46 protein-coding genes, 1 pseudogene and 1 riboswitch (1 of these 48 running past the window's edge) are annotated in these 57671 nt (G+C 76.2%); of the genes and pseudogenes, 22 read left to right on the top strand and 25 right to left on the bottom strand.

Annotated features, from left to right (window positions below; genetic code table 11):
- A protein-coding gene (locus tag LO771_RS20820) for a TetR/AcrR family transcriptional regulator (protein WP_230654690.1) crosses the window boundary here: on the bottom strand, window positions 1–384 show its 5' portion. It extends 189 nt beyond the left edge of the window; the window shows 384 of its 573 coding nt (coding positions 1–384); the start codon lies at window positions 382–384; its stop codon lies beyond the left edge, outside the window.
- A 111-nt stretch (window positions 385–495) separates the two neighbouring features.
- Between LO771_RS20820 and LO771_RS20815 the strand changes: the two genes are divergently transcribed.
- The gene (locus LO771_RS20815) at window positions 496–1407 is read left to right on the top strand and encodes a chlorophyllase (protein WP_230654688.1); all 912 of its coding nucleotides are present in this window, start codon (window positions 496–498) and stop codon (window positions 1405–1407) included.
- Between the two features lie 345 nt (window positions 1408–1752).
- Here LO771_RS20815 and LO771_RS20810 read toward each other — a convergent pair whose 3' ends face one another.
- Complete coding sequence (locus LO771_RS20810; protein ID WP_230654682.1) at window positions 1753–2538, bottom strand: transglutaminase-like domain-containing protein; 786 nt, start codon at window positions 2536–2538, stop codon at window positions 1753–1755.
- A gap of 142 nt (window positions 2539–2680) precedes the next feature.
- A complete protein-coding gene (locus tag LO771_RS20805) occupies window positions 2681–3091 on the bottom strand; it encodes a Fur family transcriptional regulator (RefSeq protein WP_230654680.1) in 411 nt (136 codons plus the stop codon).
- Window positions 3092–3554: 463 nt separating this feature from the next.
- Here LO771_RS20805 and katG point away from each other — a divergent pair, with 463 nt between their 5' ends.
- Window positions 3555–5786 (top strand): catalase/peroxidase HPI, encoded by a 2232-nt coding sequence (gene katG / locus LO771_RS20800; RefSeq protein WP_230654678.1) that lies wholly within the window; start codon window positions 3555–3557, stop codon window positions 5784–5786.
- Window positions 5787–6264: 478 nt separating this feature from the next.
- On the opposite strand, the gene LO771_RS20795 is transcribed toward katG, so the two are convergent.
- Together LO771_RS20795 and LO771_RS20790 are read right to left on the bottom strand one after the other, a co-directional pair.
- Window positions 6265–6720 carry a hypothetical protein gene (locus LO771_RS20795; RefSeq protein ID WP_230654675.1) on the bottom strand — a complete coding sequence of 152 codons (456 nt, stop codon included), beginning with the start codon at window positions 6718–6720 and terminating at the stop codon, window positions 6265–6267.
- A gap of 297 nt (window positions 6721–7017) precedes the next feature.
- Window positions 7018–8823 carry a sulfatase gene (locus LO771_RS20790; protein WP_230654672.1) on the bottom strand — a complete coding sequence of 602 codons (1806 nt, stop codon included), beginning with the start codon at window positions 8821–8823 and terminating at the stop codon, window positions 7018–7020.
- A 262-nt stretch (window positions 8824–9085) separates the two neighbouring features.
- Between LO771_RS20790 and LO771_RS20785 the strand changes: the two genes are divergently transcribed.
- Window positions 9086–10810 (top strand): phospholipid carrier-dependent glycosyltransferase, encoded by a 1725-nt coding sequence (locus LO771_RS20785; protein WP_374228207.1) that lies wholly within the window; start codon window positions 9086–9088, stop codon window positions 10808–10810.
- A gap of 238 nt (window positions 10811–11048) precedes the next feature.
- Here the strand turns inward: LO771_RS20785 and LO771_RS20780 are convergent, their stop codons facing one another.
- The 5 genes from LO771_RS20780 to LO771_RS20760 form a co-directional block, all read right to left on the bottom strand.
- Window positions 11049–13196, bottom strand: coding sequence for a radical SAM protein (locus tag LO771_RS20780; RefSeq protein ID WP_230654669.1), 2148 nt, complete (start codon window positions 13194–13196; stop codon window positions 11049–11051).
- Between the two features lie 139 nt (window positions 13197–13335).
- Window positions 13336–14673, bottom strand: coding sequence for an MFS transporter (locus LO771_RS20775; protein ID WP_230654665.1), 1338 nt, complete (start codon window positions 14671–14673; stop codon window positions 13336–13338).
- A gap of 235 nt (window positions 14674–14908) precedes the next feature.
- A complete protein-coding gene (locus LO771_RS20770; protein ID WP_230654663.1) occupies window positions 14909–15637 on the bottom strand; it encodes a flavoprotein in 729 nt (242 codons plus the stop codon).
- Window positions 15634–16998 (bottom strand): radical SAM/SPASM domain-containing protein, encoded by a 1365-nt coding sequence (locus tag LO771_RS20765; protein WP_230654659.1) that lies wholly within the window; start codon window positions 16996–16998, stop codon window positions 15634–15636. The genes LO771_RS20770 and LO771_RS20765 overlap by 4 nt, the downstream gene beginning before the upstream one ends.
- Before the next feature lie 237 nt (window positions 16999–17235).
- Window positions 17236–17433: an aroma-sacti cluster domain-containing protein gene (locus tag LO771_RS20760; protein WP_230654656.1), complete on the bottom strand. Its 198-nt coding sequence runs from the start codon at window positions 17431–17433 to the stop codon at window positions 17236–17238.
- A gap of 34 nt (window positions 17434–17467) precedes the next feature.
- On the opposite strand from LO771_RS20760, the pseudogene LO771_RS31675 reads away from it, so the two are divergent.
- From LO771_RS31675 to LO771_RS20730, 7 genes and pseudogenes are all read left to right on the top strand, one after another.
- Window positions 17468–17911 (top strand): annotated as a pseudogene (locus LO771_RS31675) (response regulator transcription factor); the annotation flags it as partial.
- 192 nt (window positions 17912–18103) lie between these two features.
- On the top strand, window positions 18104–18286 hold the full coding sequence (locus tag LO771_RS20755) for an aroma-sacti cluster domain-containing protein (protein ID WP_230654654.1): 183 nt from the start codon (window positions 18104–18106) through the stop codon (window positions 18284–18286).
- A gap of 116 nt (window positions 18287–18402) precedes the next feature.
- The gene (locus tag LO771_RS20750) at window positions 18403–21447 is read left to right on the top strand and encodes an AAA family ATPase (RefSeq protein ID WP_230654652.1); all 3045 of its coding nucleotides are present in this window, start codon (window positions 18403–18405) and stop codon (window positions 21445–21447) included.
- Entirely contained in the window at window positions 21444–22322 is an 879-nt protein-coding gene (locus tag LO771_RS20745; protein ID WP_230654650.1) for a S8 family serine peptidase, read from the top strand. The genes LO771_RS20750 and LO771_RS20745 overlap by 4 nt, the downstream gene beginning before the upstream one ends.
- On the top strand, window positions 22306–22860 hold the full coding sequence (locus LO771_RS20740; protein WP_230654647.1) for a GAF domain-containing protein: 555 nt from the start codon (window positions 22306–22308) through the stop codon (window positions 22858–22860). The genes LO771_RS20745 and LO771_RS20740 overlap by 17 nt, the downstream gene beginning before the upstream one ends.
- Window positions 22853–23848: a RimK family alpha-L-glutamate ligase gene (locus LO771_RS20735; RefSeq protein WP_230654645.1), complete on the top strand. Its 996-nt coding sequence runs from the start codon at window positions 22853–22855 to the stop codon at window positions 23846–23848. The genes LO771_RS20740 and LO771_RS20735 overlap by 8 nt, the downstream gene beginning before the upstream one ends.
- A 218-nt stretch (window positions 23849–24066) precedes the next feature.
- Window positions 24067–24218, top strand: a riboswitch (cyclic di-AMP (ydaO/yuaA leader).
- Between the two features lie 12 nt (window positions 24219–24230).
- Window positions 24231–25298, top strand: a complete 1068-nt coding sequence (locus tag LO771_RS20730; protein ID WP_230654643.1) for a C40 family peptidase — start codon at window positions 24231–24233, stop codon at window positions 25296–25298.
- A 270-nt stretch (window positions 25299–25568) separates the two neighbouring features.
- Here LO771_RS20730 and LO771_RS20725 read toward each other — a convergent pair whose 3' ends face one another.
- The 12 genes from LO771_RS20725 to LO771_RS20670 all read right to left on the bottom strand — a co-directional run bounded on the left by LO771_RS20725 (window position 25569) and on the right by LO771_RS20670 (window position 39536).
- Window positions 25569–28982 carry a choice-of-anchor D domain-containing protein gene (locus LO771_RS20725; protein WP_230654641.1) on the bottom strand — a complete coding sequence of 1138 codons (3414 nt, stop codon included), beginning with the start codon at window positions 28980–28982 and terminating at the stop codon, window positions 25569–25571.
- A gap of 212 nt (window positions 28983–29194) precedes the next feature.
- Window positions 29195–29683, bottom strand: a complete 489-nt coding sequence (locus tag LO771_RS20720; RefSeq protein WP_230654640.1) for an SRPBCC family protein — start codon at window positions 29681–29683, stop codon at window positions 29195–29197.
- A 437-nt stretch (window positions 29684–30120) separates the two neighbouring features.
- Window positions 30121–31281, bottom strand: coding sequence for a hypothetical protein (locus LO771_RS20715; RefSeq protein ID WP_230654639.1), 1161 nt, complete (start codon window positions 31279–31281; stop codon window positions 30121–30123).
- 409 nt (window positions 31282–31690) lie between these two features.
- Window positions 31691–32011 (bottom strand): hypothetical protein, encoded by a 321-nt coding sequence (locus tag LO771_RS20710; RefSeq protein ID WP_230654748.1) that lies wholly within the window; start codon window positions 32009–32011, stop codon window positions 31691–31693.
- Between the two features lie 254 nt (window positions 32012–32265).
- Window positions 32266–33039, bottom strand: a complete 774-nt coding sequence (locus tag LO771_RS20705) for a trans-aconitate 2-methyltransferase (RefSeq protein ID WP_230654638.1) — start codon at window positions 33037–33039, stop codon at window positions 32266–32268.
- A gap of 242 nt (window positions 33040–33281) precedes the next feature.
- Window positions 33282–34121, bottom strand: coding sequence for a hypothetical protein (locus tag LO771_RS20700; protein WP_230654634.1), 840 nt, complete (start codon window positions 34119–34121; stop codon window positions 33282–33284).
- 326 nt (window positions 34122–34447) lie between these two features.
- Window positions 34448–35338: an NAD-dependent protein deacetylase gene (locus LO771_RS20695; protein ID WP_230654633.1), complete on the bottom strand. Its 891-nt coding sequence runs from the start codon at window positions 35336–35338 to the stop codon at window positions 34448–34450.
- Between the two features lie 123 nt (window positions 35339–35461).
- Complete coding sequence (ruvB, locus tag LO771_RS20690) at window positions 35462–36535, bottom strand: Holliday junction branch migration DNA helicase RuvB (protein WP_230654632.1); 1074 nt, start codon at window positions 36533–36535, stop codon at window positions 35462–35464.
- 131 nt (window positions 36536–36666) lie between these two features.
- Window positions 36667–37191, bottom strand: a complete 525-nt coding sequence (locus LO771_RS20685) for a single-stranded DNA-binding protein (protein ID WP_230654629.1) — start codon at window positions 37189–37191, stop codon at window positions 36667–36669.
- Window positions 37181–38047, bottom strand: coding sequence for a hypothetical protein (locus LO771_RS20680; protein WP_230654626.1), 867 nt, complete (start codon window positions 38045–38047; stop codon window positions 37181–37183). The genes LO771_RS20685 and LO771_RS20680 overlap by 11 nt, the downstream gene beginning before the upstream one ends.
- Window positions 38044–38556, bottom strand: a complete 513-nt coding sequence (locus LO771_RS20675) for a hypothetical protein (RefSeq protein ID WP_230654624.1) — start codon at window positions 38554–38556, stop codon at window positions 38044–38046. Before LO771_RS20675 ends, LO771_RS20680 begins: the two co-directional genes overlap by 4 nt.
- Window positions 38553–39536 carry an ATP-binding protein gene (locus LO771_RS20670; RefSeq protein ID WP_230654623.1) on the bottom strand — a complete coding sequence of 328 codons (984 nt, stop codon included), beginning with the start codon at window positions 39534–39536 and terminating at the stop codon, window positions 38553–38555. The genes LO771_RS20675 and LO771_RS20670 overlap by 4 nt, the downstream gene beginning before the upstream one ends.
- Before the next feature lie 388 nt (window positions 39537–39924).
- Between LO771_RS20670 and LO771_RS20665 the strand changes: the two genes are divergently transcribed.
- Window positions 39925–41688, top strand: a complete 1764-nt coding sequence (locus LO771_RS20665) for a CdaR family transcriptional regulator (RefSeq protein WP_230654622.1) — start codon at window positions 39925–39927, stop codon at window positions 41686–41688.
- Window positions 41689–41961: 273 nt separating this feature from the next.
- Here LO771_RS20665 and LO771_RS20660 read toward each other — a convergent pair whose 3' ends face one another.
- Together LO771_RS20660 and LO771_RS20655 are read right to left on the bottom strand one after the other, a co-directional pair.
- The gene (locus LO771_RS20660; RefSeq protein ID WP_230654620.1) at window positions 41962–43416 is read right to left on the bottom strand and encodes a hypothetical protein; all 1455 of its coding nucleotides are present in this window, start codon (window positions 43414–43416) and stop codon (window positions 41962–41964) included.
- A gap of 511 nt (window positions 43417–43927) precedes the next feature.
- Complete coding sequence (locus LO771_RS20655) at window positions 43928–44620, bottom strand: TetR/AcrR family transcriptional regulator (protein ID WP_230654618.1); 693 nt, start codon at window positions 44618–44620, stop codon at window positions 43928–43930.
- 54 nt (window positions 44621–44674) lie between these two features.
- Between LO771_RS20655 and LO771_RS20650 the strand changes: the two genes are divergently transcribed.
- Together LO771_RS20650 and LO771_RS20645 are read left to right on the top strand one after the other, a co-directional pair.
- Window positions 44675–45799, top strand: coding sequence for an NAD(P)/FAD-dependent oxidoreductase (locus LO771_RS20650; protein ID WP_230654615.1), 1125 nt, complete (start codon window positions 44675–44677; stop codon window positions 45797–45799).
- Window positions 45800–46435: 636 nt separating this feature from the next.
- Window positions 46436–47197, top strand: a complete 762-nt coding sequence (locus tag LO771_RS20645) for an AfsR/SARP family transcriptional regulator (protein ID WP_230654614.1) — start codon at window positions 46436–46438, stop codon at window positions 47195–47197.
- 147 nt (window positions 47198–47344) lie between these two features.
- Here LO771_RS20645 and LO771_RS20640 read toward each other — a convergent pair whose 3' ends face one another.
- A complete protein-coding gene (locus LO771_RS20640; RefSeq protein WP_230654612.1) occupies window positions 47345–48343 on the bottom strand; it encodes a bifunctional lysylphosphatidylglycerol flippase/synthetase MprF in 999 nt (332 codons plus the stop codon).
- A 198-nt stretch (window positions 48344–48541) separates the two neighbouring features.
- Between LO771_RS20640 and LO771_RS20635 the strand changes: the two genes are divergently transcribed.
- From LO771_RS20635 to LO771_RS20595, 9 genes are all read left to right on the top strand, one after another.
- On the top strand, window positions 48542–50221 hold the full coding sequence (locus tag LO771_RS20635) for an aldehyde dehydrogenase (protein WP_374228206.1): 1680 nt from the start codon (window positions 48542–48544) through the stop codon (window positions 50219–50221).
- 118 nt (window positions 50222–50339) lie between these two features.
- Window positions 50340–51482: an acyl-CoA dehydrogenase family protein gene (locus tag LO771_RS20630; RefSeq protein WP_230654611.1), complete on the top strand. Its 1143-nt coding sequence runs from the start codon at window positions 50340–50342 to the stop codon at window positions 51480–51482.
- Between the two features lie 16 nt (window positions 51483–51498).
- Complete coding sequence (locus LO771_RS20625) at window positions 51499–52809, top strand: aspartate aminotransferase family protein (protein WP_230654609.1); 1311 nt, start codon at window positions 51499–51501, stop codon at window positions 52807–52809.
- Window positions 52802–53293, top strand: coding sequence for a type II toxin-antitoxin system RatA family toxin (locus tag LO771_RS20620; protein ID WP_230654607.1), 492 nt, complete (start codon window positions 52802–52804; stop codon window positions 53291–53293). The genes LO771_RS20625 and LO771_RS20620 overlap by 8 nt, the downstream gene beginning before the upstream one ends.
- A complete protein-coding gene (locus LO771_RS20615) occupies window positions 53293–53784 on the top strand; it encodes a hypothetical protein (RefSeq protein WP_230654605.1) in 492 nt (163 codons plus the stop codon). Before LO771_RS20620 ends, LO771_RS20615 begins: the two co-directional genes overlap by 1 nt.
- The gene (locus tag LO771_RS20610; RefSeq protein WP_230654604.1) at window positions 53781–54323 is read left to right on the top strand and encodes a flavin reductase family protein; all 543 of its coding nucleotides are present in this window, start codon (window positions 53781–53783) and stop codon (window positions 54321–54323) included. Before LO771_RS20615 ends, LO771_RS20610 begins: the two co-directional genes overlap by 4 nt.
- Before the next feature lie 47 nt (window positions 54324–54370).
- Window positions 54371–55330 (top strand): VlmB-like protein, encoded by a 960-nt coding sequence (locus tag LO771_RS20605; protein ID WP_230654602.1) that lies wholly within the window; start codon window positions 54371–54373, stop codon window positions 55328–55330.
- Window positions 55327–56409: an acyl-CoA desaturase gene (locus LO771_RS20600; RefSeq protein ID WP_230654601.1), complete on the top strand. Its 1083-nt coding sequence runs from the start codon at window positions 55327–55329 to the stop codon at window positions 56407–56409. The genes LO771_RS20605 and LO771_RS20600 overlap by 4 nt, the downstream gene beginning before the upstream one ends.
- Window positions 56410–56432: 23 nt before the next feature.
- Window positions 56433–57452: a beta-ketoacyl-ACP synthase 3 gene (locus tag LO771_RS20595; RefSeq protein WP_230654744.1), complete on the top strand. Its 1020-nt coding sequence runs from the start codon at window positions 56433–56435 to the stop codon at window positions 57450–57452.
- The last annotated feature ends 219 nt before the right edge of the window (window positions 57453–57671 follow it).

Raw genomic sequence — 57671 nt, 5'->3', positions numbered from 1 at the left:
GGTGTCGAGCATGAGGGCGTGGAGGTTCTCCAGCCCCGGATCACCGGACCCCAGGGCCGCGCCGAGGCCGTGCTTGGTCGCCAGGAACTCCACGAACGCGTCCGCCCAGCGGGTCAGGGCGGTGAACGGGGAGGCTGATTCCTCCAACAGGCGGGGGGCGAGTGCGGCGCACGTGTCGACCTGGTGCCGGTAGACGGCGGTGACGAGGTCCGCCCGGGTGGGAAAGTTCCGGTAGATCGTCCCGACGCCGACACCGGCACGTTCGGCGATGTCCCGGACGGGGGCCTGGACGCCCTGGTCCACGAAGACGGCCGCCGCGGCCGCCAGCACGGCGTCGCGGGTGCGCCGCGCCTGCGCCTGGCGTACTCCGACCAATTCCGGCACGAGGCCCTCCCTTTGCTCGCTTTACTCGCGGAACAATGTTCCGCTACTTTGACGGAACGCTGCTCCGCCAAAATACGGCAGGGCGCCCCCTGAAGAAAGCGCAGGTCCCCCATGCCTTCCGGCCACCTCAGCCACCGGATCGTCGCGGTCAAGCCCATCACCGTCCCCGCGCCCGGCCGCAGCGCCGACCTCCAGGTGAAGGTCACCGCCCCGCTGTCCGGCCAGGGCCTCCCCGTCATCGTGTTCTCCCACGGCAACGCATGGTCCATGGACGGGTACGGACCCCTCGCCGACCGGTGGGCGGCCGCCGGATTCGTCGTCGTGCAGCCCACCCACCTGGACTCCCGCCGCAACGGCATCACGTGGGACGACCCGCGCTTCGCCACCGTCTGGCGCGTCCGGATCGCCGACCTCCACGCGGTCCTCGACGGCCTCGGCGACATCCTCCTCCAGGCGGGCGGCCTGGAGACCCGCGTCGACCACGAGCGCATCGCGGTCGTCGGCCACTCCTGGGGCGCACAGACCGCAGGCGCGCTCCTCGGCGCGCGCGTGCTCGACGGCGACGGGGTTCCCGGAGAGGACTTCTCCCACCCCGCAGTCTCGGCCGGTGCGCTGATCGCTGCGACCGGAACCGGCGACACCCTCACCCCGTTCGCCGCCGAACACCTCCCGTTCATGAGGCCGGACTACTCCACCATGACCGCTCCGACCCTGGTCGTCGCCGGCGGCAAGGACCAGTCCCAGCTCTCCACCCGGGGGCCGGAGTGGTTCACCGACGCCTACCACCTCAGCCCGGCCCCGAAGAGCCTGCTCACCATCGCCGAGGGCGAGCACACCCTGGGCGGCCTCGCCGGCGAGGCGGTCTCCGAGACCACCGACGAGGACCCCGCCCGCGTGGCCCTCGTCGCCGACGCCGTCTCCGCCTACCTCCGCGACGCCTTCAAGCTCGACGGCGCCGCGTGGGCCGCCCTCGGCAACGCCGCCGCAGCCGGCGGCGGCACGTGGAGCATCACCGGCAAGTGAACCCGGCCGGGCCGCGCCGTCGACCGAGCCGGCCGGCAGCGCGCTCCGCTGCGCGAGCCCGGAGAAGCCCGACCCGGCCCCCGGCCACAGGACGGCTCGCGGCGGACCAGCGCCGCAGACGCCACGCGGCCGGGTGACCGGCGGTCCCGACGCACGGCCGGGGCGTGCCTGCCCGAGGAGCGGAGGACCGCCGGCCGCCCGATCGGCAGACCCGAGGCCCGGCGGGGCATCGCGGCCCGTACGGCAGGCCCCGGCCGGCCGCCCCCGCCGGACTCCGGGCGCACGTCCCGACGGTCCGGTCCGGGAACCTCACCCGGGGAGCCGGCTGACGGCGCCCCGGGACGATCACCGGAATCCGGCCCCTCGCCGCCCCAGGACGGGCTCGGCCAGCAGCCTCGCCGTGGCGCACAGGGTCTGGCCGTACCGGGCGAAGAGCTCGTCACGGGAGTCGAAGCGGCCCAGGTCCACGAGCAGGCGGGCCGAGAGGTCGCAGGTGCCGTCCGACGCCGGGCAGGCCGCGGCCCCGTCCCAGTCGACGGCGGTCCTGGACAGCGCCTCGAAGAGCGTCTCCGCACCGGCGTTGGTGAAGCCGCCGCCCGCCCGTCCGGCCGCACCGGCGAAGAGCTCCGACACCGGCAGCCACGGCGAGGCGGTGCGGCGCGACTCCGGCAGGCCGTCGATGCGGAACTCCGGCCAGGCCAGCACGACCTGGCCGGGGACGATCCGGCGCAGCCGGGGGAAGCGCGGGTACCAGAAGACGCCGTCCACGACCAGGCCGCGCACCCGGGTCGGCACGCCCCACGCCCGTGCGACCGCCTCCAGGACGGCCATCCGCTGGCTGCAGGAGCCGCGGCCGCGCCGCAGGACCTCGGACACCGGCCGCGTCTCCTCGACCGAGTACACCGGCCGCACCTCTGCCGAGATCCACCGGTGCGCGCGGCGGAGGGACGCCGCCTTCCCGCCAGGCCCCTCCCCCTCCCGGGGCGCCGCGCCGATGCTCCGCACGGCGTCCAGGACGCGCGGATGCCCCAGGTCGAGGATCGGCGTCGGCGCCGTGCCGCCGCGCACCGCACGGACGCCGGCCCCGGCCCGCCGGACCCGCCCGCGCGGCATCAGCAGCGCACTCACCATGGCCGTCCCCTCTCTCCCCGTCCGGCCGGACGGCCAGTCTCCCGCTTCTTTTGAACACGTTCACGTGCGGCCCCGCCCGATCCGGCGGGAGCGCGGCGCCGCGGACGCACGGGCGGCGACCCGGCGGCCCCCGGCCCGGACGTCAGGCGCAGGACGGGCAGAGTCCGCGGTAGGTGACCTCGGCCCCGGACACCGTGAAGCCGAACCGCTCCTGCGCCGGGAGGTCGGCCAGCGGGTCGCCGGTCGGGCGGACGTCGCGGATGGCGCCGCAGCCGGAGCACACCAGGTGCTGGTGGGGGCGGTGCGCGTTGGGGTCGTAGCGCTTGGCGCGGCCGTCGGTGGAGACCTCCGCGACCTCGCCGAGGGCGACCAGCTCGCCCAGGGTGTTGTAGACGGTCGCCCGGGAGATCTCGGGCAGCCGCCGCGCCGCCCGGGCGTGCACCTCGTCGGCCGTGAGGTGCACGTGGTCGCCGTCGAGGACCTCGGCGACGACACGCCGCTGGGAGGTCATCCGCCAGCCGCGCCCGCGCAGCCGCTCCAGCAGGTCACTCATCTCGGTTCACCCGTTCGGGTTCGGCGGGACGCCCGCGGACCACCAGCGGCGCCCGGGCTCCGATCGGATATGGGTCTGGTGCACTTCTTGACTTGGACTCTGTCCATTGTAGGATCGTTTCAGGTGGTATCCAAGGGACAGGAAGGCTCCAGCAGGGCAGGAGACGGAGACGTGACAGGACCACCGCCGGGGAGGCGCGCGGTACCGGCCTGCGAGTGGCGGCCGCCCGCGTCGCGCCGCCCGGCACCGTCCGGACCGGCGACCGCACCGGCGCCGAGGCGGTCGCCTCCGCGCGTGCGCGGCCGGCGACGCCCCCTGCCCGACCACACGCGACCCGACCACACGCGACGACAGCGGCCTCCCGGGCGACGGGGCCGCGTGCGTCCGCCCGGCCCCGGGCACCGACCGATCCGCCGCCCCCAGCTCCCGAGCACCATGATCCGCCCGGTCCGGAAGGATTCCCATGACTGAGAACCACGATGCGATCGTCACCGATGCGAAGGCGGAGGGCGGAGGTGGCTGTCCGGTCCCGCACGGGCGCGCCCTGCACCCGACCCAGGGCGGCGGAAACCGCCAGTGGTGGCCGGAACGGCTCAACCTGAAGATCCTCGCCAAGAACCCCGCCGTGGCCAACCCGTTCGGCGAGGGGTTCGACTACGCCGAGGCCTTCACGTCCCTCGACCTCCCCGCGGTGAAGCGCGACATCGCCGAGGTGCTGACGACCTCGCAGGACTGGTGGCCCGCCGACTTCGGCCACTACGGCCCGTTCATCATCCGGATGGCGTGGCACAGCGCGGGCACCTACCGCATCAGCGACGGCCGCGGCGGCGCCGGGGCCGGCCAGCAGCGCTTCGCCCCCCTCAACAGCTGGCCGGACAACGCCAACCTCGACAAGGCCCGCCGCCTGCTGTGGCCGGTCAAGAAGAAGTACGGCCGGAGCCTGTCGTGGGCCGACCTCATGATCCTCGCCGGCAACGTCGCCCTGGAGTCGATGGGCTTCGAGACCTTCGGCTTCGGCGGCGGCCGCGAGGACGTCTGGGAGCCCGACGAGGACGTCTACTGGGGCCCCGAGACCACCTGGCTCGCCGACGAGCGCTACACCGGCGACCGCGAGCTGGAGAACCCCCTCGGCGCGGTCCAGATGGGCCTCATCTACGTCAACCCGGAGGGCCCGAACGGCACCCCGGACCCGCTCGCCGCGGCCCGCGACATCCGTGAGACGTTCCGCCGGATGGCGATGAACGACGAGGAGACGGTCGCCCTGGTCGCGGGCGGCCACACCTTCGGCAAGACCCACGGCGCGGGCCCGGCGGACAGCGTCGGCGCCGACCCCGAGGCCGCCCCGCTCGAGCAGCAGGGCCTGGGCTGGAGCAGCTCCTTCGGCACCGGCAAGGGCGGCGACGCGATCACCAGCGGCCTCGAGGGGATCTGGACGAACACCCCCACGACCTGGGACAACAGCTTCTTCGAGATCCTGTTCGGCTACGAGTGGGAGCTGTTCCGGAGCCCCGCCGGGGCGCACCAGTGGCGGCCGAAGGACAACGCCGGGGCCGGCACCGTCCCCGACGCGCACGACCCGTCGAAGAGCCACGCCCCGACCATGCTGACGACCGACCTGGCGCTCCGCGTGGACCCGGTCTACGAGCAGATCTCGCGGCGCTTCCTGGAGAACCCCGCGGAGTTCGCGGACGCCTTCGCCCGGGCGTGGTTCAAGCTGACCCACCGCGACATGGGCCCGGTCGTGCGCTACCTCGGCCCGGAGGTCCCGACCGAGACGCTGCTGTGGCAGGACCCCCTGCCCGCGGTGACGCACGAGCTCGTCGACGCCGGGGACGTCGCCTCCCTCAAGGGCCGGATCCTCGACTCGGGCCTGTCGGTGTCCCAGCTCGTCTCCACCGCGTGGGCCTCGGCCTCGTCGTTCCGCGGCAGCGACAAGCGCGGCGGCGCCAACGGCGCCCGCATCCGCCTCGAGCCGCAGAACGGCTGGGAGGTCAACGACCCGGACCGGCTGGCGGTGGTGCTGCGCACCCTGGAGGGGATCCAGCAGGACTTCAACGCCGGCCGGACCGACGGCAAGCAGGTCTCGCTCGCCGACCTGATCGTGCTCGGCGGCGCCGCCGCCGTCGAGAAGGCCGCCAGGGACGCCGGCTTCGCCGTGGAGGTCCCCTTCGCACCGGGCCGCGCGGACGCGTCGCAGGAGCAGACCGACACCGAGTCGTTCGCCGCCCTCGAGCCGACCGCCGACGGGTTCCGCAACTACCTCGGGAAGGGCAACCGGCTGCCGGCCGAGTACCTGCTGCTCGACCGGGCGAACCTGCTGACCCTGAGCGCCCCCGAGCTGACGGTCCTCGTCGGCGGCCTCCGCGTCCTGGGCGCGAACCACCAGGAGTCGCCGCTCGGCGTCCTCACCGAGACCCCCGGGGTGCTGACCAACGACTTCTTCGTCAACCTGCTCGACCTGGGCACGACGTGGAAGGCGACGTCCGGGGACGCGACCGTGTTCGAGGGCCGCGACGCCGCCACGGGCGAGGTCCGGTGGACGGGCAGCCGTGCCGACCTCGTCTTCGGGTCGAACTCCGAGCTGCGCGCCCTCGCCGAGGTCTACGCGAGCGACGACGCGAAGGAGAAGTTCGTGAACGACTTCGTCGCGGCGTGGGACAAGGTGATGAACCTCGACCGGTTCGACCTCCGCTGAGGCCGCGGCGTCCGGGCCGGCCCACGCGGGCCGGCCCGGACGCCCTCGGACCCTCCCCGGCTCCCGGCCCGCTCGGGCCGGGAGCCGCTCGGGCCGGGAGCCGCTCGGGCCGGGGGCCGCTCGGGCCGGGGGCCGGGAGCGGTGGCGCGCCGGTGCCGCTCGGCCTCTCGCTCCCGGCCCGGCCCTTCGGCGCCTCGAACGCCCACGGGCAGGTCACCGCATCCGCTGCTGACGGCGCCGGGAGCCAGGACCGCTGCCCGGTCCGCTGGTTCGTGGCTGGTCCCGGGCTGGGTTCCGCGCCGGTTCGGGGGGGATTCCCGGGTGAGTCGTCGGCTCGTGAGGTCGGTCATCGCGAGCCGGACCACGGCTTCGGAGCGGTGGGGGCGGAAGCGGCGTGGGGCGACCGCGCCCCGGAGGCCGGCGGGGACGGGCCCGTGGGTGCGGGCGTGGGCGGGGGCCGGCCGGTCCGGGTGGTGGGTCAGGCGCGGGCGGCCTCCCGCCGGCGGCGTGCCCGGCGCCGCATGTGGAGGAGGAAGCCTGCCGCGGCGAGCGTGGCCGCGTATCCGAGCACGGAGGCGACGGTCAGGACCGCGTCCCCCGACACCAGGTCGCGGCCGGCCGCCCCGGTCGCGTTGTGCAGCAGGTAGAACAGCACCTCCACCACCAGGAACGAGCCCAGCACCGCTCCCCCGCCCCGGGCACCGCGGGCGTACAGCACCGCGCCCGCCGCGAACCACAGCCCGGTCGCCACCAGCGGCACCCACAGCCCGCCCGGAGCCCTGCCGTGGCTGCCGTAGAAGTGCAGGTAGTACGGCACCTGCCACACGTAGTTCGCCACCGTCACCACCACCAGCGCCCCCAGGGCGCGCCCGTCGCGCGCCTCCGGCCGGACGCCCCGGCCCCCGTCGCCGGCCGTGCGCCACCGCTTCCCCATGCCGCGCCTCCCCTGTCAGGCGGCCCCGGCCCTCGCACCCCCTCCCCGCGGAGGAGGCCCGGCCCGCACCGGGACCGTACCGCCCGGCCGCCCGCCGCGGCAGCCGTCCGCACCCCGGACCGGGAGGACATGCGGGACCTCCCTGCCGGGCCGCTCCCCCACGCCTCCTCCTCCGGGACGAGGGCCGGTCCCGGCGGGCGGCCGGGCACGCGCCTCCGCCGCGGTCCCCCTGGAGCGGCTCCCGCGCCGCGGCCCCGAACGCCCCGGGCCCGACCGGCGAGGCGCCACCGGCTCAGGTCACCGGGGAGCGGCCTTGCCGCTGTAGGTCCTGAGGAAGCGGTCCCGGAAGGTGTCCATCCTCCAGACCGGGGCCGTCGGGCCGGGCCTCAGGCCGTCCTGCCAGCCCCAGCCGGACATCCGGTCCAGGACCTTCGGGTCGTGGGCGACGATCGCGATCGGGACGTCGTGGCCGGCGCCGTCGCCGCTGACGACGGGGGCGGGCTGGTGGTCGCCCAGGAAGACGAGCACGGTGTCGTCGGTGCCGTACTTCTCGACGAACGACACGAGGCTCTCCACCGAGTACCGGATGGAGCGCCCGTACTCGGTGCGCACCCGGGTCCGGCTCCGCCACACCTCGGCAGGGGTGCTCCCCTCCTTCCTGACGGCGTCGTAGACCGAGCCGTCGCCGACCTGGTCCCAGCCGATCGTCCGGGGGACGGGCGCCCAGGGGGTGTGGCTGGAGGTCAGGATGACCTCCGACATCAGCGGCCTGTCGTGCGGCCGACCGTGCTCCAGGCGCTGGAAGGCGGTCAGGCTGTACTGGTCGGGGACGGGCGACCAGCTGAACTTCGGCCCCCGGTAGCCCATGTGGCGGGAGTCGTAGACGTGGTCCAGGCCGTAGAAGGACGCCTCCGGCCAGGCGCGGGTGACGCCCGGCATGATGCCGACGGTCCGCCAGGCGCCGGTGCGCCGGAAGGCGCCGGTGAGGCTCATGCGGTCGCTGGAGGTCACGGTGCGGTAGCGCTGCTGGTTCGTGACCCACAGGCCCGACATGAAGGTCGAGTGGGCCAGCCAGCTGCCGCCCCCGAACGTCGGCGAGGTGAGGAAGGCGCTGCGGGAGGAGAAGCCGGCGGCGCGCAGGCTGCGGGTCCCGTCCGCGAGCGCGGCGTCGACCTGCGGCGCCATGAGGGAGTCCTGGACCGCGGTGCGGCCGTAGCTCTCGATGAAGGCGAAGATGACGTCCTTGCCGCGCAGCCCGGTCAGCAGCCGGTCGGGCGGGGTGCCGCGGAAGGGGTCCACGGCGGCCTCCCGGGCGAACTCCCGCTCGTCCGCCAGGCTCGCGCGGAGCTGCACCGCGTGGGCCTCGAGGTGCCGGGCGGCGGTGACGGAGGCGACCGGTGCGCCGGCGAGCTGCAGGCCGAGCGCCGCGCAGGTGATCCACACGGTGCCGAGCACCAGGGTGGTCCGCGTCGTCGCCGCACTGTGCCGGGCCGTCACACGGCTCAGCCGGAGCACGGCCAGCGCCGTGAGGACCACCAGGGCGAGGACGAGGAGCACGGCGCCGACCAGCGCGCCGATCGCGCCGGCCCGGCCGACCGCGTCCTTGAGGAAGTCCTCGCCGTCGCCGAGCAGCGGCCAGTCGAGCACGGGGTCGAAGGGCCGCACGAGGACCGACTGGAAGCCCATGTCGAGGAGGTCCAGGACGGTCAGCAGGCCGAGGACCGCACCGCCGAGCAGCGCCGCCGCCCGCCGTGCCCTCGGCGGCAGGAGGAGCAGCACGGCGGCGCCCAGGATCCCCTCCACGGGGATGCGTGCGAACGCGCCGGGGGTGAGGCGGTCGAGCCGGTCCGGCAGGAGGAGGGCCGCGAGCACGAGCACGGCGGCGAGGGCGGTGGTGCCCCGTGCCGCGGCCCGCGCCGCCCTCGGGTGCCTGCCCCGCCAACCGCCGGCTGCGGCGGCCGCGTCCGGTGCGTCCGGTCCGTCCGTGGCGGCGCCGGCAGCGGCGTCCTCCCGGTCCGTGGCGGCGTCGTCCGGTGCCGGTCCCTCCTCCGCGGCCGCCTTCTCAGCGTCCGTCAGCCGACGCGAGCCCGTGAAGAGCGACAATCCCGAGGTCCTTCCGTGCGGAGAACGGCAGTGGCAGGGCGGACCGGGTTCACCGTGCCGGGGCCGCCAACACCTGTACGGCCCGCGGGCGGTTTCGGTTCAATGCGGGCCGGACCGGCGGGGAGACGGTACCGGAGGGCGGGCATCCCGGTGAGGACCGCCCCGGGCGGCCGCCGGGGCCGTGCGGGGCCGCCCGGGGGCGCGCGGCGGGGATTCCCCGGACCGGCACGCGGCGCGCGCCGCCGCGTTAGGGTCGGGTCCCATGCGGGGGCAGGGCGTCATCGACAGCGCCGCCGGCGCCGACCCGGGGACCGTCCGGCGGCCCCGGCGGCCCCGGCGGTGGCCGTTCGCACTCGCCGTGGCCGCGCTGCTCGCCGGGATGGCCGCCGCGATGGTCACGACGGCGGTGGAGCAGACCCCGACCATCGACGAGCCCGTGTACGTGGGCACGGCCGTGGTCTACCTGCAGCAGCACAGCCTGCGGTACAACCCGGAGCATCCGCCGCTGGGCAAGCTCGTCATCGCGTCCGGGGCGGCGTTCGCCCACCCGCGCCTCGACCCCTCCTTCACCGGCGACCAGACGGCGCTCGGACGGCAGGTGCTCTACGCGTCGGGCAACGACCCGTGGCGGCTGATGCTGTGGGCGCGGCTGCCGGTGATCGCGCTGACGCTGCTCTTCGGGCTGGTCGTCCTCGGCTTCGCCCGCGACCTGGCCGGCCCGGCGGGCGGCCTGACGGCGCTCTCCCTGTACGCGTTCTCCCCGGACGTCATCGCCCACGGGTCGCTGGCGACGCTCGACGTGTCGGCGGCGGGCTTCCTGCTGACGTCGCTCTGGGCCGTGTGGCGGGCGCGGCACCGGCCGCTGCGCCACCTGCCGCTCGCCGGGGCGGCGCTCGGCGCGGCCGTCGCCACGAAGATGAGCGCGCTGCCCGCGGTCCCGGTGCTGATGCTGCTGGCCGTCCTGTCGGTGCGGTACGCCCACCGGGCCGACGGACCCGGGCCCGGGTCCGGGTCCGGGTCCGGGTCCGGGTCCGGACCCGGCCCGCGCGGCACGGCGCGGCTCCTCGCCCGCGGCGCCGGGGCGGCGGCGGCCGTGGCCCTGGTCGCGGTCGCGGTGGTCTGGGCCTCCTACCTCGCCGTCGACCCGCGGCTGCGGTGGGTCGCGCCCGGGAACACGCCGGTCGTGCACGGCCTGCGCGGGGCGGCCGTCGACCTGCTGCCCCTCCCGGAGGCGTACCGGGACGGGATGCGGATCCAGTTCGGGTTCGAGAACGCGACGTACGGCGGCTTCCTGTTCGGCCGGCCGTACCGGGGCGCGCTCTGGTACTACCTGCCGGCCGCGCTGCTGGTGAAGACGCCGCTCGGCATGCTCGCGCTGTGGGCGGCCGGCGCGGTGGCGGCGGTGCGGGTGCCGCGGCTGCGGCCGGCGGCGCCGTACGTGCTCCTCCCCACGGCCGTGCTGCTGGCCGCGGCGATGACCGGGTCCCGCGACTTCGGCGTCCGGTACGCCGTCTTCGTGCCGGTGTTCCTGGCCGTGGCGGCGGGCGGGGCGGCCGCGTGCCGCCACCGGTGGGTGCGTGTCGCGACCGCGCTGCTCGTGGTGTCCGTCGCGGTCGGCTCGCTGCGGACGTACCCGTACTACCTGCCGTACTCCAACGAGGCCTTCGGCGGGCCGTCAAGGACGCACCTGCTCCTGCACGACTCCAACGTGGACTGGGGCCAGGACCTGGGGCGGCTGGCCGACCGCCTCCGGCAGCGCTACCCGGGCGAGCAGGTCTGGCTGGTCTACAAGGGCAGCGGCGTGCCCGCCGCCTACGGCATCCGCGCGGCCGACCCGCGCGGCGTGCCCCCGGCGCGGGTGCACGGGCTGCTCGTCGTGTCGGACTCCTCGGCCGCCAGGGCCGACGACCGGCTCGCGGCGCTGATCCGCGGCGGCAGGCCGATCGACGAGGTCGGCCACTCGATCACGATCTACCGGAGGCCCTGACACCCCGGCCGCAGCCTGCGGTCCTCCCGCACGTGCGGCCCGGCCGCCCCGGTCGGCGCCCTCGCGCCCGGTCGCCCCGACCGCTCCCGCCCCCGCGGGGCGGGACGGCCCCCGTCAGCAGCCGGCGGCTCCCGGGCCGGGGCCGTCCTGCCCGCCGCCGCCCCGGCGCCCGACGTCCGGGGACCGGCGCCCTGGGCCCGGCGCCACCGGAGTGCGCCGGGCCGCAGGAGGCGCCGTCTCACTCCCGGGACCGCAGTGCGGCCATGACGCGCAGGGCCCGGCCCAGACCGCTGCCGGCGGACAGGTCCAGCCCCGGGGGCAGGGCGACCGGCCGGCCCTGTGCGGGCAGCAGGACGCCGGACGTGCCGGGCCGGGCGCCGCCCGCGCCCCGCAGCCACGCGGCGAAGGACGGCGCGGTCGTGTCGAGGTTCCCCTTGCTCCTGCGGATCATCTCCTCCAGCAGGTCGTCGGTGCTGGTCAGCGTGTCGACGGAGGCGAACGGCACGGTCACGGCCGTCTCCTCGACCAGCCGGACGCGCGGCGGCTCGCCGGACCGGTCCGCCGGCCACAGCCGCCGGCCGAACCGGGTGAAGTACAGGAGGCTGTGGGCCGAGTCGATGCCGCCCACGAAGGGCCGGTCGAAGGGCCCCCGCCGGATCCGGTCGGCGTGCTCCCGGGGGATCCGGGCGTCCGAGGACTCCGGCCAGTGCTCGGCACCGGACCCGCGTTCCCGCCACGGCAGGTACCGGTGGATGTCGTCCGAGGGCGAGGGCGGGAGCAGCTCGATCCCGAAGCGGTCGGGCTGCTTGGCGACGATGGACCCCGGTGTCAGGGAGAACACGCCGATCCCGGCGGTCGTCCACAGGTCCCGGTGCTCGTGGAGGAACGCGTAGGTCGTCCGGGCCTCCTCCCCCGTCTCGGTGGGGAAGTCCGTGAAGCCCATCATCTGGGCGGCGACGCCGTGGCGCGCCAGTTCGGCGAGGACCCCGGGGACCTGGTCGATCCTGACGCCCTTGTCGATGAGGTCGAGGATCCGCTGGGAGCCGGACTCGTACCCGAAGGAGACCGCGACGCAGCCGGAGGCGGCCAGCAGCCCGCCGACGGAGCGCTCGGGCAGGGTCCGCTCGAGGCGCAGCTCGGCGCTCCACCTGATGCCGAGGTCCGACTCGGCGAGTGCGGCGCAGAGGCGGCGGAGGTAGCGCGGGGACATGGCGTCCACGGCGAAGTACACCACCCTTCCGTGCTTGGTCGCCTCACGGAGGTCGTCCAGGACGACGGGCACGGGCCGTTCGCGCGACGGGGAGGTCGGCCGGTCGGTGTTCAGGCCGTAGTCGCAGAAGGTGCACTTGTTCCAGTAGCAGCCGCGGGTGGGGCTGTAGAGGACCACGGGCTCCGGGGACCAGTACCGGTGCCACTCCCAGACGTCGTAGGCCGGGGCGGGCAGCGTGGCGACGCTCTCGTACGCGACGCCGGCCGCGGGCGCGGAGCGCGTCATCGCCCCCCTGACGCCGTCGGGCCCGGAGCCGTCGCGGACGGCGTCGAGGAGGTCGACGAGCACCGTCTCGCCCTCGCCGGGGACGACGACGTCCGCGTCGCGGAAGACGCGCCACAGGGCGTCCGGGTCGTCGGTGTACTTGACGACGTCTCCGACCTCGGTGCCGCCGAAGACGACCAGGGCGCCGGGGGCGAGCTCCCGGACCAGGCGGGCCATGCGCAGGGCCACCGGCAGCTGGCTCGTGTAGGCGACGGAGAAGCCCACCAGGCCCCAGGGCCGCTCGCGCAGGAGGGGGGCGAACCCGTCCGCGAGGTACCCCTCGAAGGGGCGGGACACGGCGTCGGCCACCGCGGGGTCGGACAGGTCGGCCGTGCTGCACAGGTTCACACCGGACTTGGTCCGCAGGGAGAAGCCGTCGAGCGACCCGGGCGGCATGTCGAGCGACAGCAGGTCCCACCAGCGGTGCATGACCGCCACGGCACGGCTGTAGGTGGGCGGGTGGTAGAACAGCTCCGGGTCCCGGAAGACCGCGACGGCCTCCTGGGCCGAGGTGGCGGTCAGCCCCTCGGCGGAGAGCGCGAGGCGGTACCGGATCTCGTCCAGCCGCGTCGTGGAGGCCGCCTCCCCGATCCGGGCCCGGATCCGGCGGGCCCGTCCGACCAGCGCGCCGAACTGGTCGGGACGGGCCAGGTACTCGAACGCGTCGAGGTTGGCGTCCACGCAGCGGTACGCGCGGTGGCCCGCCTCCCGGGCCGCCCCGACGAGGTACGGGATGGAGTGGTACGGGGTGGTCGGGTCGGTCAGCGGCGGGTTGACCAGGAGGTAGGGGACGTCGCTGCCCTTCCTGCCGGACGGCCCGCCGACCTCCACGAGCGGAACGAACACGTTCATCGCTGCACCTCCTGTCGTGTCGGCGTGCTCCGCCAGAACGTGGCGCCGCCGGGACCGCGCACCCCGCCGGGCGGCGGGGCGGGGAGCGGCGGGGCGGGGAGCGGCGGGGCGGGGAGCGGCGGGTCCCCGGCGGCGGCGCTCACCGGCCGGTCCCCCCGGCCGGCGCGGTGGCCGCCGCGGCTGCCCGTCGCGGGGCGTACTCGTCACCCGTCCGGTAGGTGCGGAACGCCGGCCGGGTGAGGGCGAGGAGGACGGTGACCGCGATGGCCGCCCCCGCGACCGGGAAGAAGGGCTCCACGCCCAGCCGCCGCACCCCGAGGCCCGCGAGGGCGACGGAGACGGGGAACGTGCCCATCACGGCGAGCATCACCAGGCTCATGACCCTGCCGATGAGCGCGGGCGGCGTCCACACCTGGAGCATGGTCACGGCGACGATGTTCTGCCATCCGCTGGCCACGCTGTAGACGCCGACGGCGAGCGCGGCCCCGGCGAGGCCGCCGGCGAAGGGCACCGCGGCCAGGCCCGCCCCCATGGCCGCGGCCAGCGCCGCGAACAGGTAGGCGGGTGACCGGACGCCTCCGGTGCGGGTGGCCAGCAGGGAGCCGAGCAGTCCGCCGAGGCTGAGGACGGTCAGCAGGAGGCCGTAGCCCGCGGCGCCGAACCCGTCCCGGGCGAAGGCGGGGAGCGCGACCTCGATCGTGCCGTTGAACGCCAGGTTGCAGACCAGCGCCACCACGAGGACGACCCGCAGGAGCCCTCCCCGCCCGAGCAGTTCGAGGAGGGTCGGCGGCGGGTCCCCGGCGGCGGCGCCCCCGCCCCCGGCGCCGTCCGCCGCGGCCGCGGGCGCGTCCGCGGGCTCCTCCGCGGCCGGCCTCGGCCGCATGCCCAGCAGGGCGGCCGCGGACACCACGAACGACACGGCGTCGACGACGAGTGCCGCCCCGGGGCCGGACGCGGCGACCAGCGCGCCGCCGGCGGCCGGGCCCAGCAGGCCGCCGGCCTGGTTGACCATGGTGGACAGGGCGTTCCCGCGCCCGAGGTCCTCCTTCGGGAGCAGGGCCGGGAGCACCGTGTAGGACGCGGGGACGAAGAGGCCGGCGCCGGCGCCGAGCACCACGGCGACCGGTGCCAGGTGCGCGAGTGCCGGTGCCCCCGACAGGGCGAGCACGGCGAGCACGGCGACGGCCACGGCCCGCACAGCGTCCGTCAGCAGCATGACCCGCCGGCCGCCGAACCGGTCCGCCGCGATGCCGCCCAGAGGGATCGTCACGACCCTGGTGATCCCGTAGCAGGCGAGCACGGTGCCCAGCAGGACCGTGCCGCCGTCCCGGGAGAGCACCAGCCAGGGGAGGGCCACGGCGTAGCAGTAGTCGCCGATCGTCGAGGCGAACTGCCCCGCGAGCAGCAGCCGGAAGGGACGGACCCCGAGCAGCCCGCCGGTCCGCGGACCGCGCAGCCCGCCTGCGAAGCCTGGCACCTGGTCTCCTCCTCGTACCGGTGGCGCGTCGAGCCCGTCCACGTCCCGTCCGCCGGGCCGCCGTGCGGCCGCCCGTCACCGCCGCACGGCGCTCCCTGGCGCCTCCTCGCCGTTCCCTGCCGTTCGCTGCCGCTCCCTGCCGCGCCCCTGGGGCCTCCGCGCCGCTCCGGGTCCCGTGCCCGGCGGCGGGCGGACGGCGGGCGGCGGGCGGCGGGCGGCGGGCGGCGGGCGGCGGTCACGTGGCGGCCGCGCCCCGCACGCCGAGCTCCATGCGGCGGAGTTCGCCCACCATCGCCGCGACGGCCGCGGGCGGGCGGAGGCCGACGTTGGTCTGCATGCTGCGGGTGGCGATCTCCCAGCCCCTCACCGGCACCGGTTCGACGACGACGTGGCCGTCGGCGCGGAGCTGCGCCACGTTCCGCCGGACGCTCGGCTGCTCCCACATGCGGCGGTTCATGCAGGGGAAGAAGACGGCCGGGCGTTCGTAGGCGAGCAGCGCCGAGCTGAGCAGGCCGGAGGCGAGGCCGTGGGCCGCCTGGCCGAGCATGTTCGCGGTGGCGGGCAGCACGACGAACCGCTCGGCCCACATCGCCAGGCCGACATGGCCGGCTGCGAGCTCGTCCACGCCGTCGCAGTAGACCTCGTCGCAGATCAGCCGCAGCGCCGCGGCAGGCAGGATCGCGGCCGCCGACCTCGTCATGACGGCCCGGATCTCGACGTCGTCGCCGCTGCGCAGGGCGAGCAGGTAGGCGGGCAGCGAGAGGACGTTGCCGGATCCGCAGACGCCGACCAGGAGGCGGCGCGCGCCGGGAGCGGCGGCCCCGTCCCCCGGGGCGCCGTCCCCCGGGGCCGCGTCCGGCGTGGCTGCGCCCGGCGTGGCTGCTTCCGGCGTGGCTGCTTCCGGCGTGGCCGCTTCCGGCGTGGCCGCGTGCGCCGGCGCGCCGTGCAGGTCGGACGCCGTCACCGGTCTGCGAGGGCCTGCTCGGGAACCGGCCCGAGGCCGCACTGCGCGGCGACGAGGTCCAGCCGGTCCTGGATGTTGAACTTGTAGCTGGGGCACGGGGGATGGCCCTCCTGCCAGGCCTTGGGGCAGGCGCCTCCGCACGTCGGCATGAAGACGCAGGAGGAGCACCAGGTCCTCCCCCGGCCGATGTCGTCGTTCCAGTCGTCGAAGGGCCCCTTCGGCCGCGCGGTGCCGAGGCCCGCCCGGCTGATGTGGACCAGCGGGAGGTCGCGCTCCGCCTCCGGAACCAGCGGGTACTCACTGCACGAGAAGATGTTCCCGGTACTGCTGATGATCTCCGCCGCGGTCGTGGTCGCCGGGCAGACGACCTTCTTCGGGACCCGCGGGACCAGGGGGACGGACATTCCGTGCCGGTGCAGGAGCCGAAGCCAGGCGGTTTCCTGGTCCGCGAACCGCTGCTTGGCCACCTCGATTCCCGAGACGTCGTTCCCCCACGAATGGACGGGCACGATCGAGAACGACACGTTCGGCTTTGCGAAACCCAGTCCCGCCATCAGTTCGATGTACCGGGGAATGCCGTCCTGATTGTGCACGTCGACGTTGGTGCGGAATGTGAAGTGGACCGATCGGAAATCCTCCTCGTCGACCGCAGCGCGGACGGTCCGCACGATGCTCCAGAAGGAGCCGCGGCCGCTCTTGAGGGGGCGGTGGGCGTCGTGGACCTCCGGCGGGCCGTCCACGGTGATCTCGAAGTGGGTGAGCCCGCACGTGCGGATCAGCGTGTCGACCTTCCGCGGTGTCAGCAGGCTCCCGTTGGTGACGAGGACGGAGGAGTAGGCCACCCCGCGCTCCTGCGCGGCGCGCACGAACCGCGGCGCGAGGTCGCGGATGACGGCGTAGCCCATCATCGGCTCGGCGCCGAACCAGTCGATGCGGACCCGCTCGGTCGACGGCGCGCCGATGGCGCGCAGCACCCGGTCGCGCACCTGGTCGCGGTGGGTGCTCGTGAGGGCTCCGCGCCGGTGCTCCTGTCCGCAGTAGGCGCACCCCATGTTGCAGTAGGACGTCGGGAGGAGGGAGATCTGCACGGCGGAGCGGTCGGCGGAGGCGCGCCGGTTGCGGTCGAGCACCGCCGCCGTCTCGTCCTCGTCGGCGGGGACGACGATCCGTGCGTCGCGGAGCACGTCCAGCCAGGGGGACGGGACGCCGGCGAGGCTCCCGGCCAGCAGGGCCCCGGCGATGTCCGCGGTGACGGCCACGACCTTCGCCGTCCTGGTGCCGTACAGCAGCCGTACGCCCACGCCGGAGCCGTCGCCGTACGTCCTGTCACTGACCACCAGGTAGCGGCTGACCTTCTCCATGACTCTTCCTCCCGGGCTCCGGATCGGACCGTCGTGACGGGCGCGGCCCGCGGCGGCGAGGGGGCCGGCCCGGCACGCCGCCGCGGGCCGCAGGGGCCTCCGGTGCCGCGGCACGGGCCGGCCCCGCACGGACCGGGGCGGCGGGGGAGGCGCAGGCCCTCCACCGCTCCGGCGTGCCCCCGGGCGGGGGACGGCGGGGCTGCGGGGAGGGCCTGCGCCGGCCCTCTGGCGGTCAGCTCAGCAGAGGACGTTCACCTGGTTGTCGTTCACCTGGCCCTCGACCTCGCTCGCCGCGGCGTTCAGCCGGCCCTGGATCGAGCTCAGGACGGCGACCTCGTCCGGGCTGAGCGAGGAGAACACCTCGCGCTCGGTCTCGGACAGCAGGTCGACGGGGGTTCCGGCCTTGCGCAGGGCTTCCAGTGTCTCCTGGGGCATGTCTCGCTCCTTCTGAAGATGACCACCGGGGTCGGTGCCTGAAAGACTCCTCCCGGGTCCGGCCGGCCGGGCATCCCTCAATCGACTAGGGATCCGGGCGGGGCGCGGACCCGAATCCGCGGCCCTTCCCGCGGCCCTTCCCGGCCGCAGCGGAACGGCGCGCGGGGCGCGGCGGAAGGGAGGATTCCCCTCCACTTCCGGCCCCGCGCACAAGGGAAAAGGACGGGCCGCCGAATGCTTGTCCCGTACATGCGGCGGGCTCTACCATGCGTGCGTGGGCGATGAAACCCCCGTGGCCTTCCACCAGAAACACATCCCCTCCGGAACAGTGCGCCTGACGAGACGTGAATTGCGTATCGCCTCCCTCATGGCGACGGGGGCCTCGAACCGCCAGGTCGCCGAGGACCTCTTCATCAGTCCGCACACCGTCGCCGCCCATTTGGGGAACATGCTCAGGAGGGTGGGCGCGTCGAACAGGACGGAATTGATCGCGCGCCTGTACTCCATGGGAGTCCTCCGGCAGGGGGCGTGGCCGCCCCTCCCCTCCGACGGGCCGGCGCCCCCGGCCGCACGCGCGGCGGCCGGGTCCCCCCGTCCCGCAGTCGCCATCCGCTCGACCGGTCCGGCGTCCGCCGGTCCGGCACCGCACGGGAATGAGGTACCGGTAGCCATGACCTTCGACGCACTGGACGCCCTGCGGGAGGCCGGACACCCGGTCGACCTCCTCGCCGTGGAGCAGCGATCCGTCCTGGCCGGCCTGAGCGAGTCCGAGGTCGCGGTGCTGAACTCGGTGAAGGACCGCCTGGAGGCCGCGGCCGGCGAGGTGGAGGGCCAGGAGCTCAAGCTGCTGTGAGCGGCCGGGCGCACTGCCGCGGGTGCCACGCGCCCGTCGCCGACAGGGCGCGGTTCTGCTCGGAGTGCGGGTCCCCCCTGGGACAGCGGGCACCCGCGTCGGACACCCGCAGGATCGTGAGCGTCGTCTTCATCGACCTCGTCAGCTCGACGGCGCTCGCCGGGTCGCTGGACCCCGAGGCCCTGCGGGTGACCATGGACCGCTACTACACCGCCTGCACGACGGCCGTCGCCGACCACGGCGGGGTCGTCGAGAAGTTCATCGGCGACGCGGTGATGGCCGTCTTCGGGGCCTTCCGCAGCCACGAGGACGACGCGCTGCGCGCGGTCCGGGCGGCGTGCGCGCTGGTCGACGCGCTGGAGGGCCTCAACGCGGACCTGGAGCGCGGGTTCGGCCTGAGGCTGGACGTCCACAGCGGGATCGCCACCGGCGAGGCGGTCGTGGTGGGGGACGCCGGCGGCGGGGCCCGCGTGGTCGGCGACGTCGTGCACACCGCGGCCCGCCTGCAGTCGCACGCGGCGGCGCACGAGATCCTGATCGACGACGACACGGCCCGGCTGGTCGGGGCGTGGGTCCGGTTGGAGGGCCTCGCGCCCCTCTCGCTCAAGGGGAAGCCCGGCCCCGTCACGGCCTGGCGCGCCGTCGAGGTGCTTCCCGGACCGGCCCGGGAGGACACCGTCGCGCTGATCGGCCGGGAGGCGGAGCTGGAACAGCTGCGCCGGGCCTACGCCCGGGTGCGCCGGGACCGGACCTGCGCGCTCGTCACCGTCGTCGGGACGGCGGGCATCGGCAAGTCCCGCCTGCTGAGGGAGTTCCTGGCGAATCCGGCGGCCGCCGGGGCGTCGGTGCTCCGCGGGACCTGCCGGGCCTACGGCGCCGGACTCACCTACTGGCCGGTCGCCGATGCGGTGTGGTCGCTGCCGGGAGGCTGGGAGGAGGCAGCGGGCGTCCTCACGGCGGACCGGCCGGACGGGCGGCGCGCGGTCGACGCGCTGGCCGCCGCACTGGACCTGGCCACCGGCGCCGGACGGCCCGTCAGCGTCGCGGAGATCGCGTGGGCCTTCCGGTGCCTCGTGGAGGCGCTCGGCCGGCGCGGCCCGCTGATCGTCGTCCTGGAGGACTTCCACTGGGCGGAGCCGACCCTCCTCGACCTGGTGCAGGACGTGGCCGAGGGGGTCACCGACGCCGAGGTGCTGCTGCTGTGCGCCGCACGGCCGGACATGCCCGGGAGCCGCTCCGCCTGGGCCGGGGGGTCCGGGCACGCCGCGGCCGTCGTCGAGCTCGGACCGCTCACCGACGGGCAGACCAGGGAGCTGGTCAGGCTGACGGCCGAGCGGGCGGAGGTCTCCGCCCAGTCCATGACCCTCACCGACGAGGCCCTGGACCGGATCGTCGGGGAGTGCGACGGCAACCCGCTGTTCGCCGAGCTCCTGCTGGAGCGCCCCGTCGGCGACGTGCCGGCCCCGGGCCTGCCCGCCAGCATCCGGGTCCTGCTGGCCGCCTGGCTGGACCGGCTGCCGGCCACCGACCGCGAGGTGCTGGAGCGTGCCGCCGCCGTGGGGTGCGACTTCACCGCCGAGGACGTGCGCGTGCTGGCCGGGGACGCGCCGGCCCTCGCCGGGGACGTCCTGGACGCCTCCCTGCGCAGGCTCCTGCGGTCGCGCGCCGTCCACCCCTCCGGACCGCCCGGCGCCTACCGGTTCTCCCGCCCGCTGGCCCGGGACACGGTCTACGAGATGACGTCCAAGGCCCGGCGCGCCACCTGGCACACCCTCCTCGCCGACCGGCTGGCCGACCGGGCGGGCGGCGGGCGGCACGCGGGGACCGCGGGCTCCGCGGGGTCGGCCGCGGACGGGGACCTCGCCCACCACCTGGAGTCGGCGTGCCGGCTGCTGGGCGAGGTCCATCCGGGCGACCCCCGGCTGCCGGACCTGACCGGGAGGGCCGCGCACGCGCTGGTGTCCACCGGCTACCGAGCCCTGCGCCGCAGGGACCTCCCGGCGGCGGTCTCGCTCCTGGAGCGCGGCCGCGACCTCGTCGCCCCGGGCGATCCGGAGCACCGCGTCCTCGCCATCCGCATCAGCGACGCCCACGCGGGCCTCGGGCTGTGGGACAGGGCCCGCGCGGCGGTCGGGGAGGCGGAGAGGAGGAGCGCCGGGGACCCGCGCACGCGGCGGACCTGCACGATCCAGCGGCAGCTGGTCGACCTGCGGTCCGGGCTGCCGGTGCCGCCGCCGGACGCGCTGGCACGGGACGTGCGGTCGGATCCGGACGACGACCTCAGCTGGTGCCGGTTCCACCAGCTCGCATCGCTCCGCAGCTTCGCCGACGGGCGGATCGGCGCCGCGGAGTCCGCCGTGCGCGACGCGCTCCTCAGGGCGCGCGCGGCCGGCGACGGCTACGAGGAGGACCGGCTGCTCGCGTCGGTCTGCGAACTGACGCAGTGGTCCCCCACCCCGGTGTCCGAGGGGATCGCCCTGTGCGGGGAGCTGGCCGCCCGGTTCGACACGGACCGCTCCCTCCTGGTGCCCGTCCTGCTCACCCGGGCGCGGCTCCAGGCCTTGGCCGGCCTGCTCGGCGAGGCGCGCGACGGACTGGAGCAGGCGCGCCGGCACGCCGCCGACCTCCAGCTCACGCTCGGCGCCGTCGCCGCGGACCAGGCCGCCGGCCTGGTCGCCTCCCTCTCGGGCGACCACGCGGACGCCCTGCGGCACTACGGGACGGCCGCCGACCGGCTGCACGGGCTGGGCCGGGGGACGACGGCGGCGACCCTGCGGATCTACGCGGCGCGTGAACTGCTCCGCGCCGGCGACACCGCGTCCTGCGCCGCGGCGCTGCGGGCCCTGGACCCCGCACGGCTGGAGACCCGCGGGCGGCTCGTCCTCCTGGCCCTGCGGGCCCGGCTGGGCGCGACGGGCGCGTGGCCCGGCGACCCGGTCGCGGCCGCCGAGGAGGCCGCCGCGCTCCTCGGGAGCACCGACGACCCGGTCCTCACCGGCGACGTCCGGTTCGAGACGGCCCGCGCCCTGGACGCCTGCGGCATGCGGGACCGGGCCCGGCTCGCCGCGCGGGAGGCCCTGGCGAGCTTCACCGCGAAGGGTGCCGAACTGCCGTGCCGGGATGTGCGGTCCTGGCTCGCCGCACGAGGGGGGACGCCGTGAACGACCTGCCGTGGAGACGCCCCGCGGCGTCCTACGTCCCGGGGATGCCGGCCTGGAGCGCGAGGACCAGCACCGCGGCCCCGGAGGAGTTCCGGATCAGCTCGCTGTCCGAGGTGTCGCCGCAGTGGGCCTGGGGCGGCGCGGACGGGTCGGGGGTCCGGGTGTGCGTCGTCGACAGCGGGGTCGACGGCGGGCACCCCCTCGTCGGCGGGCTCGACCGGTCGGTGAGGGTCGTCGAGGACCCCGGCGGCACCGTGGACGTCGTCGACTGCCCCCCGGCGGACCGGGCCGGCCACGGGACCGCCTGCGCCGGGGTGATCCGCTCCCTCGCGCCGGCGGCGTCGGTGTCCTCGGTGCAGGTGCTGACCGACGGCAAGTCGGGCAGCGGCGCGGCCCTGATCGCCGGTCTCTCGTGGGCCGTCGACGAGGGCTTCGACGTGATCAACCTCAGCCTGGCGACGACGCAGGCCAGGTTCTCGGCGCAGCTGCACGACCTGGCGGACCGCGCGTACTTCCGCCGGTGCGTGCTGGTCGTCTCGGCCCACAACCGGCCGGTGGCCAGCTACCCCTGGACGTTCTCCTCGGTGGTCTCGGTCGCCAGCCACGACGAGTCCGACCCCATGGCCTACTACTACAACCCCGCCCCTCCGGTGGAGTTCCACGCGCGCGGCGTCAGGGTGCCGGTGGCCTGGCCGGGCGGCGGGACGATCCGCTCCACCGGCAACAGCTTCGCCGCGCCGCACATCTCGGGGCTCTGCGCGCTCGTGCTCAGCAAGCACAGCTGGCTCACGCCGTTCCAGCTCAAGTCGGTCCTGTTCATGTGCGCCGGCAACGTGGCCGGCCGACTCGGAGGTGCCCATGACGCGATCCGCTGACCTCGAGGCGACCACCGAGCGCCGCCTCCTCCAGTCCGTGGTGGAGGTCGCCCGCCACGCGTTCGGGGCGGCCGCGTCGTCGGTCTTCCTCGTCGCCCGGGACACCGGGGAGCTGGTGTTCGAGGCCGTCGCCGGGGAGGGGGACGACACGCTCGTCGGGACCCGGTTCCCCGCCGGCACGGGGATCGTCGGCTGGGTCGCCGCCTCGGGCCAGTCCATGCTCGTGGACGACCTGCGGGAGTCCCCGTACTTCTCCAACGAGGCCGCGGAGTCGACCGGGTACGTGCCGAACAGCATCATGGCGGCGCCGCTGTTCAGCGAGGACGACTGCATCGGCGTCCTGGAGGTGCTCGACCGCGGGGTCCACGGCGTGCGGGAGACGGCCGACGTCGCCCTGCTGGACCTGCTGGCCGACCAGGCGGCCATCGGCCTCGAACTGCTGACACGGCTGCGCGCCTCCGCGCCGGACCGGAGGTCGGACAAGGCCCTGCGCCTGCTCGAGATGGCGGAGTCGCTGCTGGCGAACCCCCGTGGCTGACCACCGGGCCCTCCTGATGAGCAGGCGGGGCGACACGGAGGCCGCGGGGCTGGCCTCGGTCCTCCGGCGGATCGGCGTGCCCTGCGTCCGCATCGACGCGGACGGCCTGGACTCCCTGGTGCTCACGGTCGACGCCGGCTCCGGCACGGTGGCGGTGTCCGGCAGCCGGTTCGTCCCCACCGTCACCTGGGTGCGCCACTTCTCGCCGCGGGCCGCGCCGGGACCGCCGGGACCGGCCGCCGCCATGCTCCACCGGGACTCGTGGGCCGCCCTCGCCCTCCAGCTGTCCACGGTGTCCGGGGCGGTCGTCGGCGGCCCGTGCCCCGGGCAGCTGGAGCAGCTCGCACGGGCGGCCGCCGCGGGCGTGCGCACCCCCCGCACCCTGGTGACCACCGATCCCGCGGCCGCGGCGGAGGACCTCCCCTGCGACCGGTACGTCGTCAAGGCGCTGGACCGGCACTTCGTCGAGCCCGAGCCCGGCGTACTGGCGTGGTTCCTCCCGCAGGTCGTGGAGCGGGCGCGGCTGGCCGAGGTGTCCGGCTTCGCGGGGGCACCCGTCGTCCTCCAGGAGCACGTGCCCCACGACGCGGAGCTGCGGGTCTACGTCGTGGGCGGGGAGACCGTCGCGTTCGATGTCGCCAAGGAGGCGCCGGGCGACATCTGGTCGCACCCCGAGCGGGTCGGGGTGCGCCTCGTCGAGCCGCCCGCCCCGGTCGCGGACGCGGCGCGCGCCCTGGCCGGGGAGTGGGGCCTCACCTACGGCGCGTTCGACTTCCTGGTGGACGGCCGGGAGCCCGTCTTCCTCGAGGTGAACGGGCACGGCGACTGGCACTGGTTCGAGCGCCGGGCGGGCGTCGGGGCGGTCGGCGAGGCGGTGGCGCGGACCGTGCGGGACCTGCACCGGTCACTCGTCCCCGAGGGGGGGCCGGGGACGCGGGGCGTCGGCCTCCTGGCGTTCCTGGGCGCGGCGCGCGGCGCCGCCGCCTGAGGCCGCATCCGGGGAGGAACGGCACGCAACGGACAGGGCGTGCGCGGGGCGTCGAGGCGCCGGGCGCACGAGCTTTGATGACTTACCTACCAACGTTTGAAAACATCACCCTCTTGTTACTAAGGTCCTTCGCGAGCCACTGCTCCAGTGATCACCCGAGGGGGGTGACGGCGGTGGTTCCCGCCGAGTCCGAGGAACGGCAGGGCAGGTGACTGCCCTACGCGGGGATGCCGTCGATCGGAGCCGGGGAACCAACTTCCTCGGGGTGAATCGGCGCCGCGGCCGTCCTCACGGGACGCGCCGAGGCGCCGTAGGGCAGCTTCCGGCCCGAACCCGTCAGCTCACCCGGTAGGCGGCCGTTGGAAGAATGGAGCCCGCCTTCGTGGCGACCCACCGCCGCCCCAAGCAGCCCAGCCGCGCCCGCGTCTCGGTCCTGACCGCCGCCGCAGCCACCGCCGTCGCCCTCTCCGCCCAGGCCGGAGCCGCCCAGGCCGCGCCCAAGCCGACCAAGGAGTCCGTGAAGGCCCAGGTCGACAAGCTCAACCAGCAGGCCGAGGCGGCGGCGGAGAAGTACAACGGCGCCAAGGAGCAGCAGCAGAAGCTGCAGCGGCAGGTCAACAACATGCAGGACGAGGTCGCCCGGCAGCAGGCCGAGGTCTCCTCCATGCAGGGCACGCTGGGTCAGCTCGCCTCCTCCCAGTACCGCTCGGGCGGCATCGACCCCACCGTCCAGCTGATGCTCTCCTCCGACCCGAGCCGGTTCCTGGACCAGGCGTCCTCGCTGGACCAGGTCAGCGCCCAGCAGGCCCAGACCCTCCGCCAGCTCCAGGAGAAGCAGCACAAGCTCGACCAGGACAAGGCGCAGACCCAGGCCGACCTCGCCGAGCTGGACTCCACGACGCGCGAGCTCAAGGCGCGGAAGGCCGAGGTCCAGACCAGGCTGGCGAAGGCGCAGGCCCTGCTCAACACCCTCACCGCGCAGGAGCGCGCCGCGCTCCAGGCCGCCGAGACCGCCGCGGCCCAGCGCGCCTCCCGCGCCGCGGCCCGCACGGCGCTGACCCCCTCTCCCGCGGGCAACGGGAGCACCGCCGCGGCGTCCGGCACCGCCCAGGCCGCCCTCGCCGCCGCCAAGACCCGGATCGGCTCGCCGTACGTCTACGGCGCCACCGGCCCGTCGACCTTCGACTGCTCCGGGCTGACCCAGTGGTCGTACGCCAGGGCGGGCGTCTCCCTGCCGCGCACGTCGGAGGAGCAGGCCAACGCCGGGACCCGGCTGACGCTCAGCCAGCTCCAGCCGGGCGACCTGGTGTTCTTCTTCAGCGACCTGCACCACGTCGGGATCTACGCGGGCAACGGGATGGTGCTGCACGCGCCGAAGCCCGGCGCGTCGGTCAGGTACGAGGCGATGGACGACGGGTACCTGCCGTTCCAGTTCGGCGTGCGCGTCTGAGGCTCCGAAGCACACAGGGGCGGGGGGGACCCCTCAGGTGTCCGCCCCGCCCCTGTGCCGCACCCCGGCCCGCGGTCCGGCCGGCACGCCCCGCGGGGCCGGCGGTTCGCGGCTGCGCCCGCCTCCGGCCCCGCCGGCCCCGGGACCGGGGCGTGGCCGCCCGCGCCCCGGACGGCCGCCCGGGGAACGGCGGGACGGGGGGCGGAGCGGGCCGCACGCGGGGGGCAGCCGCGAGGGCGCCCGATCCGCGGCGGCCTGCCGGGGGACTCGTCAGAAGAGGGCGTTGTAGATCTGCCACCCGGTGCCGATCCTGTACCGCGCGGCGAACGGCGCGGCCGCGCCGCCCGTCCCCGGGTGCAGCCACAGGGCACCTGAGCCGTCGCGGCCCAGCAGGTCGGCCCGGCCGTCCCCGGTCACGTCCCCCGCACGGACGACCGCGTTGTAGACCTGCCACCCGGTGCCGATCCTGGCCCGGGGTGCGAAGGGCGCGGCCGCGCTGCCCGTCCCCCGGTACAGCCACAGGACGCCCCCGGCGTCACGGGCCAGCAGGTCGGCCCGGCCGTCCCCGGTCACGTCCCCCGCACCGACGACCGCGTTGTAGACCTGCCACCCGGTGCCGATCCTGGCCCGCGCGGCGAACGGCACCCTCGGGCTACCCGTCGCCCGGTACAGCCACAGGGCACCGGAGCCGTCGCGGCCCAGCAGGTCGGCCCGGCCGTCCCCGGTCACGTCCCCCGCACCGACGACCGCGTTGTAGACCTGCCACCCGGTGCCGACCTGGATCCGGTTCCCCAGGGGCGCCGTCGGCCTCCCGGTGCCGGGAATGAGCCACAGGGCGCCGGCGGTGTCCCGGGCGACGACCGCCCCGCTGCCGTCCGCGCGCTGGCCGCCCAGGCTGACGATCGCGTCGTAGGCCTTCCAGCCGCTGCCGGCGGCCCGGGCCAGGCCGCTGCCGACGACGGTCCGGGGGCCCAGCGGGGCGGAGGGGAGGCCCGTGCCGCGGTACAGCCACAGGGCGCCGGCGGCGTCCCGGGCGAACAGGGCCCCGCGCTGCGCGGCCGGCGGGACGCCCGTCCCGGAGAGGTCCTCGTACTGGGCGCCCTGCCCGGCGTCGCCGGTGACCTCGTAGGAGGCCGTCGCGGCCCCGGTGGTCGCCGTCGGGGAGAAGGTGACGGACTGGCGCACCGCCTGCTGCGGGCCGATGACCAGCCCCTCGGCGAGCTGGTCCGCGCTGCTGAAGACGCCGGCCGGCGCCTTGGCCTTGGTGACGGTCACGGGGACGTTGCCGGTGTTGGTCAGGGTGAAGCCCAGCGTCCTGGACGTCCCCCGCTCCACCGCGCCGAACGCGAGGGCGGGCGGCGTGAGGACGAGGTTGCCCCGGCCGCTGACCGCGGTTCCCGTGACCGGGAGGGTGAGGGTGCCGCTGGTGCTCGTCAGCGTGATCGACGAGGCGTCGCTCCCGGCCGCCGTCGGCGCGTAGCCGACCTGGAGGACGAGCGACCCCTGCGCGGGGACGGTGGTCGGGTCCGCCGGGTCGGCGCCCGGCAGGTTGCGGACGGTGAACGGTGCGCCGGGCGGGGTGGCGGCGGTGACGACCTCGTCCTGGGTGCCCGTGTTGGTCACCTGCACGTTCACGCTGCCCGTGGTGCCGGTCGGCTGGTCGGTGAAGGACACCCGGGCGGGGGCCGCGGCGAGCCCGGGGCTGGTGCCCACGCCGTGCAGGCTCAGCGCGAAGTCGCCGGCACCGGTGGTCACCGTGAGCGTCCCGCTGACGCCGCCGGCGGCGGTGGGGGCGAAGGAGACGGGGATCGAGAGCCCGCCACCGGCCGGCAGCGCCGGCGGCAGGGCCGAGGTGTCCGCGGTGAACGGACCCTTGACGGCCACGCCCTTGATCGTGAGCGGCCCGGAGGGGCTCTGGTTCTCGGTCAGGACGGCCGTGCCGCGGCCGGTCCCGCCCACGGGGACCTGGCCGAAGTCCAGCGGGCTGCCCGCCAGCGGGCTGCCGACCGGGCTGCCGAAGGCGTACACCCTGCCGTCGCGCGTGCCCACGTAGACCTGGCCGCCGTCGGTGGCCGGGGTGGCGAACTTCACCGCGGTGCCGATGGGCGCGGACCACACGAGCGGCAGGATGCCGCCGGCGTCCGGCACCGCGCCGTACGCGCGCAGCTGGGCGTTGGCGCCGCTCGACCCGCCCGACCAGACCACCCAGACCAGGGCGCTGCCGGGGTCGGAGCCGTCCGAGGTCACCACCGGCGACCCGCTGGTGTACGGGAAGGTGTCCTGGCTGGTGCCGACGGCGGTGAGCGCCGGGTCGCCCGCACCGGTGGTGCCGCGGCGCAGCGCCGTCAGCGGGCCGCCGTTGCCGACCAGGTAGACGTAGCCGCCGCCACCGCCCCACACGGCCGGGTGGCCCCACTGGCCCTTCAGCGGCCCGGTGACCCCGACCACCGCGTCGGTCCCGCCGCTCCCCTGGGCGCGTCCGCCGAGCCTGTCGCGGTCCAGCAGGAAGACCCGCCCGTCCTTGCCCTGCTCCACCATCAGGCGGGGGTGCGCGGGCGTCCCGAAGCCGTCGGGCAGGCCGACCGGCCCCCCGGAGCCCAGGTCGGCGTCCCGCTGGTCCAGGACGGGCGCGTCGGCGGGGCTGAAGAAGTCGTCCGCGGCCAGGCCTCCGGCCGCGTTCACCCGCAGCCGCACCACGGACTCCGCGAGGGTGCCGGGCGGGGAGCCGCCGGGGCCGGGCGCGGGGCTGACGCCGTTGCCGGTCGAGAGGAAGATCCGGCCCGGCCCGTCGGAGACCAGGCCCCCGCCGGCCTGCCACACACCGGCCCCGGCGTTGCCGGCACCCGCCTCGGTGGTCCACATCGCGGTCACCGAGCGGCCGGTGGTGCTCACGCCGACCACGTAGCCCCGGTACGGCTTGTGGTCGCAGTGCCCGCCGAAGGCGGCGTACACCACGCCGTCGAGCAGCAGGAGGCCCGGGCGCTGCATCTGGTACGCGGGGCTGAAGACCGTGCCGGGGTCGTTGGAGGGGCTGCCCTTGATGACCACCGGGAAGCCCGGCCGCTCGTCCCCGGTGAGGGGGTCGAGGGCGTGCATGTACCAGTGCGGGTTCAGGACGTCGTGGACGCCGTTGACCAGGGGGCCGTCGTTCACCTTGGCGGTCAGGTAGACGGCGCCGGTGGCCGGGTCGTAGACCGGGGTCGAGGTGACGCCGATGGCGGGGGTGAGGTCGCCGCAGCCGAGGGCGGCGGCGGGCCAGGCCGGGCCGAGGTCGCGGCTCCAGACCGCCGCCCCCGTCGTCCGGTCCAGGCCGTAGACCTTGTTGTTCTCGGTGGCCGCCACCACGGTGCCGCCGACGGCGATCGGCTGGGCGTAGACCTGCCCGTCGAGCCGGGCGGGGGCGCTCCACCGCTGGCCGAAGGAGGGGGACGTCACCACCGAGGGGCTGAGGCCGGGCTCCTTCCCGTCCCAGCCGGTCCGCAGGTTGTCCACCGACACGGTGGTCTCGTCCGCGCGGGCCTGCACGGGGCCGAACCCCGGGCAGACGGCCAGCAGCACGGCGGCGAGGACGGCGAGCGCCGTCCGGCGCCGCGCGGTGCGGGTCCGTGCGGTACGGGTCCGTGCGGTACGGATCCGCGCGGTGCGGATCCGTGCAGGTGTGCGCGCAGGCGTGCGTGCGGCCATGTGTCCCCCCATCCCCGGCATGCCGCCCCGCGCGGCCGGCGGGCGCCGCCGGACCCCGGGGATCCACGGGGCGGGCGGGCGTGCGGGCGCGGCACGAACGGCAAGGACCGCATCCAACCACATCGGCACCCCTGCGTGTCCACACGTTCTCCACGATCCGGCCCGCTCCTGCGGACCGGGCCGGTCCGCCCGGGCGCTCGGAGGGACCCGGATCAGCCCTCGGCGGCGGCCTTCAGCATCCGCAGCAGGTCCTCGTGCCCCTCGCGGAGCTTCCCGCTGCTGTAGAAGAGGGTGAGGAGCGGACCGGAGAGCGACTCCTCGACGGTCACCAGGGTGCCGCCGTCCGCGGTCGGCGCCAGCCGTATCCGGTCGACCGCCTTCATCCAGCCCATCGCCACGCCGGTCCAAGTGAGCTCCCGCTCGGGCGCGACGACGGCGAAGGTGGACCTGATGGGGGTGCCGCGGACCTTCCAGCGGAAGCGGGCGTCCGGCTCCACCGCGCCGAGCTCGGTGACGCGGGCGTCGGAGCGCCACGCGGGCCAGTCGCGCATGTCGCTGACCAGCCGCCACACGACGGCGGCCGGGGCGTCGATCGTGACGGAACTGGCCGACCTGACCGGTGCATCCTCGTCCAGGCGGCCCTTCTTGGCGTACTCCTCGTGGAGCTCCTCGATCGAAGGACCCGCATAGAACAGCTTCATGATCTCCCCCTCGGTGAGAGCACCGCCCCTTTTGGAGAGCAGTGCTTCCTTGCGAGAGCAACGGTCTCAGCACGGACGGGGGACGTCAAGCGCTTTCCGGGCCGGACCTGCCGGGAACAGGGCGCGGGAGGAGTCGGGGACGAAGACCGCCGACGGCACGACCACCGCGATCCCCGAGGGCGCACGGGTGCCGGGCCGGTCGACTCACACCGCCGTCCGCGGACCCCCGGCCCTCCTCAGGGAGCGCCATGCGGTGGGGTGCGGAGTCAGCCGCCCGGAACACCACCGTGCGGCGGCCACCGGATGCAGGCAGGCGGGCCGTGCGCCACGAGGCGCCCATGCCGGTCGCAGCCCTCGACGAGTGGCCCCGACCACCGGACCAGGGACGTCGGAGGCATGGCCGCCACCGGATTCGCGCACCGCAGGGCAATCCGGCCTCAGCGCCGCCGGGCCGGCCACGCAGCCACGATCGCCGCCACCGACTCCTCGACCGTGCGCCCGTCCGTATCAACGTGCAGCCGCCCCAGCGAGGCCCGCTCCAAGGCGACGGCCGTCGCGGCGGCTTCATCGGCAATCCGGCGAAGCTCCGCAGCGGACCGGCCCTTCAGCGGGTCACCCGGTGCAGGCCAACTTCCGCCCCGACTCCGGGATTCGATCCTCTCCGCCAGGGCGGCACGCCCCGCGTGCAGGCGGCACAGCGTGACCTCGGTGCGCGGCAGAGCAGCGGCGTACATCTTCGCCGTCGCCTCGTCCTCCACCGGTCCCGTCACGATGATCGCCTCCGCGCCCGCGTTGCGGTACGTGCGCCACAGGGCGGCCAGGTTGTCCGCCCTGAGCCGATGACGGGCGAGTCTGTCGGACGGGACGGGGCGCAGGAAGGCGAGTTGGTCGAGGTCCACGTACGCCGTGCGGACAGACCTGCGAACGTGCTGGTAGACCTGCCAGCCGATGGTCGACTTGCCGACCCCGGTGGGCCCGCACAGCCACAGCAGCGGAGCTTCCACGCCCGGGTCGGCCGGCACCACGGCTTCCGCGGCTCGTTCCGCCTCGGCGCGGAGATCCCCGGTCCCTAGGACCGTCCAGTCGCCGACGCGCGCCGCCACCTCCTGAAGTACCGCCGAGACGTCCAGGCCGGTCGTGTCGATGCACACGTCGCCGAAGCCGCTCGCATCCATGACGTCCGCCTCGTCGAGCGTCTCCTGCACCAGGTGCGTCAGCATGCCGCGCCCGGTGAACCTGCGCGCCAGCTCCTCCCGCTCGGCACGCAGTCGGCACACCGTCAGTGCGGCGCCGGGCAGTTCGTCGGTGTACACGCCCTGCACCGGATCCACAACCCCCGACACCACCGCGCACCGGGCCCCCCGCACACGGAAGTTGGCCAGCACCGCAGCGAGGTTGCGCGCCTTCATCCGGTGCAGGTCCGGGTCCTCGGGGGGTCCTGGCAGGAAGATGCCCAGCTGGTCGATGTCCGCATAGCCCGCCGGGAGCCCTCCCGACGTGAGCCGGGTGAAGAGCTCCCAGCCGGCCGTGGTCTTACCGACACCGGCCGGCCCGCACAGCCAGAGCACCGGGAGCCGATCGGATGACTGAAGCGACATGGCGGGCATTCTCGCGAGCTCGTGGCGCCCACGTCGACCGCATTACTCCGGGCCGCGTCCTGTCGGGCCGCGTGCCGAGGTCCGTCTGTGCGTGCACAGAACCGGGCGCTCAGGTGATCGGGCCCAGCGGGTCGGCCCGGACCTGCAGTTGCCCAGGGATCCGCTTCCGACCGCCGTCGCGCTGCCACCGGCAGCGGGCGCGGTGGAGGCGGGCCGGACGTACCGGTGTGCGCGGCCACTCGGGTGCCGTCTCCCGGGAGAGGCCGCTGCCGTCGGCGGGGCCCCTTGGACGCCGGGCCCCGGGTCCTCATGGAGTCCCGGGGGGCGTCGCGCGCCGGACGGGAACGCCCGGGCGCAGCCCGGCCCCGCCCCGGTCCGGGCGCGGTGCGGTGCGGTGCGGTGCGGCGCCCTACGCGGCGCCGGGGCCGTCGAGGAGGTGGAGCAGCACCGCGGCCTCGGCGCGGAGCCGCGCGGCCCGGTCGGCGTGCGCGGGCGCGGTCAACCCGGCTGCGGCCTCCAGTCGCTCGGCGGCCTCCGCCCGCACGACGTCCACCACGTCGCGCTCGCCCAGCTCGCGCCGCGCCGTTTCGGCGACGCCGACACCGACCGGCGACTGCTCGATCGCCGTGCCGCGGAGCCCTGCTTCGTCCACGGGCACCGCCTCGGCGTTGTCCAGCGCAGCGAGGGCCCCCCGCAGGGCGCTCACCGCGGCCTTGTCACGGGCACGCATCGCTTCCGGGAGTGCCTGACGCATACGGAGACGCAGAGACATGGGGGTGACCCTACGGCGGCGCCGCGGGACCCGCCAAGGGATATCCGTACGGCGCCGGACGTCCCGCCGACCGGGGCTGCACGTCCCGGACGGGACCGCGGAGCCGGGCCGGGGCACTCGTCCGGCCCGGCCCTCCGCGCCCGGACCTCCCCGGGAGCCCGTTCGGCGGGCCAGCGCACCACCGCGGCCGACCGCCTGCGGGCACCGCCGGCTCAGCGGTCCTGGCGGTCGCTGCGGCGTGCGAGATGGACGGTGATGTCGGCGACGACCCCGACCGTCCCGGGCAGGGCCCGTGCGATCGCCTCGTACGCCTGCCGCCGCCTCGGCTGCGGCAGTTGGAGGTACGCCGAGACGGTCGACAGGTAGCCGACGTAGTCGGAAGCGCCCATGGTCAGGCGCCGCTCGACGACGGACTGCCGGACGTCGGTGAACAGCCCGGACCGCAGCAGCTCCGTGCCCGGCCACTGCATCTCCTCGTCCGGAGCGGTCCCGTCGGGAGAGGGGACCTCGTCGTCCTCCAGGAACGGCGCCCGTGCCGCACGCACGGACTCCTCGACAGCCGGGTCGGCCGGCCGGAACGGGCCGCCGAACGAGGCGAAGACGCCCCCGGGCTCCAGGAGCGCGGCCACACGGGACCACCGGCCCTCCGGGCGTGTCCAGTGCAGGGCCGCTGCCGCGTAGACCAGCCCGTAGGTCTCGCCCGGCCGCAGATCCTCGAACGCGGCCCGGACGGCCCTCACGCCTGCGGGCACCGTCCTGCGCAGCTCGGTGAGCATGGCCGCATCGGGCTCCGTCGCCGTGACCGCGACCCCGCGCCCGGCGAACAGGCGGGTCGCCTTGCCTGTCCCCGCACCGATCTCCAGGGCGGTCCGGAGCGGACGGCCCGCATACGTCAGCACCGTGTCGGCGAGCTCTGCGGGATACCCCGGCCGGAACCGTTCGTAGGACTCCGCGATCGCGCCGAAGCCCAGTGCACGCGTGGACATGGCAGGCATTCTGACATGACCGTGACCGGACGGGCCCGGGCTCGCCCGGCGGTCCGCCCCGGCCTCGGCCGGGGCGTCGACGGCGCCGCGGGACGGGCGGCCGGCCGCCGGGGCGCAGCGAGGGCCCACAGGACGCGGAGGCGTGCCGCGTCCTGTGGGCCCTCCCGCGCGACGGCCCGGGGACCGGAGGTGCGGGTCAGCAGGCGGGGGCCGCCCGGCGGACGAGCCGCCGCGGTCCCTCGTCAGCGGCCGTGGCGGCCGTAGCCGTGGTGCCGGTGGCCGTGCTTGTGGCCGTGGCGGCCGTAGCCGTGGTGCCAGTGGCCGTGGCGGCCGTGGTACCTGCGGTCGTGGCCGTGGCGGCCGTGCCCGTGGTACCGGTGGCCGTGGTGCCCGTGGTACCGGTGGCCGTGGTGCCGACCGCGCCCTTCGTCCCCGCGGCCACCGCCGTTGCCACGGCCTTCATCCCCGCGGCCACCACCGTTTCCGCGACCCTCGTCACCGCGGCCACCACCGTTGCCACGACCCTCGTCACCGCGGCCACCGCCGTTGCCACGGCCTTCATCCCCGCGGCCGCCGCCGTTGCCGCGGCCCTCGTCACCGCGGCCACCACCGTCACCGCGGCCGCCATCGTCGCCACGGCCCTCGTCACCCCGGCCAACGCCGTTGCCACGACCCTCGTCACCCCGGCCAACGCCGTTGCCACGACCCTCGTCACCGCGGCCGATGTCACCCCGGCCGCCCTGGCCCACCCCGCCGCTGCCCACTCCCACGTCACCCAGGCCACCGCCGATGCCGCCGCCCTGGCCGAGCCCGCCGCTGCCGCGACCCTCATCCCCCAGGCCGCCGCCGACGCCGTTGCCGCGGCCCTCGTCACCGCGGCCGCCGCCGTTGCCGCGGCCCTCGTCGCCCCGGCCGCCCTGGCCCACCCCGCCGGTGCCGGCGCAGTCGTGGTGCTTGCAGTAGCCGCTGACACTGCCGGTCTCCCCGGAAGAGGCGGCAAAGGCGGTGCCGGCCAGGGGGAGGGCGGCGGTGGCGGCGGCGAGGACGGCGGTGGCAGTAAAACGCATGAAGCTCTTGGACATGCGGTTTTCACCTCTGAACACAGATTCGGGTCCCCGAGCCCGCTCACCGTAGGCAGGGCCCCGGCGAGGGCGCGCGCCGGTTCTGCCGTTTGGCCCATCCGCACCGTCCCCTCCGGGTGCCGGAAGGCCCCTCCTGGCGGGTCGTCACCCGGCCGGACCGCCGTGACGGCCCCCGGCACCCGCCGTCCCCCCGGGCCGCGCGGCCGCACCCGCCGACCACCGGGCGGGTCCGCACCCGCCGGCCACGGCGTCGGACGGCCCGCGGGCGCCCGACGAGGCCGGCGGCCGCCTCCGGGGCGGACCGGAGGTCCGGGCGGGTGCGGACGTCAGGCAGGGGGCGGTACGGCTCCGAGCTGCTCCGCGAGGGCCGTCAGCGCGGCACCCAGCGGCCGGGACACCCGGACCGCGGCGTGGTCGTCCCCGCGCGTCGCGCCCTGGTTCACGATCGCGACCGGCTTGCCCGTGCGCGCCGCGTGGCGGACGAAGCGCAGGCCCGACATGACCGTCAGGGACGAACCGAGGACCAGGAGCGCGCGGGCGGCGTCGACCAGGTCGTAGCAGAGCCGGACCCGGGCCTTGGGGACGCTCTCGCCGAAGAAGACGACGTCGGGCTTGAGGACTCCGCCGCACGCCTCGCACGGCGCGACCCGGAAGGCGGCGAACAGCGCGTCCGGGAGCTCGACGTCCCCGTCCGGGTTGACCCTGGCGCCCGCGTCCCGGAAGGAGCCGTTCAGCGCGTGCAGGCGGCGGTCGAGGTCCTCGCGCGCGCCGGTGCGGCCGCACGCCAGGCAGACCACGCGGTCGAGCCCCCCGTGCAGTTCGACGGCGTCGTGCGTGCCGGCCGCCCGGTGCAGCCCGTCCACGTTCTGGGTGATGACGGCGGACACGTGGCCGGACCGGCGCAGCGCCTCGACCGCCCGGTGCCCGGCGTTGGGCTCCGCCCGGGCGACCGTCCGCCAGCCGACGTGGCTGCGGGCCCAGTACCGGCGGCGGTTCTCCTCGCTCGCCGTGAACTCCTGGTACGTCATCGGCGTGTGCCGCCGCAGACTGCCGCCGGGGCCCCGGTAGTCGGGGATGCCCGACTCGGTCGAGAGCCCCGCGCCGCTCAGGACCGCGACGTCCCGCCCGGCCAGCAGGCGTCCGACGTCCTCCAGGCCGCCGGCCTGCGGGACGGACCCACCGGTCGCCGCTTTCTCGTACGTCGGGCGCAGGTGCATGCGGACAGCTTAGATCGGCACCGGACGCCGGGGCCCGGGGCGGCCCGCAGGAGGCGCCCGCGGTCCGGACGGGCCCCGGAGCCGCGGCCGGTGCGGACGCGGGGAGCGGCAGCACGGCGGCGCCTAACCCGGCCGCACCGGGCCCGCACCGGCGTCCTGCCGCGGCGCGAGCCCCAGGTGCTCCCAGGCGGCGGCGGTGGCGACCCGGCCCCGGGGCGTGCGGGCGAGCAGGCCCTCGCGGACCAGGAACGGCTCGGCGACGGCCTCCACCGTCTCGTGCTCCTCCCCCACCGCGACCGCCAGCGTGGACAGGCCCACCGGGCCGCCGCCGAAGAGCCGGAGCAGTGCGTCGAGCACCGTGCGGTCCAGGCGGTCCAGACCGCGGGCGTCGACCTCGTAGACCGCGAGGGCGGCGGCCGCGGTCCCGCGGGTGACGACGCCGTCCGCCCGGACCTCGGCGTAGTCGCGGACGCGGCGCAGCAGCCGGTTGGCGATGCGGGGGGTGCCGCGGGAGCGGCCGGCGATCTCGGCCGCGCCGTCGTCCTCGATCTCCACGTCGAGGAGCCCGGCCGAGCGGTGGACGACCCGCTCCAGCTCGGCGGGGGCGTAGAACTCCATGCGGCCGGTGAAGCCGAAGCGGTCGCGCAGCGGGGGCGGCAGCAGGCCGGCCCGGGTGGTGGCGGCGACCACGGTGAAGGGCGGCAGCTCCAACGGGACCGAGGCGGCGTCCAGGCCGGTGCCGACGAGGACGTCGACCCGGAAGTCCTCCATCGCCATGTACAGCATCTCCTCCGCCGACCGGGACATGCGGTGGATCTCGTCGAGGAAGAGCACCTCGCCCTCGGTGAGGGAGGAGAGGACGGCGGCGAGGTCGCCCGCGTGCTGGATGGCGGGCCCGGAGGTGATCCGGAGGGGGGCCTCCAGCTCAGCGGCGATGATCATGGACAGGGTGGTCTTGCCCAGGCCGGGCGGACCGCTGAGCAGCACGTGGTCCGGGGCGGCGCCGCGCCGCCGGGCGGCCTGGAGCACCAGCGAGAGCTGCTCGCGCACCCGCTCCTGGCCGATGAACTCGCCCAGGTCCCTGGGCCGCAGCGCCGCCTCGACCGCCCGGTCCCCGCCGTCGGCGGTGGCAGTGGTGGCGGCGGTGGCGGTGGCAGTGGTGGGGGTGCCGCTGCCGCGGGTGTCGTTCCAGCTCATCGTGGTCCTCCTCCGTCGGTGCTCGGAAGGGCGGGCGGGGCGGGGAGGGCCGGGTGCCGCCCTCGGGTTCCCGGTCGCCGGTGGGGCGGGTGTCCGGGCGCACCGGTCCGCCTCCGCGGTGCCCGCGCCGGTCAGAAGGGCTGTTCGCCCGCTCCGGCGGGGTACCGCCCGGCGTCGTTCCGGTCCTCGTGCGGTGCCTCGTGCGGGGCCCCGTCCCGCGAGGAGGGGTCGCCGGAGCGGTCGCCGCCGAGCAGGTCCCCGCCGGGGCCCGGACCGTCGGGGACCCGCCCGTACGGCCCCTTGACGACCTTCGCGGCGGCGAACCGGAGCGAGGGGCCGACCTCGTCGACCTCGCACTCGACCACGGTGCGCCGCTCGCCCTCCCGGGTCTCGAAGGTCCGCTGGCGCAGCCGCCCCTGGACGATGACGCGGGTGCCGCGCGCCAGGGACTCGGCGACGTGTCCCGCCTCCTGACGCCAGGCCGAGCAGCGCAGGAAGAGGGTCTCGGCGTCCTTCCACTCGCCCGTCTGGCGGTCGAGGACGCGGGGCGTCGACGCGACGGTGAAGTGCGCGACCGCGTCCCCGGACGGGGTGAAGCGGATCTCGGGGTCGTCGGTCAGGTTGCCGACGACGGTGACGACGGTCTCACCGGCCATGGGGGTTCCTCTCGTGCGGCGGGCGGTGCAGCGCCCGCGGCTGTTCCGGCCCGGCGAGCCCCGCCGCGCGGAGCCGCGCCGGATGGGCGGGGGACCGGGTCAGCGGGATGCGGAGCCGGGGGGTGGCGCAGGGGTCTCCGGGGGCGGCCCGGCACCAGGGGCAGGGCACGCGCAGGGCGCGGGCGCGCAGGACGTCGTCCTCCGGACCGGTGCGGGGGGCCGCCGCCGGGGCGGCCGGCGGCCGTCCGGCGCACCGTCCCGAGGCGATCGCCGTCAGCAGGGCGAAGAGCTCCGTGCGGGGGCGCTGCAGGTCGCCGGGGCCGGCGTCCGGCAGGGGCGGGGGTTCGCGGGTGAGCCGCTCCTCGCGGACCGCGCGCGTCACAGCGCAGAGGTCGGCGGCGGTGGTGGTGGTGCGGCTCCGCCGCCGTTCCAGCCGGGAGGCGGCCGCCCGCGCGTCGGCGACGTCCAGGTCGGCGAGCAGCAGGCGCCAGGCGGCGTCCGCCGCGTCCCCCTCGGGGTGCGCGGACGGGAGCGCCACGACGGCCAGGGCGACGGGCGGGCCCGTCCCGTCGGACGGTGCCGGGCGGTCCGCTCCGCGGGGGAGCGCGCCGGAGGGCCTCTGCGCGCCGCCGCCCGCCGTCCCGGGCGGCGGCGCCGTCGCGGCCGGGAACGCCGTTCCGACCGGGGGCGCCGTCGCGGCCTGCGGGTCCCGGTAGGTGTACAGGACGGCGCCGCAGGCGCAGCACAGCGCGCCGTCCTCGAACGTCCAGCGGCCGCAGGCGAGATGGCCGGACCGGGCCAGCAGGAACCACAGGGCGGCGGGCCCGTCCCGTCCGCGGTCGGTGGCGGCGGTCACGGCGGACCTCCTCCGGGGGCGAGCAGCCGGCGCAGGTCTAGCGCGCCGCTGCTCCAGGCCCGGGTGACCCGTTCCGGTCCGCCCGGCACGGGCCGCAGGTTGAACGACCGCGGGACGGACGGCGGCGGCGCGGCCAGTCCGGGGACGACCTCCCCGGTGCGCGGGTCGGCGACCGGTTCGAGGCAGGCGAGCCCGGCGAGGAACTGCCGCTGCCAGGCGGCGCGCACCCGCACCACCACCTCCACCTCGCCGGGGTGGTTCTCGGCCGCCCAGGCGGTGAAGGCCCCCTCGTCGGCGACCACGACCGCCGGCCGGGGGTCGACGAGGGTGAGGGTGGCGATGGGGGTACCGTCCGGCAGGGTCACCCGCACCGACTTCAGGTCGAGTTCGGCGCGGGCCGCCCGCAGCCCTTCGAGCACCGAGCGGCGCGCGGCCCCGTACTCGGCGTCGACCGCGTCGCGCAGCACCCGGAGCACGGCGGCCCTGGCCGCGTCGTCCTTGAGGCTCATGCGGCCGCTTCCTTCCGTACGGGCTCCGGCTCGCGGTCCTGCCCGGGCCGCCGTCCGGCCGCGGGCCCGTCGGCGGACCCTCCCCCGGTCCCGCTCCCGGCCCGGCGCCTCGCCTCGGTGCCGTGGCGCACGATCACCTCTCCGAGGGTGCGGGACTCCTCGCCGTCCAGGACGGCGGCGCCGAGCAGGTTGTGCCGGCGGGCGTCCTCGTAGAGGGCGCGCAGGTCCTCGTAGGCGGCGCCCGGGGCGGTGGCCGCCTCGAGGTAGCCGGACACGGACGGGGCGGGCCCGCCGGAGTCGAGCCAGGCCAGGACGGCCTCGGCGAACTCCGGGCCGGGCTTGCGGAGGACCATGCCGGACAGGGGCTTCGCGCGGGACTTGGAGACGACCAGGGTGTTCTCGTGGTCGAGGTCGCCCACGATGTCGAACTCGTACTCGATGCCCTCGCGCTGCTCGGGCCGGAGCCCGACCTTGCGCGGCACCTTGCGCCCGCGGTCGTCGGTCTCCACGACGTACTCGGTCTTGGTGCGCATGGTGGCGACGAGGTGCCCCGGGTAGGCGAGCAGGGCGTCGATCATCGCCCGCTCCTGGGGGCGGGCCTCCCTCCACCCGGCGAAGCTGCTGCCCGACCCGGCGCGCCGGGCCGCGTTGTCGACCTGCTCCAGCATGCCGCCGGTACCGGACCAGAAGTGCGAGAGCGAGTCGACGACCACGACGTCGTAGCCCTCGTGGGCGGCGACCGCGAGGGCGTCGACGAGGGTCGCGGGCTGGAACGCGCTGAGCGGGAGGATGTCGAAGGCGAACTCGTCGGCGTACTTGGCGGCGCTGCCGTGCTCGGTGTCGACCAGGGCGATCCGCTTGCCGAGCCCGGCGGCGAGGACCAGGGCCGTGTAGGTCTTGCCCGACCCGGTGGGGCCGGTGAGCGCGATGCGGGCCTTGGCCCGCTCCTTGGTGGCGGGGGTGAAGGTGATGTGGCCCATGCCGCTTCCTCCTGGCGTTCCCGGCGGTGTTCCCGACGGCGTTCCCGGCTGCGCTTCGGGGGGCGGGCCGGCGGGGAGGGGGTGCCGCCCTCCCCGGTGCGGGGCGCGCCCGTGCGGCCGCCACCCGTGTTCGAATTCTGTTCGAAAGTCGCCTGGAAGCCACCGTAGGCACGGACAGGCCGGCAATCAATGCTTTTTGCGGATAATCTTGACATTTGTCAAAAATGTCCGAGTCGAGGTGTACGGTGCTCCCCCACGCCCGGCCGGATCGCCCGGGCGGGCCGGGCGGCGGCCCGGCGTCCGGCCGCGCACCGCCGCCCGCCGCACGGCCGCCGGCGGCCGCCACCCGGCTGCGCGCGCCGGAGGGCCGAGGGGTGAGGATGTGCGGGTGCATCGTGAAGAGGCGGTCCTCGCGGACGAGGTGACGCGGCGTCGGGGCGGACCCGGACAGGAGGCGGGGGCCGGCGGGGCGGGGGCCGGCGGGGCGGGAGCCCCCGAGGACCCGCCGCCGGGGACGGCCGCCGCCCGGGCGGAGCACCTCCTCGCCCTGCAGCGCCTGGCCGCGGGCCCCGGGGGGACGCGGGAGCTCCTGGAGTGGCTGGCACGGCGCAGCGGCCGGTGGACGGCCCTGCTGGACGCCGGCGGCGCCGTCCTGCACGCGGCGGCGGGGCGGGGCTCCCCGTGCGGACCGCCGGTCGCGGCGCTCGCCGCGGAGGGGGCCCGGAGCATGGCGGCGCGGGGCGCCGGGGCGGCGCGGGTGGACCGCGACGGCTGCACGGGCTGGTTCGCCGCGGCGGGCACGGACGCGGCAGGACCCGTCCTGGCGGTGGTCGGGACCGGGCCCGGCGGGGCGGGGCTGCCGCAGCTGGTGGCCGACACGGCCCGCATGGTCGGACTCTGCCGGCGGGTCGAGGAGGCCGACCGGCTGGTACGGCGCTCCCGGGAGGCGGACGCCCGCAGCCGGGAGGCGGTCCTGCACCTGCTCATGGCCGGTGACGTCCCGTCCGCGAGCCGCATCGCGGCGACGCTGCTCCCGCGGCTGCCCGACCCGGTCCGGGTCTGGGTGGTCGAGGGGCCGGCCGGGAGGCGCGGCGAGCTCGCCGGGGACCGGCTCCGCGGGATCGGCGACCGCGCCTGGGTCGTGCCCTGCCCGGTGTACGCGCGCCACCTCCTCGTCGTGGCCCCCGCGGCCGTGGACCCGCCCGCCGGCGGTGCGGACGCGCCGCCCCACGGGTGCGCGGTGGGCGTCAGCGGCGTCCTGCCGCTGCGGGAGACGGCCGCGGGCTACGCCCAGGCCTTCCACGCGCTGGCCGTCGCCCGGTCCGCACCCGGCCGCTGCGCCGCCTTCGACGCGCAGGGCGAGCCGGCCGCCTTCCTGGGGCCCGCGGGGGCCGCCTGGGCACGGCGGCTGCTGGGGCCCCTCACCGGGTACGCCCCCGTGCGCCGGACCGACCCGGACGCCGGGGAGCTCCTCGCCACCCTCTCCTCCTGGCTGGACTTCGGCGGGGGCGCCGTACGGCACCTCAAGGTGCACCGCAACACGCTCTCGGCCAGGCTTCGGCGCCTGGAGGACCTGCTGGGGCTGGACCTGTGCTCGCTGCCGGGGCAGGCCGCCGCGCACCTCGCCCTGCACCTGAAGGCCGCCGCCGGCCCGGCGGACGCCGCAGCCCCCGGCCCCACGGCCCCCGGTCCGGCGGACGCCGCGGCCCCCGGTCTGGACGTGCTGCTCGCCACCCCGGCCGCCGCGCACTGGGCCGACGTCCTGCTGCGGCCCCTCACCGAGGGCGGGACGCCGTCGGCGGCCGCGACCGTCCGCACCTGGCTGGCCCACGACGCGCGCCTGGCCCCGACGGCGGCGGCCCTCGGCATCAGCGCCGCCGCGGTGCGCAAACGCCTCGTCCGCGCCGAGGTGCTGCTCCGGCGGTCCCTGCTGCACTCCCCCAGCGCGCGGTACGACCTGTGGCTCGCCGACCGCGCGTCGTCCCTCGCCCGGAGCCCGGGACAGCACGTCCGGGCGCCCGGCGGCGGGCCTGCGGGACGGGTCGGGGTCCTGCCCCTCGCCCGGGCCGGGGGCGGGGGCGCCGGACGGCGGGGGGTGCGTCGCGGGGGCGTCGGCGGCCCAGGGGCGCCGGGAGCCGTCCTGGCCCGGTGAGGGGCTCCGGCGCGCCCTCCCCGGGCGCGGTCCGGCGGCGCCGCGGCCGGGGCGGCGGGGTCGGTGGGCACCCCCGTTGCCCGGCCCACCGCTCCCCGCCGTCGCACCGTCCCCGGAGCGCGGTGCCCATCCTCGGCCGCCGGGCGGGCCCGCGCCAGTACCGGTCCGCACACCGCCGCGCCTCCCGGGTACCGCTCTGCACAGCCGCGGCCCGCCCGGCCCCGCACGGCCGCCGGTGCCGCCGCCGGCCCGCGCGCCCGGCGGGTCCGCCCCTCACCCCTGCGGGGTGTGCCAGAACGGCGTGTTCCGGACGGAGTCCAGGAGGGCCGCGGTGCGGGCACAGGCGGCGTCGTACGCGCGGCAGCGCTGGAGGGCCTGCCCCAGCAGCTCCGCGGCGGCGACGAGCAGGGCCTCGTTCTGCGGTTCGAAGACGTGGGGCCGGTCGAACGAGACCAGGCAGGCCGCGGGGTGCGCGGCGGCGGGGGTGGGCACCGGCAGCGCCGCCCAGGCCCTGTGCTCGAGCCGGGGCGCGAGGAGGGCGAGGTGGGGGTACTGGTCCACGAGGTCCTGCGGGGAGGTGGCGAAGACGGGGAGCTGGCGGCGGAGTGCGTCGCACAGCGGCAGGCTGGAGTCCAGCGGGGTGCCGTCGAGGACCGCCGGCTCCTCCGTGGCCCGCCCGGCCGTGGCGACCACCTCCACCCGGCCGCCCCGGCCCTCCGCGAGGAGCAGTGCGGCGACGCCGGCGGGCGCGAGCGAGGCGTGGACGGCGGCCAGGAGCTCCGCGGTGCCGGCGGCCGAGGCCACCGCTGCGGAGAGTGCGGCGAGGCGGCCGGTGCGGCGCAGCCGGTTCCGCTGGAGGCGCTGGAGGTCGGCCGCGGCGTCGAGGAACTCCTCCGTGACCTCGGTGACGGTCCCCCGGACCGTCTCGCGGCCGGTGCCGGTGTTCACCGTCGACAGGATCTGGGCGCGGAGGTAGGCCGCACCGTCGGGGCGCGGCGCGCGGTAGACGACCTCCCACTCGCCGGGCTCGCCGCTCATGCGGTTCACCGCCTGGCGCACGCGCGCCGCCTCCTCCGCGGGGAGGAGCGCGAGGAGCGTCCGCAGGTGGTACCCGGCCCGTCCGGGGATCCCGTGCAGGGAGGCGAAGGTGCGGTCGCAGGTGACGCGCTGCGAGACGGGGTCGAAGGCGAACGTCCCCCGGCTGACCGGGTGGATGCGGATGGGGTCGCGCACGAGGCGCGCCCCGGGGTGGGCGGTGGACGCGGGCAGGTCGGCCACGGCTCCGGCGATCCGCAGCAGGCAGTCGCGCTCGTGGGCGCTCCACCCGCCGCTGCCGGGGCGCAGGCAGACGAGGACCGACGCGGCGCCGGCCAGCGGCAGGGCGGCCCAGGCGGCGGGGGCGTCCGTCCGGGCCAGCGGGTAGGGCCGCTGCGGTCCGGCGCCGAACCCCGCCTCGCCGGCGGCCGCCCGCACGGCGGGCCACTCGTCGCCGGACAGGGGGAAGGCGGACGGGCTCCACTCGGGGGGAAGCCCGTGCGCCGCGTCCGGGTACAGGTGCCGTCCCCCGCTCTCGACCTGGAGGAGGGCCCACCCCACGCGCCCCAGGCAGCTCAGCGCGGCCAGCAGGATGTGGGGGACCTCCGCGAGGTCGCCGGACCGCACCAGCGCCTCCCGGAGCCGTGCGAACTCCTCCGGGAACCTGCGTGGTGAGGGGGGCTGCGCGGCCACGTCTCCACGCCTCCTGACGACCGGGGCGCATCGCACGCCGAGTTCAGCCGGGATTTTATCCTCGCATTCCCCCGAAGGAGGGAAATCGGCGTTTTCGCAAACCGCCGGAACCCTTTTCCTCCCGGTCCCGCCCGTGCAGCCGCGGACGCTCCCGGCGCCGTGGCCGCGAGGGGTCCGGGCCGTGCGCAGGGCGCGGCCGGGGCCGCCGCGCGCACGCGGGACGGGGGCGGGGGAGCATCGGGGCGAAACCCTGAGCCGAGCCCCGGGGGTGCGCGGACGGGGTGCGGCCCGGACCCCTGCGGCAGCGGGGTCCTCGGCGGCCGCTGCCGGCCGACCGCCGGGAGGTCCGGAGGTCCGGAGGTCCGGGGTGCGGGCCGGGTTCCTGACGGACGGGCAGGCGGCCGGGCCGGGCCCCTGCCCGACGGCGGCACCGACGTCGGGCAGGGGTGGCGGCCCAGGCCCGCACGGCCGGCGGGCACCGCCCCCGCTCACGTCCGGCAGGAGCCGGGCGTCACGCCGGCGGCCGGGCGAGTCCGGCGGCCACCGCGTCGAGGACCCACTCCAGGCCGGTCGCGAAGGACGTCCCGGCGTCCACGTCCGTGCCGTCGTGCACGGCCTTGGACAGCGCCGGGAAGCGGCCCGTGGCCAACATCCTCGTCACATGCGGGCCGGAGGCGCGCTGCCAGTCGCGCTCGGACAGGCCCGTGGCGCGCTCGGCCCGCAGGTGCGCGACTTCGCGCCTGACCGCGCCGATGACGTAGGCGCTGACGGTCTCCGCGGCGCGCAGGACGGTGTCGATGTCGGCGAGGCCGTCGAGGGCGGCCAGCGTGGCCTCGGTCACGGCGAGGCCGTTCGGGCCCAGGGCCGGGCGGCCGCCGAGCAGGTCGGCCAGCCATGCGTGGCGGAGGGCGGCCTGCCTGGTGCGGTGGGCGAGGACGCGCAGCGCCTCGCGCCAGTCACCGGGCTGCTCCGCGGGGAGGATCTCGGCCTGGACCTCGTCCACCATGAGGTCGAACAGCTCCTGCTTGGTGGAGATGTATCCGTACAGCCGCATCGGGCCGGCGTTCAGCCGGGCGGCCACCTTGCGCAGCGTCACCGCCTCCAGCCCGCCCTCGTCGGCCAGCGCGACGGCGGCGGCGACGATCCGCTCCCGGTCGAGCGGCACGGGGCGGGTCGGCGGCTCCGGCCGGTCCCACACGGTCATGGGCCCCACCGTACCCTTGCGATGCGCTGTAACGGAAAAATACAGTGTATCGACATGAGACACCGAATCGCCGTGGTCGGGGGCGGCCCTGCCGGCCTCACCTTCGCCCGCGTCCTGCACCGCCACGGCCACCCCGTCACCGTCCTCGAACGCGATCCCGCCCCCGACGCCCGTCCCCAGGGCGGCACGCTGGACCTGCACGAAGGGCTGGGCCAGCTCGCGCTGGACAAGGCGGGGCTGCTGGCGGAGTTCCGGGCGCTGTCCCGTCCCGAGGGGCAGGCCATGCGCATCCTGGACACGGACGGGACCGTCCTGCGCGACTGGCGGCCCGGACCGGACGACCGGGCCAATCCCGAGATCGACCGTGGGCAGCTCCGCGACCTGCTGCTCGGCCCTCTCGACGTCCGGTGGGGGCAGGGCGTGGCGCAGGTGGTGCCGGGGACGCGGGACGGCGTCCTGGTCCGGTTCGCGGACGGGCGGGAGGAGACGTTCGACCTCGTGGTCGGCGCGGACGGCGCCTGGTCCCGCGTCCGCCCGGCGGTCTCGCCGGCGACGCCGCACCACACCGGCGTCACCCTGGTCGAGACCTCCCTGGACGACGTCGACACCCGCCACCCCGACCTCGCCCGGCTGGTCGGCGACGGTTCCGTGGCCGTGTACGGCGTGAACCGGGCGCTCGTCGCCCAGCGGAACAGCGGCGGCCACGTCAAGGTGTACGCCCAGTTCCGCGTGCCGCCGGACGGACACACGGGTCCGGACCGGGACCCGGCCGACGTCGAGGCCGTGCGGTCGGACCTGCTGGCCCTGTTCGACGGCTGGGCCGCCCCCGTCCTCGACCTCCTCCGCCACGGCACCGCCTTCGTCCGCCGCCCCCTCCACGTCCTGCCCGTGTCCCACACCTGGGCCCACGTCCCCGGGGTGACGCTCCTGGGCGACGCCGCCCACCTGATGCCCCCGCTGGGGGCGGGCGCGAACCTCGCGATGCTGGAGGGCGCCGAACTCGCCGAGTCCGTCGCCGCCGGTCCCGGGGATCCGGACGAGGCCGTCCGCGCCTTCGAGGAGCGGATGTGGGCACGGGCCGGCCGGTGGGCGCGGATCACGGCGGCCGGCCTGGAACGCCTCGTGAGCCCGGACCCCGCCGAGGCCCTCGCCCTCTTCGACCAGGTCCGGTCGTCCTGACCGCCGGGCGCGGGAGCACCCGCGCCGACAGCCCGCCACGGCCTCGCCGGACGGCACGGCTTCACGGGCCGGTGCGGCGCCGCCGCGGTCCCCTCCGGCGGGACCGCCGCCCGACGGGCGCGCGGACGGCCGCACCGGGCGCGGCCCCCGGCCCGCTGCCGCCGGAACCCGGCCCCCGGCCCTCCTCCCGGGCCGGTACGACGAGGGGGCGGGCGGGACGCGCCGCACCGGCCACCGGACGCCGTCGCGCCGGCACCTCGGACGGGACCCCGCCGCCCGGCGTGATTCGCGTCACAGCGGCGGCCCGCGGCCGCGGAACCGGGGGGTGCGCGGCATCCGCGCACGCGCGCGGACCTGGAATTCTCGACCCGCAATTCCGGCCGGCCGCCGGAGTCCGGCCGCACGCCGCCGGATCCGCTCCCCCACGGCATTGACCGCGAAAACCGCACGCCGTACCGTTCGGGTCATGCACGACACGGGGGTCGGTTTCCGCATGCACGGAAAGCGGAACCGCGCCGCCCGCCTGCAGGGGGCAGGGGGGCGGCGCCGGGCTCCTTCCGCACATTCCCGGAAAATCCATCGGAAATCCGTCTCCCCGTCGCTCTTCACGGTGCAGAAGAAACATGGGGGGAAGAAGTGCAGATCAGTCTGCTCGGACCACTCGAGGTGTCGGAGGACGGCCGTCCCGTCCGCGTCCCCGGGGAGAAGTTACGGTCGATCGTCGCCGTCCTCTCGCTGAATGCGGGACGGCCCGTCCCCCGCAGCGAGCTCATCGACGAACTGTGGGACGAGGAGCCCCCCCGCAGCGCGGAGAACTCGCTGCACGGCCACATCGCCCGGCTCCGCCGCCTGCTGGCCGTCGGCGCCGGGAAGGGCCGCCTGCGCGACACGGTGCAGACCTCGGCCGCCGGATACGCCCTGGCGCTCCCTCAGGAGGCCGTCGACGCCTTCCGCTTCGAGCGGCTGGTCGCCGAGGCGGAGACCGTCCAGGGGACGCAGCCGGCGAGGGCCGTCGAGCTGCTCACCGGGGCGCTGGGCCTCTGGAGGGGGCCGGCGCTGCTCGACACCGGGCAGGGCCTCTCCTGCCGGATGGCGTACACCCGGCTGGAGGGCGTCCGGCTCACGGCCTACGAGCACCTCTTCGACGCCCGCCTGCGGCTGGGCCAGCACCGCGCGGTGGTCGCCGAGCTGGAGCAGCTCCACGCCCGGTACCCGCTGCGCGAGCACTTCTGCGAGCAGCTCATCACCGCGCTCTACCGCTCCGGCCGGCAGGCCGAGGCGCTGGACACCTACCACCGGACCCGCCGGCGCCTGGCGGACAGCCTGGGCCTGGAGCCGTGCCGCTCGCTGCGGACCAGGTTCCAGGAGGTCCTGCGGCAGGACCCGTCCCTGATGTGACCGGGACCCCGACGTGACCGGCGGCCCCGACGTGACCGGCGGCCCGTCACGGCCGGCGGCCGGACGCGACCGGCGCCCCCCGCCTCAGGGCGCCGGAGCGGCCCGGCCGGGCCGCCGCGGCGGGTCCCCGGCCCGGGCCGCACGCGGTCACACCGACCTGGTGACCCGGAGGACCTGCCAGATCGCCCCGAGGCTCGCCCGCCCGTGGAAGGCGAGGTACTCGGGCAGCACCAGCTGCGGGCCCCACTTCTCCTTGTAGGCCAGCTGGCTCGCCGCCGGGTACACCTTCTCCCCGTGGTCGGCCAGGAACCGCATGAACCGGCCCGCGGTCGGGCTGGCGCCGGGCACCTCGTGCTCCGGCGCCAGCCCGGTGAACGGGGTGAAGCCGAAGTGCAGCCACTCCGCGCCCTCCCGCCGGAACCCCTCCACCGCGTGCAGGTTGATCGCCTCCATCACGCCCGGCGGCACGTCGGGCAGCCGGCGGCTGAGGTCGTGCAGCCAGCCGGGGCGGGAGCCGAAGGCGGGCGAGTAGGAGATGTACGCCACCGGCGCCCCGTCCAGCCGCCCGACGAGGAGCCGCCGCTGGTCCTGCACCGGCCCGCCGCACTGGCCCACCAGGAACTCGATCTCCTTGACGTGGCGCCCCTTGCCCACCAGCCACGACCGGTCGATCGCCGCCAGCTGCCCGGCGTACGCCTCGTACGGCGCCTCCAGGACCTCCAGGCCGCTGCGCCTGGCGCGCGAGATCTTGTTGCGCAGCTTCACGAACCTCGACCCCCGCAGGGAGTAGCCGGGGAGGGGGACCGAGTAGGAGGCGCCCACCTGGTTGACCGTGAAGCCGCAGTCCGCGTAGAGCTCGGCGTCCTCGCGCTGGAGCTGGATGGCGACCACCCGGCGGCCGGCCGACCGGGCGTGCCCGAGGAACGCCCCGAGGAGGCTCCGCCGCCCGTCGGGCGGCCCGAAGACCCCGCCGAACTGGACCAGGTACCGGCCCGCCTCGCGGTAGGCGACGAAGCCGTCGGCGGCGGGGTCGGCGAAATAGGAGTTCCCGGTGTTCAGCGCCAGGAACCCGCTGGGGTTCTCGCCGTACTTGCGCAGTGATTCCAGCACGTATTCGTGACCGACCGTCCCGCCGACCGCCGCCATCTCGTTCCCCTGTCGTCGCGCCGTGGAGGGCGTACGCCCGGTCCGCCATGGTTGCCGATTCCCCTTCGACCGCCCTTACACGGCCGTCTCAGACCCGTCTCCGGGGCTTCTCAGCGACTTCTCAGGGGCTTCTCAGGGGCCGCTGGAAGAGTCCTTCCCGATGTACGGAAGTTCGCAATTCCCGAGCGGAGGCCCTGCGTGAGCAGCACCCGGACGGCACCTTCGGCGCCGCACCGCCAGAATTCCGGAACACCGCACTCCGGCATACCGACCTACCTGTCCCTCGTCGACGGGAAGAGCGTTCCGGGCCCGGAGTGGGTCTACGTCGTCGACGCCGGCGCCCTGCTCGACGACGCCTTCGCCAGCCTGTCCCTCAAGCGCCGGCTGGAGAGCGGCCGGCCGCCCGCCGGGGACCTCCCCCCGAGCATCGTCGGACGCGTGGCCAAGGCCGACCGGGAGATCTCCGCCCGGGCGCTCGAAGCGGCCTCCCGCGCCGCCCCGGAGTGGGCCGCCCTCCCGCAGGAGACGCGGATCGGGCGGTTCGGGGCCCTGCTCCACCGCCGCCTGCGGGAGCAGGCCGGCGAGATCACCCGGATCCTGGTCCAGGAGGGGCACCCGCTGGCGCTGGCCCGCTGGCAGGTCTCGGGGATGCTGGAGTGCTTCGGCCCCGAGTCGACGGGCTTCTACCGCGATCAGATGCTGCAGGAGTTCCGGCACGAGGCGCGCCGCATCTCGGTGCGGCGCCGCCCGGACGGCGTGGTGTGCCTCAACCCGCCGCAGAACGCGCCACTGTCCAGCGCGCTGCTCGGGGTGACCTCGGTCATGGCCGGGAACGCCCTGGTCGTCCGTGCGCCGCGGAGCGCGCCGTTCGGCGTGATGTACGTGATGCACGACGTCGTCGCCCCGGTGCTGGAGGAGGTCGGCGCGCCCCCCGGCACCCTGGGGGTGCTGTGCGGCGACCCGGCGCCGCTGCTCACGCAGTGGCTGGAGAGCCCGCTGGTGGACGACGTCATGTACTTCGGCAGCAGCTCCAACGGCCTGCGGTTCCAGGAGCGCTGCGTCGCGGCGGGCAAGAAGCCGATCCTCGAACTGGCCGGCAACGACGTGGTGGTGGTCTGGAAGGACGCGGACCTCGACCTGGCGGCCGAGGCGCTGACCGAGAGCTTCTACGGCTCGGGGCAGCTGTGCATGATCCCCAACCAGGTGCTCGCCCACCCCGACGTGGCGGACGAACTGGTCGCGCTGCTCGCACGCAAGGCGGCCCACGTGCGGCCCGGCCACCCGGGCGAGGAGGACGTGCTCCTCACCCCGGTGCTGCGCAACGAGAAGTTCTTCGACTGCCTGGCCGACGCCCTGGGGAAGGGCGCGGAGCTGGTGTGCGGCGGGCACGCGATGCAGGCCGACGGGACCAGGGACAGCGCCGGGATCTTCCTGGAGCCCACCGTCGTCCTGGTCCGCGGCATGGAGCGGGCGCGCGAGGTCCGGGCCGTGCGCCACGAGACCTTCTTCCCGCTGCTGCCCGTGGTCGCCGCCGAGCCCGGCCCGGACGAGGTCCTGCTCGACCGGTTCGTCGACTTCGTCAACAGCAACGCGTACGGCCTGCGCAACTCGGTGTGGGCGCGGGACCCGGGGGTGGTCGACCGCTTCGTCACCCGCATCACCCGGGGCGGGCTGCTGAAGGTCAACGACTCGCACATCGGGTTCCTGCCCTACCTGCCCACCCACGGCGGCACCGGGCTGACCGGCGGCGTGTTCGGCGAGGCCAACTACCCGATCCTGCGCACCTCGCACGTCCAGGGGGTGAGCGTCTCGCCCGGCTCCCGCCCCCGCGAGGCGGTGTTCGGCGCCTGGCAGGCCCTGCAGGACGCCGCCCGCTGACCCCTCCCCCGACACCGCACCGGCCGGCGGCCGGGGCCCGCGCCGCAGCACCCCGGCGCGGCCCGGAGCACCGCCGTGCCCGCGGACCGCCGCACCCAGGAATCGAGGAACCCGATCCATGCGCACGCTCGAAGCCGCCCGCGACACCTGCGAGTCCCTCCTCCCCGGCCTGCTGGGCCTCCTCGACGCCACGCCGCTGGCCGAGCTGGAGGCACCGCGGAGCCCCGCCCTCGACCACTTCCGCGCCTGCGGCGGACCGGGCCTGGTGATCCCCAGGACGTACGGCGGCATGGGCGCCGACCCGCTGCAGGCGATGGCCGCGGTCCGCGCGCTGGCCTCCCGCGCGCCCTCGCTGGCCGTCGCCACGACGATGCACCACTTCTCCGTCGCCACGCTCTTCACGCTCGCCGACAGCATCAAGAGCAGCGGGATGGAGTGGGCGCTGCTGGAGGGCATCGCCGAGCAGGGGCTGCTGGTCGCCTCGGGGTTCGCCGAGGGGAACCCCGGACAGGGCATCCTCAGCCCGACGATGCGGGCCGACGCGGCCGACGGCGGCTACCTGGTCAACGGGTCCAAGAAGCCGTGCAGCCTCTCCCGCTCGATGGACCTGCTGACCGCCAGCGTGAGCCTGCCCGCGCCGGACGGGGAGGGCCGGGAGGCGGCCGTCCTGCTGGTCCCCCGGAAGACCGAGGGGATCAGCGTCCACCCCTTCTGGAACAGCTGGGCGCTCGCCGGCGCGGAGAGCGACGAGGTGCGCCTGACCGACGTGTTCGTGGACGAGCAGCTGCTGATGCGGACCACCGAGCCCGGCGCCGCAGGGGAGCTGGACGAGCTCCAGACCGTCGGCTTCATCTGGTTCGAGCTGCTGATCTCCTCCTGCTACCTGGGGATCGTCAGCGGCCTGGTGGAGCGGGTCACCGGGCGCCGCCGCGGCAGCGACTCCGACCGGGCGGCGCTGGTCGTCCGGCTGGAGACCGCCGCCCAGCTGCTCGACGGGGTCGCCCGCGCGGTGATGGACGGCGAGGTCGGCAACGAGGCGCTGGCCCGCACCCTGATCGCCCGCTACGCGGCCCAGGACGCCCTGGGCGACGCCGCACGGCTGGCCCTGGAGCTGCTCGGCGGCACGGCCTTCATCGGCTCGTCCGACATCGCCTACCTCGCGGCCGCCTCACACGGCCTGTCCTTCCACCCGCCGTCCCGGACCGCCTTCACCGGCCCCCTGCTGGACCACGTCGCGGGCGCCCCGCTGCGGCTGTCCTGAGAGCCGAGGAGGACTCATGAGCGCGACAACGACGCCGTCCCCCGCCGCCGTCCCCGGCCGCAGGGACCTCGGCCTGCTGTACCGGACCCGGCTGAGCCGGGGCCGCGCGACCCTCGGGGAGCTGTTCGGCGGGCACGTGGAGGTCGCCTCGCAGGGCGCCTGGGTGACCACGGCGGAGGGCCGGCGGTTCCTCAACTGCGGCGGCTACGGGGTCTTCCTGACCGGCGCCCGGCACCCCACCGTCGTCCGGCACGTCAGCGAGCAGCTGCACTCCCACCCCGTCGCGACCCGGCTGTTCCTCGAACCGCAGGCCGCGCTCGCCGCCGACGCCCTGGTGGCGGTCGCCCCGCCCGGCCTGGAGCGGGTCCACTTCGCGGGCTCCGGAGCGGAGGCCGTCGAGACCGCGATCAAGATCGCCCGCACGCAGGGCCGGCGCCGGCTGGTGGCGACCGGCGGCGGGTACCACGGCAAGACCATGGGCGCCCTCAGCCTCACCGGCAAGGACCTCTTCCAGGCCCCCTTCCGCCCGCTGCTGCCGGACACCGTCCACGTCCCGTACGGCGACGCCGCGGCCCTGGAGGGGGTGCTGGCCGCCGCCCCCGGCGAGTGCTGCGTCTTCGTGGAGCCGGTGCAGGGCGAGGCCGGGGTGGTCATCCCCCCGGCGGGCTACCTGCGCGCCGCGCGGGAGCTGTGCCACCGGTACGGCGCGCTCCTCGTCCTCGACGAGATCCAGACCGGCCTGGGGCGGCTCGGCAGCTGGTGGGGCGCCGACGCCGAGGGCGTCTCGCCGGACGTGCTGCTCGTCGGCAAGGGCCTGAGCGGCGGCGTGGTCCCGGTCTCGGCCGTGGTGGCCACCCCCGAGGCGTTCTCCGTCCTGGACCGCGACCCCTACCTGCACACCTCGACCTTCTCCGGCGCCCCCCTGGCGATGGCCGCCGCGCGCGGCGCGCTGGCCGCGATCCGGGAGGACGACCTCGTCGCGCGGTCGCGCGAGCTGGGCGGCGAGCTGCTGGCGGAGCTCGGCCGGATCGTCCGCGGCCACTACGGCGACACGGTGCGCGAGGTCCGCGGCCGGGGCCTGCTGCTGGGCGTCGAGTTCGACCGGCCCGGCCCGGCGGGCGACCTGCTGATCGGGCTGGTCGAGCAGGGCGTCGTCGCCAACCACTCCCTCAACTCCCACCTGGTCCTGCGGTTCACGCCGCCGGCCATCCTCACCAGGGCCGACCTGGACTTCCTGTACGAGGCGGTCGACCGCGCGTGCCGTGCGCAGGCCGCCCGGTACACGCCCGCAGCGCCCACGACGGAAGGTGACCGAACCCATGCGTAGCGCCCACGTGTCCATCCGCGCCCGGGACGTCGACCCGGGCACGGCCTTCGACCGCATCCGCGACTTCTCGCGGTACCCGGAGTTCACCGACGTGGTGCGGTCGGTGACGGTCCGGCAGGTCTCGCCCCTGGAGGAGAGCAGCGACTGGGAGGTGTACTTCCGCAACGGCATCCTGCGCTGGACCGAGACCGACCGCTTCGACCACGACGGGCGGGCGATCGGCTTCGAGCAGACCGACGGGGACTTCGCCGAGCTCACCGGGGGCTGGCTCGTCACCGCCGACGGGCCGGACAGCCTGATCGCCTTCCGGACGGAGTTCGACTTCGGCATCCCCAGCCTGGCCGGCATCCTCGACCCGGTCGCCGAGCGGGTGTTCAAGGAGACCATCGCCCGCGTGGTGATCAGCCTCTTCGACGACGCCGCGGTGGAGGGCGACGAGGCCGTCGCCCGCGCGGTGGCGGCGGTCGCGGCGGGGGTCTCCTGATGGACGCGAAGAACACCTTCGACACCCCCGCCACCTACCGGCTGGTGCGCCTGGAGTACGGCCTGGGCCTGGTGGTCGCGTCCGCCCTCCTCCTCACCCACCTGGGCGAGGTGCGCTGGCTGCCCGCGGCCGGGCTGTTCCTGTACATCGACCTCGTCGGCTACGTCCCCGGCGCGATCGCGTACCACCGCAGCCGGGACAAGCGCATCCACCGGGCCTACTACGTGCTCTACAACGTGATGCACAGCCTGGTCACCCAGGGCCTGGTGGTCCTGGCCTGGATCTGGCTGCACGGCGCCGAGTGGGCGCTGCTCGTCGTCCCCGTCCACCTGTTCGGCGACCGGGCCCTGTTCGGCAACTTCCTCAAGCCCTTCGCGCTGGACTTCGAACCGGTGGCGCACCCGGCCTTCCTCCGGTTCCGCCGCGAGCTCGGGGCGCACGGGGCCGACCGGGGACCGCTGGTGGAGCAGCTCGGCGCGAGGACCCCGTGAACGCCGTCACCGCGCACCACCGCCCGGCGGACTGGCCGGCCGGCGGCCGGCGCGACACGCCGGAGGCGGTCACCCGCCGGTTCGCCACCGGGGTCGCGGTGCTGACCTGCGGGACCGGGGAGACCGTGCACGGCGTCACGGTCAGCACCCTGGCCCTGGCCGCGGTCGAACCGCCCATGGTCTCGGTGGCCCTGCGGCGCGGCAGCCGGGGGCTCGCCGAACTGCTGCGCACGCCGTCCTTCGCGGTCAACGGGCTGGCCGCGCAGCAGGAGGCGCTGGCCCGGTACTTCGCCCGCCGCGACCGGGGCACCGGCCTCGGCTGCCCCGCCCCCGAGGTCTGGGCGGGCCGCACCTTCGGCGGGGTGCCGCTGCTGGGGGGCGCGGTCGGCTGGCTGGAGTGCCGGGTCGAGCGGACCGTCCCGGTCGGCGACCACGAACTGGTCCTCGCCCGGGTCCTCAACGCCGCCCGGGGCGGCGGCCTCCCGCTGCTCAACCCGGCCCTCCGCCCGCGGCCCGGCCCCCTCCCCTCCCCGGCCTGACCCGCAGGCCGCCCGCCCCGCCCGTCCACCGACGCAAGGAGTCGACGATGTCCGAACCCGCGTACCCCCCCGAGGCCGACTGGGAGAGCGCCCCCTCCCTGGTCGACGGGGCCATGAACCTGGAGCTCACCGCCGCCTCGTGCAACCTGCAGTACTGGCTCCGCGCCGTCCCGCAGGGCACGCTCCGCGGCAGGGTCCTCGGCCACGCCGAGGACGCCGGGACCCTCGACGTCGTGCGCCGCCCCGGCCCGTTCAACGACGCGCTCACCCAGGAGCTCGCCTTCCGCTCCATGGCCGAGGAGAAGGCCACCCGGGCCATCTCCTACCTGGTGGCGCTCGCCCCCGACAACGACTGCATGGAGTTCTACGCGACGCAGCTGATGGACGAGGCGCGGCACGCCATGGTCTTCCGCAGCCACCTGCCGGCGCTGGGCGTGGCACCGCACGAGCTGGAGCAGGAGGTGGAGCGGCTCGCCGGCGCCGACCGGGACCGCGTCCTGGTCCCGCTGGAGGAGCTGGGGCTGCGCGTCCTGCGGGACGAGGGCGACTTCATCGGCGGGGTGGTGGTGCTGACCGTCCTGGTCGAGGGCGTGCTGGCGCCCGCCGCCGAGCTCAGCGAGCGCAAGTGGCGGGTCTTCGACCCGGCCGCGTCCGAGATCGAGCGCGGGGCCGGGATCGACGAGATCCGCCACCTGACGGTCGGCAGCTCGATCGCCCGCGAGTACCTGCTCAAGCACCCGGAGGAGAAGCCCCGGATCCTCGCCCTCGTCCGGGACGGCATGCGGCTCTGGGCCGAGCTGCCGTCCGCCGAGCTGGTCCACCGCCGCGAGGTGCTGTTCCAGCAGGGCCTGGAGGAGCACGGCGCGCTGGCCGGCGACTACGAGGTGTGGCCCGGCCGCCGCCTGGTGGACACCACCGCCGAGGAGCGGGAGCGGACCGCGCATGAGTGGGCCGGCCGGATGCAGCGGGCCCGGCTCGCGTACATGGGCCTGGAGGAGGCGCTGTGACCTCGCTCGACCAGGCTCCGCAGCACCGGCCGGTCTGGCCCGACGTCCCCGTGACCGGCACGCTCGAGGAGGTCACCCGGATCGTCCGCGACGCGGGGCTGATGGACGCCCGCCCCGGCTACTTCGCCCTGAGGATCGCCGCCAACGCGGTCCTGTTCGCCGCCGGCTGGACGGCCTTCGCCGTGCTCGGCGACTCCTGGTGGCAGCTCGCCGTCGCGGTCTGGCTGGCCTTCGCCTTCGGGCAGACCGCCCTGGTCGGCCACGACGCCGGGCACCGCCAGATCTTCCGCACCAGGCGCGGCAACGAGGTGGTCGGCTACCTGCACGGCGACGTGCTCACCGGGGTGAGCTTCGGCTGGTGGGTGGGCCACCACACCCGGCACCACAACTTCCCCAACCACCTGTCGATGGACCCCGACATCCTGCGCCGCCAGGTGATCTTCGACCCCGGCCAGCGGCACGGCCGCCCCGGCGCGGTCTCCCGGTTCATCGTGCGCCACCAGGCGTGGATGTTCTACGTGCTGATCATGATGGAGGGCCTCCGGCTGCACCTGTCCGGCTACGTGGCGGCCCGCAGGGGCGCGCTGCGCCGCCACCGGAACGCCGAACTGGCCGTGCTCACCCTGCACCTGGCCGCCTACGCCGCCGCCGTGTTCCTCGTGCTCCCGCCGGGCAAGGCGGTCGCGTTCGTCCTGGTGCACCAGGCGCTGTTCGGCTTCTACATGGGGCTGCTGTTCGCCCCCAACCACAAGGGCCTGCCCGTGCGGGACGGTGAGGCGGAGGAGCTGGACTGGCTCACCCGCCAGGTCGCCACCTCGCGCAACCTGCTGCCGAACCGGTTCAGCGACTTCTTCTACGGCGGCCTCAACTACCAGATCGAACACCACCTCTTCCCGTCCATGCCGCGCTGCAACCTGCGCCGGGCCCAGCCGCTGGTCAAGGAGTTCTGCCTGCGCAGCGCCCTGCCGTACGCCGAGGCCCCCCTGGTGCGGTCGTACCTGGAGGTGTCCGCGTACCTGGGGCAGGTCAGCGACGAGGTGCGGCGGCTCGAGGACCCGGCCCCGCGGGGGGCGCGGTGAACCGGGCCGCGGTCCTCTGCGGCATGGGCACCGCGCTGCCGCCCCGCACGGTGACCAACGCCGAGCTGGCCGGGCAGCTGGACACCTCCGACGCGTGGATCCGCAGCCGCACCGGCATCGGGGAGCGCCGCGTGGTGGACCCCGGCACCGCCACCTCGGACCTGGCCGTCGAGGCGGGGGAACGCGCCCTGAAGTCGGCGGGGGCGGCCGGGTCCGGCGGGTCGTCCGGCGGGTCGTCCGGCGGGTCCGGCGGGTCCGGCGGGTCCGGCGGGGCGGACGCCGTGATCGTGGCGACCACCACCCCGGACCGCCGCTGCCCGGCCACCGCGCCGCTGGTCGCCGCCCGGCTCGGGCTGGGGACCGCGCCCGCCTTCGACCTGGCGGCGGTGTGCACCGGGTTCCTGTACGGGCTCGCCGCCGCCGCCGGGCTGATCGCCGCCGGCACCGCCGGACGGGTCCTCGTGGTGGGGGCCGACACCTTCTCCACCCTCCTGGACCCCGCCGACCGCTCCACCCGCGCGATCTTCGGGGACGGGGCCGGGGCGGTGGTGCTGAGGGCCGGGGACCCGGCGGAGCCCGGCGCGCTGGGCCCGCTGGACCTGGGCAGCGACGGCACCGGCAGCGAGCTGATCACCGTGCCGTCCGGCGGGTCGCGCGACCCGCTGCCGGGGCCGGACCACGACCCGTACTTCCGGATGACGGGCAAGGCCGTCTTCCGGAGCGCGGTGGAGCGGATGAGCGGGTCCGCGCGCAGCGTGCTGGACCGCACCGGCTGGGACGCACCCGACCTGCTGGTGGCCCACCAGGCCAACCTGCGCATCCTGCACGCCGTCGCCGACCGGCTCGGCATCGCCCGCGACCGCTGCGCGGTCAACATCGACCGGGTCGGCAACACCGCGGCGGCCTCCCTCCCGCTGGCCCTCGCCGACGCCGCCGGGTCCGGCTCGCTGCGGCCGGGCGACCGCGTGCTGCTCACCGCCTTCGGGGGCGGCCTCACCTGGGGCGCCTGCACACTCGTCTGGCCTGCGCTGGAAGCCCTCTGACCCGCCCTCAGGACGTGGGGGGGCCGGGGCGGGGGGCCCCCCCCCCCCCCCCCCCCCCCCCCCCCCCCCCCCCCCCCCCCCCCCCCCCCCCACCCCCCCCCCCCCCCCCCCCCCCCCCCCCCCCCCCCCCCCCCCCCCCCCCCCCCCCCCCCCCCCCCCCCCCCCCCCCCCCCCCCCCCCCCCCCCCCCCCCCCCCCCCCCCCCCCCCCCCCCCCCCCC

The sequence above is a fragment of the Streptacidiphilus sp. ASG 303 genome, from assembly GCF_020991365.1.
Taxonomy (GTDB): Bacteria; Actinomycetota; Actinomycetes; order Streptomycetales; family Streptomycetaceae; genus Peterkaempfera.
This window is presented reverse-complemented; position numbering and strand designations above follow the sequence as displayed.

Bases quoted from the DNA above. Each gene is read 5' to 3' on its own strand.
- LO771_RS20815 (WP_230654688.1), top strand. From the start codon at position 496: ATGCCTTCCGGCCACCTCAGCCACCGGATCGTCGCGGTCAAGCCCATC.
- LO771_RS20810 (WP_230654682.1), bottom strand. From the start codon at position 2,538: ATGGTGAGTGCGCTGCTGATGCCGCGCGGGCGGGTCCGGCGGGCCGGG.
- LO771_RS20805 (WP_230654680.1), bottom strand. From the start codon at position 3,091: ATGAGTGACCTGCTGGAGCGGCTGCGCGGGCGCGGCTGGCGGATGACC.
- katG (WP_230654678.1), top strand. From the start codon at position 3,555: ATGACTGAGAACCACGATGCGATCGTCACCGATGCGAAGGCGGAGGGC.
- LO771_RS20795 (WP_230654675.1), bottom strand. From the start codon at position 6,720: ATGGGGAAGCGGTGGCGCACGGCCGGCGACGGGGGCCGGGGCGTCCGG.
- LO771_RS20785 (WP_374228207.1), top strand. From the start codon at position 9,086: ATGCGGGGGCAGGGCGTCATCGACAGCGCCGCCGGCGCCGACCCGGGG.
- LO771_RS20780 (WP_230654669.1), bottom strand. From the start codon at position 13,196: ATGAACGTGTTCGTTCCGCTCGTGGAGGTCGGCGGGCCGTCCGGCAGG.
- LO771_RS20765 (WP_230654659.1), bottom strand. From the start codon at position 16,998: ATGGAGAAGGTCAGCCGCTACCTGGTGGTCAGTGACAGGACGTACGGC.
- LO771_RS20760 (WP_230654656.1), bottom strand. From the start codon at position 17,433: ATGCCCCAGGAGACACTGGAAGCCCTGCGCAAGGCCGGAACCCCCGTC.
- LO771_RS20755 (WP_230654654.1), top strand. From the start codon at position 18,104: ATGACCTTCGACGCACTGGACGCCCTGCGGGAGGCCGGACACCCGGTC.
- LO771_RS20740 (WP_230654647.1), top strand. From the start codon at position 22,306: ATGACGCGATCCGCTGACCTCGAGGCGACCACCGAGCGCCGCCTCCTC.
- LO771_RS20725 (WP_230654641.1), bottom strand. From the start codon at position 28,982: ATGGCCGCACGCACGCCTGCGCGCACACCTGCACGGATCCGCACCGCG.
- LO771_RS20720 (WP_230654640.1), bottom strand. From the start codon at position 29,683: ATGAAGCTGTTCTATGCGGGTCCTTCGATCGAGGAGCTCCACGAGGAG.
- LO771_RS20715 (WP_230654639.1), bottom strand. From the start codon at position 31,281: ATGTCGCTTCAGTCATCCGATCGGCTCCCGGTGCTCTGGCTGTGCGGG.
- LO771_RS20710 (WP_230654748.1), bottom strand. From the start codon at position 32,011: ATGCGTGCCCGTGACAAGGCCGCGGTGAGCGCCCTGCGGGGGGCCCTC.
- LO771_RS20705 (WP_230654638.1), bottom strand. From the start codon at position 33,039: ATGTCCACGCGTGCACTGGGCTTCGGCGCGATCGCGGAGTCCTACGAA.
- LO771_RS20700 (WP_230654634.1), bottom strand. From the start codon at position 34,121: ATGTCCAAGAGCTTCATGCGTTTTACTGCCACCGCCGTCCTCGCCGCC.
- LO771_RS20695 (WP_230654633.1), bottom strand. From the start codon at position 35,338: ATGCACCTGCGCCCGACGTACGAGAAAGCGGCGACCGGTGGGTCCGTC.
- ruvB (WP_230654632.1), bottom strand. From the start codon at position 36,535: ATGAGCTGGAACGACACCCGCGGCAGCGGCACCCCCACCACTGCCACC.
- LO771_RS20685 (WP_230654629.1), bottom strand. From the start codon at position 37,191: ATGGCCGGTGAGACCGTCGTCACCGTCGTCGGCAACCTGACCGACGAC.
- LO771_RS20675 (WP_230654624.1), bottom strand. From the start codon at position 38,556: ATGAGCCTCAAGGACGACGCGGCCAGGGCCGCCGTGCTCCGGGTGCTG.
- LO771_RS20670 (WP_230654623.1), bottom strand. From the start codon at position 39,536: ATGGGCCACATCACCTTCACCCCCGCCACCAAGGAGCGGGCCAAGGCC.
- LO771_RS20655 (WP_230654618.1), bottom strand. From the start codon at position 44,620: ATGACCGTGTGGGACCGGCCGGAGCCGCCGACCCGCCCCGTGCCGCTC.
- LO771_RS20650 (WP_230654615.1), top strand. From the start codon at position 44,675: ATGAGACACCGAATCGCCGTGGTCGGGGGCGGCCCTGCCGGCCTCACC.
- LO771_RS20640 (WP_230654612.1), bottom strand. From the start codon at position 48,343: ATGGCGGCGGTCGGCGGGACGGTCGGTCACGAATACGTGCTGGAATCA.
- LO771_RS20630 (WP_230654611.1), top strand. From the start codon at position 50,340: ATGCGCACGCTCGAAGCCGCCCGCGACACCTGCGAGTCCCTCCTCCCC.
- LO771_RS20625 (WP_230654609.1), top strand. From the start codon at position 51,499: ATGAGCGCGACAACGACGCCGTCCCCCGCCGCCGTCCCCGGCCGCAGG.
- LO771_RS20620 (WP_230654607.1), top strand. From the start codon at position 52,802: ATGCGTAGCGCCCACGTGTCCATCCGCGCCCGGGACGTCGACCCGGGC.
- LO771_RS20615 (WP_230654605.1), top strand. From the start codon at position 53,293: ATGGACGCGAAGAACACCTTCGACACCCCCGCCACCTACCGGCTGGTG.
- LO771_RS20605 (WP_230654602.1), top strand. From the start codon at position 54,371: ATGTCCGAACCCGCGTACCCCCCCGAGGCCGACTGGGAGAGCGCCCCC.
- LO771_RS20595 (WP_230654744.1), top strand. From the start codon at position 56,433: ATGGGCACCGCGCTGCCGCCCCGCACGGTGACCAACGCCGAGCTGGCC.